We start from the raw sequence: 57,671 nt of genomic DNA on the forward strand, positions 1-57,671 counted from the left end.
GCACCGCTATAGTTGGCTGTAACTTGTACAGTTGGGGGCGCAATATCAGGATACTGGGAAATCGGGAGGGAAACCAGGCCGAGTATCCCCAGGGTAACTATGATAATAGAAACCACGGTTGATAAGACCGGACGTTCAATAAATAGCTTTAACATATGCTGATATTTCTTAAATTATTTTGTTGGTTTAATTTCCAATCCTTCTCTGAGGTTTGAAATACCGTCTGCTACTACTTTATCGCCTGCTTTTAATCCTTTCTGGATCACATAGGAATCATCTGTACTGGCGGCAGTTGTAATTTCCACAGAATTCACTTTGTTTGATTTATCCAGTACGTATACAAATAGTTTTCCCTGGATCTGGTAAGTGGCTTTCTGTGGTACGAGTAAAGCTGAATTAATTGTTCTTGGAATCCGGACCACGGCACTGCTCCCGCTTCTTACCAGTCCATCATGGTTAGGGAAAGTCGCTCTCATATTAATAGAGCCTGTTTGTGCATTGATTAAACCACTGGCAGTTTCTACCTTTCCTGCAGTGGGCAATACATTTCCATTGGCAAGCACAAGGTTAACAGGTGGCAGTGTGGTTAATTTTTGCTGCATGGTTACGCCTTTAGCGGCAAGAAAAAAGTCAAGCCCCTGTCTTTCATTAATGGAGAAATAAGCATAAATGCTTTCAATGTTTGACACCGTAGTAAGCGGGTTGGTCGTGGTACTGCTCACCAGACTTCCGATTTTATAAGGAAGGATACCAATTACACCATCCACAGGGCTGAAAATCTGTGTATAGCTTAGGTTTGTTTTCGCATTATTCATCGCTGCATTGGCTTGTGCAAGTGCGCCTTGTTTGGACTCCAGGGTATATTTTGCTGATTCCAGCTGATAAGGACTCACAATATCCTCGTCTACTAATGGCTTTACTTTGTCCACGTTCATCCTTGCGGCGTTGACATCTGCCTGCGCTATTTTTATATTGGCTTCTGTTGTTTTCACATCCTGCTCATATTGCGGGGCATTAATTCTAAAAAGAAGCTGTCCTTTTTTGACAGATGCTCCTTCATCAACAAAGATGTCTGCTACGTATCCATCTATTTTTGGGCGTATTTCAATATTCTGTATTCCCTGTATAGTCGCAGGATAATCAGAATAGATATTGGCAGTTACAGGAGCGAGCGTAATTACAGGATAGGGTTTAACCTGATCGGCTGTTTTATCTTTACCTTTATTATTTCCACAAGAGGAAAAGATAACCAGGGAAGCCAGAATGGCTAAAGGAGTTTTGAAAGTGTTCATGTCGTCTTTAGAAAGAGTCATAGCCAACAAGATTGACTATATACAAGATAACCATATTAACGCTCATTGAGTTAACTGGAATAAAAAAAAGGAAACGGAAAGATGAATCCGCTTGTTAAACTGGTTTAACAGTAAGGGGGAGCCCGCAGCGGGAGCAGCTGAAATTCATGTCCGCTCAGACTTTTAGTCGTATATAAGACCTGGTAGGCTTGTACAACGACAAGGACTGGTGGTATTAAATCCGTTTTAAATCCAGCAGAAGGTAGTATAATCTGTTGAAAATCCTCGTCAAAACAAAGTAATCTGCAATGCGTAACCTTAGCTCTGCACATTGGAGTTTTTAAATTTCCAATTTCAGTAGAAGCACCCTTGTGAAAAAAACCATCCGCATATCTTACAATTACCCTTCCATTGATGCCAAAAACAATGACCAGCATCAGGGTAAGTTTAATTAAGATATTCACTGCTTTTTGCATTTTCATCAAAGGATAGACTGTATAATGTCTGAAAGGTTCAAATATATTCAAAAATTCTGTTCGAATTCTGTAGACTAAAACGAAAAAAGAATATATTTTGTTTCAATACAGGCTTTAAAAATAATCTGTCCTTTGCTAAAAGAGTTGAGCCATGCTGCCTTAGATAGTATCTACCTAAAGCAGCATGGCCCAACTCTTTATTGACAACGTTATAAATCAGCTGCTAAATCAGCTGATGGGTTTCTTTATTGGTAGCCATCACAAAAATGCTCTTGGTTTGGCCAATCCCTTTCACTTCTCCCAATTTATTGACAAAGAAATCGTGGTAATCTTCCATACTCTCGGCCACTATTTTAACCATAAAATCAAAATCACCGGAGATATTATAACATTCTACGATTTCCTTAAACTCCAGCATCGCTTTGATAAAAAGCGCACCTGATTTCTTATTGTGTTCTTTCAAAGTAATCATGCAAAGAACAATCATCCCCTTCCCGATCAGCTGCCTGTCCAGGATAGCCGCATATTGTTTAATTACTTTGCTCTTTTCCATCCTTTTAATCCGCTCATGAGTAGGTGTCGGGCTCAAATGAATAAGCGCAGCTATTTCTCTAACCGTTAGTTTGGCATTTTGCTCCAGCAGTCTGAGTATTTCATAGTCTTTCGCATCTAATGTTACGGAAACCTTTTCCGGTTGTTCTGTATTGATCATAAATTATATGCCTCAATAGGCAATTTGTTCTTTTAAATATACAAAAACAATACGCTTGTACTGAATATTTATTATCATTTCCGTAATCTATTCCATATAAATACCTTTGAAAGAACAACATCAATTTATGATTTCAAAGAAGAACTTTATTCTCATCATTGCTTCGATGGGTATTTTTGTAGAAGCACTCGATATTGCCATTATTAATTTAACTATTCCCTCTATACAAGCGCAGTTCAATATCACCAATGACCAGGTACAATGGCTGCAAACACTTTACGTATTACTTTATGGTGGTTTTTTAATCATCGGAGGAAAGTTATCCGATGTCATCGGCAGAAAGAAAATCTTTATGATAGGCGCTGCCCTGTTCCTGCTGACCTCTTTGGGGGCCGGACTCTCAGGTTCCTTTGCGGTGCTTGCTTTTTACCGCGCTGTACAAGGTTTAGCTGCAGCACTGATTATGCCTTCAGCTTTATCTATTGTCACACACACCTTTACAGAAAAGAATGAGCGTAGTAAAGCCATAGGGATTTTCAGCTCTTTTGCAGCTATCGGTTCAGGCAGTGGTTTATCTATAGGCGGGATTATCAGTACCTACTGGGGCTGGCACTGGGTTTTCCTGATTAACGTTCCTATTCTGGCACTCGTTATTTTCACCTCCTGGTATTACCTGGATGCAGATAGTCCGCGCGACAGAAAGAAATCACCAGATCTTATCTCAGGTTTTATATTGGTCGCAGCTTTACTGATGCTGAGTTACGGGGTACATGAACTCGGTAATTTTCAAAAACACTATTTATTATTACCTGGTTTAGCAGTCGCAATTGCAATCTGTATGAAGGTTTTATTTACCCGTTTAACGACATTAAAAGATCCATTAATTGACTTATCAATTTTCCGCTCTCCAACGGTTGTTACCGCAAACGGGGTCTTCTTTTTACTGGGTTCTTTTTGGACGGGTTATTTGTTTATCATTTCCTTATTGCTGCAAAAAGATATGAATTTCAGTGCTGCGAAATCTGGTTTACTGCTTGTTCCCTTTAGTATTCTCTCTGCACTGGTCGCCAAGTTTGCTTTACCTGCCATCATGAAAAGACTGAATATAGCCCGCACAGGTTTCCTGGGGATGGCAATGATGTTAATCAGTGCAGTTTTACTCGCAGCGTCGTTATGGACCGGCCACTCTTTAATTCTAATTTTGCTTTCTGCTGCATTTGCTTCAGGACTGGGAATTACAATTAGCTATACCGGCTTGTCTGTACTTTCTATTCAGGATATTCCGAGCCAGCATTATGGTTTAGCTTCCAGCCTTGCCACCACTTCTTATTTTCTTGGTGCGGGAATAGGACTATCAATCCTGACGCTGTTTATGACCGGTAAAAACGTGACTGCTTCTGTAACGCCGCTTTCGATCGTAATTCTGGGTATCTATGCTTTTATTGGCTTAAGCTGGTTAATTGTATTCATCAGAAATCAAAGTATCACTCAAAAAAGAGCGGTGGAAATTTCCAAATAATCTTAAGCAGGATAGATGCCCTTAAGTTACCGGAGTCATCTATCCTGAATAAGTTACGACCTTAAGTTATTTTTTTCTTAGTTAATTATTATGGATATAGCGCAACGGTTGCTTGTTTATCTTTTGTCGACAATACAGTAGCACCCGAATTACACTGGCCACCATTCATTAGTGAGGCAGCATCTGTTCCTCCAACTCCTGGTACAGGTGTGGCAGTGCCCTCACCAATAGCTGACCAGTTTGTATGTCTCAATGAAATATTGTGTCCCAGCTCATGCGTAATTGTTCTTTGACGCTGTGCAAAACTATTTGCAGCAATATAAGCTTTGTTGATTTTAATTAAGTTACCTGCAGCACCGCCAGAAGGAAATGTTCCCTGACCACAAACACCATTACCAAGATTTTCATCTTTGATCAGGATGTCATAAGTTCCGCTTGTCACTATCGAGAATTTAACGGTAGAACCAGCAATTCCATTCCATTGATTCACTGCAGAAGTCACCTCTGCATTCATGCTGGTCATAGAAGCGTCCACTTTTACACGTATGTTTCTTTTATTGGTGGCATTCACCAGGCTGCCTGTATAGTACTGCTCAGTTTTTGGCTGACCAGCAGGGATAACCATGTTTTTCGGGAAGATAATATCTTCCTCCACTACATAGTGATCGCCATTTTCAACAATAGCTGATGCAGGAAAACCAAGGCTCTGAATATAGGACAATACCTTTTCAGATTTCTCAGTTTGCGGGTCAGGGGCTGCAGGTGATTCTTTGGTTTTAGAACACGATGCGATCACTATTGCGGCCAGCGCAATGAAAGTGAAATTTTTCAAATTTTTTCTCATAGGGTTGATTGTTAGGTAGATCGTAACACTACAATATACAGAACATTCATTTATTCCTGTAACTTTTTTGATATTTATTTTAAACCAGTGTTAAAAATACACTGGTTTAAATGTGCTATATTAAATCAAAAACCCAATTTATATAGCCTGACAAAAAATATTACTTAATAATTTTCCCATTTACTTTTATATTTTTCCAGCCATCATCCAGCCCGACACCTTTGAGATAGCTCACTTGATGCGTACTGCCTTTTAAATTAGGCTGATTCACCATATCAAACTCAAAAGTCCTTCTGTCTGCTGTTTTTTCCACCAGTTTAACCTGGTAGTCATTTGTACTTTTATCATTTAAGGTAAAAAATACATCATTCACATTGGCATTAAATTTAGCGTGCGTATAAACTACTCCAGGCTGATCCGGGAAACCTTCCAATAACTGGTTATGCGCATCTATTCTCAGATATTTGGTGTCCGTTGCGTCCCCTCCAACCAAAGAATAAAATTTGTAATACAGTTTTTTATCAATCCTCACTGTATCCTGGATTTCAGTGTAGGAGCTTGCACTATGCGACCATTTATTTCCGATTTGCATCGGCAGGAAAGAATCCGCTGCTGCAATGTGCTGTACTGCATCTTTTTTCATTTTACAAGAAGGTATCGCCAGGATGATTAATAAATACATTAGATAAGAAGTTTTCATAGGGTTAGATTTTTTAACTAATTTATGAATTTAATCCAATAATTCCAGACTTCCTATCTTTGAAAGATCCAAAGTAAGCTGACCATTGCTATCTCTGGAGAAAATAGTTACAAATCTTGCATTGTGAATAATGTTTTCGTCTTTATAGGAAGTCCGGGTATGTACAGTCTGAGAAAAGGTATCATCAAAAGCTTTGAGTAAAACCAGTATTTCTACTTCGGCCTCAGCTAATTCTTCTGCAGTTTTATGATACAGCGGGCTATTTTCATCAATAGGGTGAACGACTGTCCAGCTCATGGTTAGCAAACCTATTTTTGCGCGCTCAAGTTCTAAAGGATAAAAACGTCTTTTCTTTTGGTCCCCAACCAACTCATTATAAGAAAGTACCACCTGCACTTCTATTTCGATCAGCTGGTTATTTCTTAAATTGGCTAACCTGAACATCAGCCCTTTAATTTCTTTATAAGGCGCTATCACCATGTTCTCACTGTAAACAACTTTAGCCGTTGGCCTGGAAAACCGGCCATACAATAAACCTGTTGCGAGCGCAAAAGCCAATAAGCCTAACATAGACTCAAAGGCAGCCAAACAGCTCGTCAAAAAACCGTCAGGACTGATATGCCCATAACCGACCGTAGAAATGGTTTGTGCGGAGAAGAAAAATGCGTCAAAGAAATGATCTCTCGGCGTAATTCCGTCAGCCCCTTTAAGGTTTTCAATACCGATTAAAACATATAGGGAAGCAAAGAGGATATTAACCAGCAAATAGGCCATCAGCAAAATGAACAGAAATTTCTTCCAGGTCATAGAGATCAGCCAGTTGTAGGTATCGGATGTCCTGATGAATGGCAAACCAATTCGCCTTATATTCGAAGACCCGTCTGCATTCATCATTCGCTGATCCCCGAGGATTGGTTGTGTACCAAATCCGAGATCATCGTCAATTTGTGATTTACGTTTAAATAGCGCCATAATTTCCACCTAATTTTAATGAAAATTCAGCGTATTCTAAAATAACAGTTTTAACAGTGCTTTTAGCCACCAATTAAAACAACCATCGATGCAATGATTACTCCCGCAAGAATGATATACAGGGCATTTTTACTTGATTCTACTATCATGATTAAGTGTATTTATGTCTTTTATTCCCATAAGACGCGCTTACCCATGAATACCCCTACTGCTGATGAAAAATAAAAAAGCCACTGTCTATTTTCATAAACAGTGGCTTTAAATAATATAATTGTAATTACTTATTTAGCACTGAGCAGATCAATTGTAAAATCCAATACAGTATTCGGCTGAACGCTTCCTTTACCTTCATTTCCATAAGCTAATACAGAAGGCATAATCAAACGGATACGGCCACCAGGCTGAATAAGAGGTACGCCAATCTGCCATCCGGCAATAACGCCACCTAAAGGAAACGATATTGGTGTTCCGTTACTCTGATCAAAAACATTACCATTCAGGAAACGGCCTGTATAATTTACCGAAACGGTAGTGGAGGTTGTGATCTTGGCAGTTCCTGATCCAGGGGTTATAATCTGATAGAACAGTCCCGATGCAGGATCTTTAATTGCAGGGATTTTGTTAAGAACTATAAAAGCTCTGATTGCCGTAGTATCCGCTCTGAATTGCGCATCAACGTCAAAAGTTTCTTTTTTCTTGCAGGACGTAAACGCGGTTACTGTACATACAAGTAATACTATGAGGTGTTTAATCTTAATCATCGGATGCAAATGTAAATTTATTTTGATGATTCACTAAAAAGTTTTAATAAAAAACCCCGGAACAAATTGTTCCGGGGTTAAAAATCCTATACTGAACTGATTAGAAGTTCAGTATAAGCTCAGGATAAGTAATATTATTTGTAAGCAAGTCAAAACCAGACATCGCATTAATTTTTATAGGGGTATAAGCGAAAGGTATTTTAAATTCTACACTTTTTGCCGTTTTCCAATAGCCTAAAGGCTGTAAAAAATCGTCATTTACTATTGCCGGATTACTACCTAACTCTATGTTATTTCCTACATTAAAAATAGGCTGGGCGTTAGTTTTAAGATATTGAGACAAAGCTAAAACAACTTCATATCTTTCTGTAAGATTTTCATTTCCAGTACCTGGAGTTGGCGTTCCTAATGGAGGAGGAGGAAATACAGACCCACCAATCAAAGCATTGAACGGAGTGGAAGAAACCGGATTATTTGCAGCACCTTTAATCAGCTCTAAATCTACCGCGCCAGAGATTCCAACAAGTGATTTCCTGTCGGCCCAAATTCCAATCCAGTTTTTATGTCTCGCATAACATTCTAAAGCGACAAAACCTCTATATCCACCAGCGCCTGTATGTATATTATAAAGTTTTACCCTGGCATAAAACTGCCCATTTCCCTGGCTGGTCATCCCATAATTACCAGCAGTCACAGTTAGGGAATTAGCGTTAGGCTGAGATCCGTTAATCGCATCTACCTTAACTGAACCAGCATACCCTTTACCCGCCGAAGCTTTAAAGGTTTCATACCCGTTAACTCCGAAATGAATAAATTCATCCCCAATTTTCACAATACCATCTTTGTTAGCCAGGAAAGACTCTCTAACTCCGGTACATTTTAGATTATAAGTACTGTCTGTAAAAGTTAACTGACCAGCATACTTTTGTTTTAATCTTGAATACTGCTGTAAGGCATCCTGAGGTTTACTCTTTTCCAGCGCTTGCAGTTCTGAATTGAAATTGTCATAAATAGTTCCCAAAGAGGTAAAACCAATTGATTTTTCTCATTTAACTCTATCTGAACTGTTAAGGTTTGAGATATTTAAAAATACCTTCATGAAATTTTCATAACTAGAAAATGACAAATACCCATCCTCTACTTTAATTTCTGAGGAGCTGTTATTAACTACGTCAGTTTTCTTAAAATCCTCCCTTTTACAACTTACAGCAAGCAATGTGATACTACAAAGCAGGATCAGGTAACTTTTCTTTCTGGTCTTCATTTAGTTTATTTGTTTTTAGATTATTAATTTATATAACAAATATAAAATAAATAACCATTAATCAATAAATTAATAACTAACAGCTATATTAATTTTATAAAAACAGAATTAAATATACTAAATAATGACCTTACTTATAGTTAATCTAGATTTTAAAGCGACATCGCTATCAGGAAATTATTATTTTAAAAACACCAACACAACATAAGTATGCAATTAATGAGCTATTTACAAACGTAAAACCCTCAATACCTGCGCTAAACAAGAAAATAAGATCAGTTCATTAATGACGGTCAATAAAGAAAACAACTATATACTTTTAATTAAATCCCATACCACTACATTCCACAATTCCTTTTCGTCTCTGTAAGTACCAATGATTTCAAATCCCATTCTTTGGTGAACCTTTAAGGAATTAACATTCCTGGCAGAGATTTCTGTTACACACAATTGATAAAGATGTCCTGTTCTGTTTTTGGTTTCCTGGTATAAACTTTTCAATAAGCCCCGCCCCCTGAAATCATGGTGCACACATACCTGTCCACCTACCAGGTAAGTATAATCCGCTAATAACTTTCCCCGATAGCGACAACGTTCAAACTCCTTAAACATCGGCAACAGGCTTGATAAGTCATTGCTCAAAGAAACGTGCATCGCCAGATTATAAGCAATTACCTTATCATTACAAGTTGCAATGACCTGTGGTAAATAAACCGCCATCTTTTTTAATAGCGCCAGGTTATGTTCAGCAAATACAAAACCTTGTTGTTCTTGCTGGGCCGCACTCAGGGAACTGTACAGATTCTCTTTCTGCAAGGCAAGGATCTGGTTAAAATGCAGGTTGGTAGTGGCGACCTGTAAAACTATAGCTTCGGCTATGGAATCTTTCTTCATATAAAATTCGTCTTTTAACCAAATTTCCTAATTTTACAAGAACCAGTACAGATACAGTTTTATCTAAATTAACCATAACAGTTATACCCCATGACAAAGTCTGATACAGCGAATAAAAGTTATTTGTATGAAACTATTGCTGCTGACCTAACGCATCAGATTCATTCAGGTGTATTGGTTTCAGGAGATAAACTTCCTTCACTAAGAGCTATACATCAGCATTATAAAGTAAGTATGAGTACTGCATTACAGGCTTACTATCTCCTGGAAAGCAGAAGCCTCATTCGTTCTGTACCACAATCAGGTTATTATGTAAGTTATACGCTGCAAACAAACGCGCTTCCCAATGCCAGTAAACCGTCTTTATCCCTCGGTAATGAAAACACTTCCAGCATAGTCAGCAAAGTTTACGACGGCATCAGTTCTGACCATATCATGCTTTCTCTGGGTGTTCCCTCGGCCGCACTGCTACCATTACCTAAATTAAACAAAGCATTAAATCATGCGCTGCACACTTTACCTGAATATGGATCAGGCTATGAACATGTTTCCGGAAATCCTAAACTGCGTCGTCAAATTGCACGTTTATCGGCAACCTGGGGAGGAAAACTTACAGAAAACGACATTATAACCACCGCAGGCTGCACTGGCGCAATGTTCCAGGCAATGATCGCACTCACACAAAGAGGTGATACTATAGCGGTAGAGAGTCCGGTGTATTTTGGTATTCTTCAGCTGGCATTAAGTTTAGGGTTAAAAGTTCTGGAGCTTCCCACGCATCCCGAAACAGGCGTTGAACTGGAAGCCTTAAAAATGGCATTGCAAAAGAACAAGATCAAGCTATGCCTGTTTATCAGTAATTTCAGTAATCCTATGGGCGGTACGATGCCAGCGGGGCATAAAAAAGAAGCAGTCAGGCTCCTGGCACATTATGATGTACCCTTGATAGAAAATGACCTCTATGGTGATCTGTATTTTGGCGCAGACAGACCCGTAAATTGTAAAACATATGATGAAAGCGGCCTCGTACTCTTATGCAGTTCCGTTTCCAAAACACTGGCTCCGGGTTATCGTGTGGGCTGGCTTACCCCCGGAAAATTCACTGAACAAATCAGGCGCGTAAAATTCGCCACAGCTATTTCATCCACAACACTTACCCAGGAAGCAGTTGCCGATTTTCTGGAAAAAGGACGTTATGAAAGTCATCTGAAAAAACTAAGAAATACCCTAAGCAGTAATAGTCTGCACTACACAGAAGCTATCCGGAAATACTTTCCCGAAGGAACAAAAATCAGCAGGCCAAAAGGTGGTTTCATGTTATGGATAGAATTGGACCCCAGGATTAATACTGCTGAACTTTATGATCAGACGATCAAAAGGAAGGTTAGTTTTGCCCCGGGCAGGATGTTTACCTTACAAAATCAGTACAATAACTGTTTGCGCCTCAGCTACGGATTACCCTGGACCACCGAACTCAGCAATGCCATAAAAACTATTGGAAACTTAATTCGTTAAAGCGCTTATCATTAGAATTCCATGTCCGTCTTTCTGATCTTTACTGTTGCTCCAATCACCACGCCGCCAGAAAGCAGCACAATATTTTTAATAATGTATTGTCCTAATAAAGTGGGAACAAGCAGGCCATGTGCAAAAGTTTCATCCGGAAAAAACACAAGTGGTAAAAAAGTGCCAATCATCTGAAAATAAAGCAACAATAAGGTCAACCCAAGCAATTTTTTAGAGATTAACCCCAAACCAATTATACATTCCCAAACCGCAAGAACAGGCAAGGAAACCGGAGGAAGAATCAGGCCAAAGGTCAGTTTTTCTATAGTACGCCCGGCTATCACCTCAGCTGCACTAACACCAGGGAAAAATTTGAGCACACCAAACCATATAAAAATAAGCCCTAATGAAACGCGCAAAATGTTTAAACCGTTTCTTGCTTTCCATTCTATTGCCTTATTTTCTGTTTTGATCATCGTTGAGATCATTTCACGTGCTTTCATAGGTTTTGGTTTGAAGGTTCAAAACATCTACGTGAAATGACAGGCAGCAGATGTAGAAATCAAACCACTAAAACAACCCCGGAAGGAGTAGGATTTTGAAAAGTCTATATAGTTTTAACATTACCCCTTGCCACTTTTAAAGTAATCCCTATCTTTGCGCCCGCCAATTCTTATTTAGACCAACACTAAACAAGTAGTCTAAATCAAACATTATCAGATAATTACAAATTAGCACAACCCTATTAAACACACCATATGATTAAAATCTTTACCACATTAGGAACAGCTATGCTCCTCTGTTGCACAATTCAGGCACAGGTTATCAAAGGCACAGTACAGGACAAAAACACCAGGGAAACCGTTATAGGAGCCAGCATTTCCGTCAAAGAACACCCCGGAAAAGGTGTAATGGCAGATGCACAGGGCAAGTTCAGTTTACAACTGCAATCTGGCGAAACCCTGATCGTAAAGATGATCGGGTATAAAGATTTCCAAAAGCAATACCCGGTAATTAAAGACGGACAGCAAATCAATATCGCTCTTGAACCAGGCGTTGAGCTGCAAGAAGTTATGGTAACCGCCAGTTTAGCCAATTCAAGAAGTAAAAAAGCAATTGGAACAAACATAGACCACATTAATGCAGCAGGAATTGTTGCCACCAGTAACCCTTCCTCACTTGCAGACATTGTTAACGGAAGAATCAGCGGCGCACAGGTTTACAATACCAATGGTAAAGTGGGCATGCCGATCCGCTTTGACATCCGTTCATCCGCCACCTTCAGTATGGATCGCGACCCCCTGATTTTTATAGATGGTGTACGTTATGGCAGCAGCAATACCTCAGACATTAACTCTTCGCAGGAAGCCATGAGCGCATTGAACGACTTACCCTTAAACGATATAGAATCTATCGATGTCATTAAAGGCCCGGCAGCAGCAGCATCTTATGGTGCTGAAGCCGCAAACGGTGTAGTGGTCATTCAAACTAAACGTGGTTTAAACGGCAAAAAAGGAATAGCCATTAATGTAAAATACACCGCAGGGTTCAGCGAACTGGCCAGAAAATATGATCAGTTCGTAAACAATGACCCTTTGAATGATTTCTTCAGAAAAGGGACAGAACAGCAATTATATGCCAATGTTACCTCACAAATTGATGAGAACAACAGTATTTTTCTTTCTGCAAATACCAATAAAAATGCAGGTATCGTTCCTGGAAATCAGGACAACAGGCAGACAGTCCGTACCGGATACGACTTCACCAAAGACCGTTTTAAACTCTCTCTTACTGCAGGATATGTTAAAGGGAAATTAAGCATTCCACAATCAGCTTCAGGACGTGACGACGCGATCTGGAACCTGATGCGTGACCGCACCCCATGGCCATTTATCGCAGAAGAAAGCTGGCGTGCCATTCAAAAAGAATACGAAAATGACCGCTTTACAGGAAGCCTGAAACTAGCTTATACTTTTCCTTTCGAAATCAAAGCAGAGACATTGGTCGGTTTAGACCTGAACCGGATTGACGGCTTAAACTATCTTCCTTACGGCTATTTACAAGGCACAAACAATACAGGGAGCAAACAAATCAGTAACCGCCGTAATCAAAACATGAACTGGGATTTTAAACTGTCCCGTAACTTTGTATTCAACCCGAAATGGCAGTTAAACCTGTCTTTCCTGTCTCAAACTACCCAGGCATCCGAAAAAGTTACCGGAATCAGTGTGCGTAATTTCGCTGTTCCAGGCATCAGCAATATCGCTTCCGCAGCAGAAATTTTAGGGACTACAGATAACACCTTTGAAAAGCGTACCCATGGCTTATATGGAGAAGCATTTCTAAGTTATGATAACAAGTTATTTATCAATGCCGGACTCAGACGTGATGTATCCAATATGATCGGAAGAAATGTAGCCAGCATCTGGTACCCTACTGTAAGTGTGGCCTACAACGTAGCAGGAATGGACTTCTTGAAAGGCAAAGTAGAAGAATGGAAATTCAGAGCTGCCTATGGAGAATCAGGCCGCTTACCTTATCCGGGTGATGCGCAAACTGCTTACCTGGTGGAGAATTCTTCTTTTGGGACTATAGTAAAACCTTTAAGGAAAGGAAATCCGGATATTAAACCAGAGCGTACAGGTGAGTTTGAAATCGGAACGGATGTAAAAATATTCAATCAGAAATTAAGCTTTACCTATTACAGACAGTATACCCGCGATGCGATCGTTTATACCACCTTATTACCTTCCTTAGGTTTTCCATCCAGTTTAAGCGGTGATTACCCTGAAAATATTGGTAAAATACAAGGTCAGGGACTGGAAATTTCTTACAACAGCAGAGTCTTTACCAGCGCCAATAAAAAGCACAGCCTGGACATTTATGCCATCTTCAATCAGCAATCTAATAAAGTCATCAATTCGGGCGATAAAGATATTCTGAGTTCAGTGAACCTGATCAGAGCCGAATTACCAGCATTTGCTTTTTATTCCAATCTTTCCCAAGGCCCGGTATTTGATGCCAAAGGCGTTTATACAGGTGCAAAAGAAGGCCCTCTGCAAGAATTAGGCAAACCCTTTCCTACCTACAACGGCTCAGTAGGATTTGGCCTGCAATTGTTTGACAACTTACGTGTACAATCACTTTTTACTTATTCAAAAGGAGCTAAAGTTTATAATATTTCAGCAAGAAATGTGGCTTCTCAGGGAAATAACTATGAAGCCAAAGAAACTTTAAAAACGCAATTAGCCTCTCTTACACCAGGCACGGCCGATTATATCTCCACCGCTACTGCCCTCTCAAAAGTTGAAGGTGTCAGAGGTGATTTTATTCAGAAAGCCGACTTCATCAGGTTAAGTAATTTAACCTTGTCTTATGATCTGGGTGACTGGGCAAAACGCTATACAAAAGGCGTATTGAAACGCTGCGTAATCTCAGTAACAGGAAATAACCTTTGGCTGACTACGAACTATGGCGGCGCTGAACCTCAGATTGATTCTCAGGGTGGCAGCAAAAGAACTAAAGGAATCAGCTATTTATCTTCAGACTGGACAGCTGTTCCGGCTCCGCGCACTTATGCGTTTAGTTTAAATATTGGATTTTAATACGCATTGTTTATCAAAAGATTATGTTAAAGAACACAAAATATATTTTTAGAATTAGTACGGTACTTTGCATCGCATTAACCTTTTCATCTTGTAATAAATGGGTAAATGACCCGAAATCACCAGACAGTACAGTTGATGAATCACAACTAAACAGCCTGGAAATGTTAGGCCGCATCGATAAAGGAGTTTACGTCAACGGGCCAATCATTGCAGGGGTATGGCGTGCTGGTGCTACGGCATCCTCAGATTTACTTGTAGCTTCTGGTGCAATTGCAGATGAGATCACCTCTACTGCAGTACCCAATTCACCTTTTTACAAAGAGCTTGACGAAGATAAACTGAGCCCGGATAACCCTTCTCTTTTTAGTGCATGGTCAAACGCTCAGAACTACAGAGCGCGGGCAGAAGATGCGATTAAACTGGCCACACAGCAAAACCCTTCAGAAGAAGATAAGCTGAAAATTAAACAAGGTGCGTTAATCAATGCCCGTTTACACGCAGGTTATGCCTGGATGTTACTGGCAGATTATTTCACCGTAAGTGAAGCAAATCATGCTGTTTATGCAGACCATATGCTGGTTACACATGAACAAGCTTATGCTAAAGCACAGCGCTATTGGGAAGAGGCATTGCCAATAGCCAATGACCAGGAAAAAAGACTGTTACATTCCTTGTTAACCAAATTAGGGATACATACCCAAAACTATGGTTTGGCCGCAGCACATATCAATCAATCTTTTTCAGCAACAGAAAACTTTGCTTTCTTAAATACAGTAGGGACGGTCAGTAATGCCTTCTTCTCTGCTTTAAGTATCAATGTAAGAGACGCAGCGGTTGATCCGGCACTGGTTGCCGCATTAATAACAACAGCAGACAAAACACGTAACCCGGTTGTAAAAGCACCTAAAGGACACTGGTCTTTAACCTATTTTAAGGAAAGAGATCCGCTGCTGGTTACTGATTTTGATGAAATGCAATTGATCAGAGCGGAATTGATTGTCCGTGGTTTATTAACCGGAAACGCAATTGACGTTATCAATACTGTAATTACCAAATATGACGCGACGGGTAAATCAAACCTATCTAAACAGATTACACTTACGCTAACTGACATCGCGGTAATCCGCAGGATCTACTTATCCTGGAGGGGAACCCGGTTAATTGATTTAAGAAGATTCAATATTGATGGAGATCTGACCCCGGGATTTACCAAAAGAAACTGGCACTGGATTGGCGTTCCTGAAATTGAAACCAGGTAAGTAACTCCACCTATTGTGGGGTTGTTGTGATCTAGGTTGAGAAGGGGTTGGTAAGGCTATTGGCCTTACCAACCCCTTCTCAACCTAGATCACTTCCAGTTACTGAACAGTACTTCGTTGTAGGGCAGACTTTTAACTTTATGTAATTCCTTTGTCATAGCTGGCTTTAGTTATTTAGAAAGATTACAAATAACATATCTTTACCCGTAGTTAACCAGCAAAAGCTACGATGAGTGAAACAAAAAAAGAATTACCTGCCATTGTCCGCGGAGTATTAGCCGTAAAAAATAAGGTGTATCTCACCCCCCATTATATTCGTATTATCCTGACTGGTGATGATGTGCCTCTTTTTGCAGAAACAACCCCGGGGATTAACAATAAAATCTTTATCCCTCCTGCAGGAGTTAACGAAATTCATTTCCCCGATTTCGACTATAATACCGGAGAATGGTTTCCTGCACCAGAACATTTAAAGCCAGTTATCCGGACTTATACGCATCGGGCTATTGATGTGGAGAAAAAGGAAATGACAATTGATTTTGTTGCACATGGAGACAGCGGGCCTGCCTCTGCATGGGCTATTCACGCTAAACCAGGAGATATTCTGGGCATCCTGATGAAAGCAAAAGAGTCAGTAATTTATCCAAAAGCAGATTGGTATTTACTGGCTGCAGATGCGACCGGAATACCAGTTATTGCCACTATCCTGGAAACCCTTCCCTCTACTGCAACCGGGGTGGCCTATATTGAAATACCCACCAAAGAAGACGAGCAGGAATTAAAAACTGACGCAAACATTCAGATCAACTGGATTTACAACGAACATCCTGGAGAAAACACGCTTTTGGCCGATGCTGTACGTACCGCAAAAATACCCGGGCAGCATAACACTACGCGTTTTGGTTATGCAGCGGCTGAATTTTCAACCGTAAAAGACATCCGCCAATTTTTGCGCAAAGAACAAAATTGGGATCAAAGTGAATTATATGCTTACTCTTACTGGAAATTCGGAGCAAGTGAGGATGGTTCAGTCAAAGCACGCCGCGCAGAGCATCACGAAGAAAAGTAAAGCATATTTGTTTGTATAAGATTTAGTTACATTTGGTCGTTATAGTGCCAAACGTAACTAAATCTTATACTGATGAAGAACAAGTTTTTTTATATGATCCTCGCTGTCCTGTATGGACAGTTTTCTTTCGCACAAACCCCAAAACTATTTTTAATTAATGCCGATCAGCTTAAGGCGAAGAAAGAAGCTTATCAGCAAAAAGATCAGGCAATCAAACCTTTGGTAGATCAGGTCATTCGCAAGGCAGATGCTTTCCTGGCCGTAAAGCCAAAATCTGTGATGGATAAATCATCGACCCCGCCAAGCGGATCAAAACATGACTATATGAGTCAGGCACCTTATTTCTGGCCTGATCCTTCTAAAGCAGACGGAACTCCTTATATCAGAAAAGATGGCGAACGTAATCCTGCTATCCATAAAATAACCGACGCTGTATTTTTGCATGGCCTCACTGACCAGTGTAAATTCCTTTCACTCGCCTATTACTTTACAGGACAGGAAAAGTATGCTTTAAAAGCCAGTGAATTGCTGAATGTCTGGTTCATAGCACCTGAAACCAAGATGAATCCTAACCTGAATTACGCACAAGCTATACCAGGCGTGAACGATGGCAGAGGTATTGGTATTATTGAAAGTCGTTCCTTAGTGGAATTAGCTGACTGGATGGGTCTTCTGGCCAGCTCAAAATCAATCACAGCAATACAAACTGAAGGGATTAAAACCTGGTACAAACAATATCTTGACTGGTTATCAAACAGCAAAAACGGAAAAGATGAACATAAATCCAAAAATAACCACGGCACGATTTACGATACTCAGATAGTTTCCTTTGCTTTATTTACAGACCAGAAGGAACTGGCAAAAAAGGCATTGACAGCAAGTCTGGAAAGAATAGCGGTGCAGATTACTCCTGAAGGAGAACAGCCGCTGGAACTCGCCAGAACAAAAGCTTACAGTTATAGTACGATGAATCTGAACGACGGCTGGTTTAACCTCGCCTTGCTCGGAAAACATGCTGGCGTTGAGGTCTGGAATTATCAGACTTCAGATGGAAGAAGCATACATAAAGCACTGGACTGGTTAATTCCATACGGGATGGATGAAAAGGCGAAAGACCGCAAACAAATCATTCCATACAATACCAGTGAGTTGTACAGATTGCTGACACTGGCAGGTACAGCCTACAAAAATGAAGCTTATTTCAAACAAGCTGCTGCGCTTCCAAAGGATAAGGATACGCAGTTAACTGACCTGCTTTACAAGCCATAAACTGTAAAAAAAGCCTTGATCTTCGTTAGATCAAGGCTTTTTTTTTTAATATTCTACTTTATAATCCTTGACGACTTCCTGCCCTGTCCATGCTTTTAAAGAAGTCCATGGAGCTGCAGGCCCTGTCCAGAATTCATTGTCTGCGGGAAGTCCAAGCGTCAAAAAGCCTAAAGTTGCCATATATAAACTTCCTGTAGAAGTATAATAATCTGCAATAGCAGGCTGATGCCCGTTAAAGCCTAAGACCAGCCATCCTTTATCATCAAAATTCTGATCCCCTGCAAACATATTCTGAATCACTTTGGTTAATCCGCAACGAACCTGCGCGGGCTTCACATAAGCTGGCAGTTTCTCCAGTAACGCGGTTTGGGTCAGTGCTTGAAATGCCGCTGTCCGGTAAGTAACAGACCGTCCGTAAGCAGGATAAGTACCCTCAGGAGAGATAATTCTTTCCAGATACTCAGAATATCTGACCATTCGCTTTAACGCCTGATCGTAATCACTTACCGGAGCTTTTTTATGATCAGCCAGGATTTTTTCAAGATCTACCAGCATGGTATGAATCACATAAGAATTATAATAATCCATACTGAATTTTTCACCATCACTATACCAGCTGTCACCTACATACCACTCTTTCATTTTATTAACCGCAAACTGAACCCTTGCAGGGTCATACTGCTCGCCAATACTCAACAAAAACCCTTCTGTTAAACCGGAGAATAAAAGCCAGTTATTATAAGCTCCGCTCCTGTTGCGCAACGACTTAAACTCTTCCACGAAACGTGCCTTGGTTTCCTGGTCTAAAGGTTCCCATAAAGCCTTTGGCGCACGAATAAATGCCTGGGCCACATAAGCCGCATCTACAATCGGCTGACCTTCAGTTCTGAAATTCAGATAGTCAGGACTCTTAGGGTTTACAGCGTTCTTTAACCCCTTTAAAAGCAAGGTTCTCATTTCTTTGCGCATTTTTCCTTCCTCAGTACGGTCATCAGGCAGTGCCAGCCAGGGCGCTATGCCTGCCATTGTTCTGCCTACCGCTTCCAGATAAGTCACACTTTTGAGGTTTAAAGCATATTTAGGCCCTGTTTCTAAAGGCATTTTCTTTTTTAACGTTTCATTAGCCAGGTTATAAACTACCGGGTAAGAAATCTTGTATAGTGCTTTGACCCAAACTTGTCTGTCTTGTTCACCTGTAGCAATTTTGCCTTTTTGCCGTTGCTGTGCAGACGCAGAAAAAACAAGCAGGAAAGACAAGAGCAATAGCGCTTTTGTACGGAAAGAAATCATAAGGTTATATTGGTTAATCATTTACAAATACCACTTTTTATATCTTCCTAAAGCCTCCAGGAAGTAATAATCAGCATAAACTAAAGGTACATCAATTTCACTGTTCAAAGGAAGCGCACCTGTACTATGCAGCAATAAAAAGCCGCCGTTTTCGCCCAGTTTAGCGCGGTATACCGGAGTAGACAGAGATCTGATCATGGTTTCTGCTGAAGCTATAAATTCCGTTTTCTCTGCACCTGCCGGAGTATACTGTGCCAGCTCCAATAAAGCTGATGCAGTGATGGCTCCTGCAGAAGCATCACGCTCCGCATAAGGGATTTTTGGGGCATCAAAATCCCAGAAAGGGATTTTATCAGCAGGCAGGTTGGGATGATTCAGGATAAAATGGGCAATCCCTTTTGCCTGATCCAGGTATTTCTGATCTTTAGTATCGCGGTACATCATCGTATATCCGTACAATGCCCAGGCTTGTCCGCGTGCCCATGCAGAACAATCAGCCGCTCCCTGCCAGGTCGCTTTGCGGTTAACTTTTCCTGTCGTCAAATCATAATCTACTACATGATAAGAGCTGAAATCAGGTCTGAAATGATTCTTTAAAGCCGTATTGGCATGTTTAACGGAAATCTCTTTATATTTCGCATCCCCTCCGTTATCACTTACCCAATTCAACATTTCCAGGTTCATCATATTGTCTATGATCACCGGACATTTCCAGTATTTATTTTTATCCCACGACTGGATAGATTCAATTGCCGGACGGTAACGTTTAGCGAGTGAAGCAGCCGACTTGTCGATAATTATCTTATAAGCAGGATCTTTGGTAAGGCGGTAGGCATTCCCAAAACTGCAGAACATCATAAATCCAAGGTCATGATTACCACTGTAATGCTGGTTTGGTTCAATAACTTTTAATGCTTTTTCAGCCGTCTTTTTCACCGCTGCATCTTTAGTTTGTTCATAGATATACCATAATGAACCGCTATAAAAACCGCTGCACCACCATTTTATATCGTAGGCAACCAGTTTATTGGTTTTAGCATCATAACTCTGTGGCGTTAAGCCAGCAGGGATGTTCTTGTCCAGAACTTTATATTGTTTTACAGCAAAATTAAACTGTTCATCAATTAATTGCTTCATATTTTGTAATTGTGTCCCTGATTTCTGCGCAAAAGAGGCAGATCCCGCCAGTAAGAGTAGTCCTGCAATTAAATTGATTTTCTTCTTCATCTTATTTTTGTTTTTACTTAATCATTTATCTTTAATTATGTCCAGAGCTTAAACGATTGCTAACTGTAGCTCCCCGCTGTGCGCCAACTGGTAAAACACAATTCAATTTCTTTACCTCTTTTAATCCGGGTAATTTCAATTCAAGCTGTATAACCGTATTTTCCTGCGTTGGATCTGCCACATTGATAATCGGATTTTCCGTATGTAAACCCTGAATCAGGATCGTACAAGCCTTATCAGCCTTAACGCTGAAATCTCCAGCCGAAAACACGCCATCTTTGTAAAAAACCAATTGTAAAAGATCCAGCACCTTGTGTTCTACAACTTGTAAATCTGCCGTATTGCTTAAAATCCTGATCATGGATATATTATAACTCCGCATTGCATTTGCATCCTTTAAGCCCGGAACCACTATATATTCATAATGTCCGGCCGAAGGTTTAACCCCATGACTTAAAGAAAGCTGAAATACTTTTCCGCTTATTTCTTCTTTTGACTGAGACTGATTGATCCGGTACCAGCTCCCTTTTTGTAATTGATCACTCACAATAAAGGCACCTCCATCAGGAAGGAAATAACCAATATGGTCATGCCATACCCACCAAGGCGCAGCATTCGCTTTATCCAAAACAACGTCTCCCTTTAACCAGCTCTGATTTAATGTAGTCTTCACTTCTTCCGCAGCGTCACTTTTGATTCCAGCACCCAAACACACCACCTCTTTATCAAAAAAGAACCATGCTTTTTTAGCCTGTACACCATCAATATCCTGCGCATAAACAGACAAACCATATAAACCATTGCTCACCCCTCCAACAAAAGCAGTTGTTCCGGGAATCCCCCAATCCTGCTTAATCGTAGCTCCTTCATCATTTGAATAATCCCTGCTGGTTGTTCCCGGAACTTTATCCCATTCCCAAACAGGCATTACATTTGCATATTCATCACCACGAACCTGGATATTTGTTGCGCCATCTGCCAGAAATTTGCCCAGTATATTTTCATTATTTCCTCTTTCCGTTCTCAATGTTCTGGACGAAGCAGTCTGCACACTAAAAGTATATTCAGGACGGACGTGTAAAGTGTATCCGCTTTTCCAATACACCCTGTTACCCGGTATAATCCCATAAGAAGCAGGTACGGCTATCGCCATCCGGTTTGCCGCCGCATCCCAATAAGCCGTATTTTCCGGGTTCAAAACTTTAATCTTAGCGATCAATCCTCCAAAAACCCCTTTTAAAGAATCTCTTCTGCTGATTCCGCGGCCACGCACATTAAAATCAAAGAAACTCCCGCGGATAGTCCTGAAAAAAGTATCCTTCAGATAAGTCATCAGTATAGTCAGCTGACCGGCAGGCATGGCATAAGCAGTACCTCTCAAATAGAAAGCTGCATTCACAGAATTGCTGGCAAACACAGTCCCATAACTGCCAATTGCTTGCTGTTTTCCATGTTGAAAGTAACTGTTATCTACCTGCACCCCTTCCTTGCCATCCGTAATCGAAACAGGTTCAAACAGATATTTTGAAGCAGAATCCAGTGTAGTTTTACGCTCGGTTAAACAAGCACGGTATAAATAATGTAAAGCCTCATCCGAAGTATTTGCTCCATCACCAGTCTTTAATTTCCTGATCATCCTGGCAATTAAAGCTTGTTCCAAATTTGCTGGCAAAGGAGTTTTTCCATAGCGCATCAGGATCAGTATTTCACCAATCGTCTTCGGATAAAAGATATCATTGTACCACCAGTTTTTGTTTTTAGGATTCAGTTTAAGCCAATGCTGAAGTGACCTGACCACACCATCATAAGCCTTTGCATCACCATACACTTGATGATTTGCCCCACTATAAGCAATCGCAATCCCTTTAATCCTTTGCAAAGGATCGTAATCCGGATTCGCATAATTGATATCCGGCCAGCTGCCATCTTCTTTTAAACCAGCAAGATCAGACTGCACCTTAGCATCCGGAGAACCGCCTTGCAAATCAGCATTGATCCGCCCCATAATTGTCCTGTAAGGAACGGGAATCTCCTGAGCAATGGACAAACTTCCACTGAAACAAACCAGCAGCGCACTGCATAAACTAAACTGAACAGCAACCCTATTTATAAACCCTGACATAATCCACGTAATATTTTAAAGGTAAAATGTGTTCATCCAGCGGCCCTCCTAAAGTACCTTCCCTGCCCAATGCCAGATTTAACAGCAGATAAAAAGGCTTTTTAAAACTCTTCCCCGGATCATAAGCAGCCTTTTTATAATCAAATACAAAATACTTCAAATCATCGTAATAAAAGGAAATACCTCTCTTATCCCACTCTGCCGCATAAATATGATAGTCCTCATTGGGTGCCCCTACCACCGGTTTCTCACCCACATAATGATATTTAGCCGCGGAATCTGCATAATGAACCGTTCCATAAACCTGCGTTGAATCCTTACCTACATACTCCAGAATATCAATTTCCCCGCAGTTTGGCCATTTTACCTGCTGCCGGTTTTCACCTAACATCCAGATGGCGGGCCAGCTCCCCACACCTTTAGGAACTTTGGCCCGCACTTCTACCCTACCGTATCTAAAATGCTTTTTACCCAAAGTGATTAAACTCGCTGAAGTATATTCCGAACCTTTATAATCTTCTTTTCTGGCTTCAATCACTAAGTTTCCATTTTCCACCCTTGCATTCTCCAACCTTTTTGAAGTATAATACTGTGGTTCTTGATTCCGCACCAACCCCACTTCATAAGTCCATTTGGTACTATCAGGAAGCCCCTGTTCACTAAACTCATCCGAAAAAACAAGTTTACGTTTCTTGATTTCCTGGCTGGTTGCTGCCAGGTTTACCCCCAGCAGCAACAAGACAACTAATTGATATCCCTTCATCTAATTTATCCAGCCAGTATTTTGTTTCAAATTAGGATTCCGCTCTATTTCTACCTGTGGAACAGGCCAGTTATAAATATAATCCCCTTTAAAAGAATAAGGATAGACCGTATTTCCCCAGATCTGTTTAACTCCGTTATCGGTATAGAAAACTTTGTCTTTCCAGCTCTTCCAACGCAACTCATCAAAGTAATTAATCCCTTCATTCGGGAATTCTACCCGGCGTTCATTACGGATACGCTCTGTTAAATCACTCTGACCGCTTACATAAGTCGGCAATCCACTATTTCCCATTTGCAGTAAAGCCGCACCCGCTCTTGCTCTCACCTCATTCACTTTTGCAATCGCATCACCAGTAGCACCCAATTGATTTAATGCTTCTGCCCACATCAGCAGTACATCTGCATATCTTAAAATAGGGAAATCTGTAGGCCCATAAGACCTGTTCAACGTCTCCGAAGCACCCTCATAAACGAATTTGCGGTATAAATAGTAGAAATAACTCTGTGTATCCGTCCGTAAATCACCATTTAAAGCAGCCTCTGAACGGTATGGCCATCTCGAAGTTACCGTCGCATTGATCCCGCTATATACACCCACATAGGTAGAATAAGGAGTAATTACGTTCGCAGCTAACCTTGGATCGCGATTTGCATAAACCTGTAAAATACGTGCCTCATTACCCGAAGGCAGATAAAGACTCATTTTTGCACCCCTGGTTGTTGCCGCAGCAATTTCAGCTGCCGTCAGGTTATTCCTTAAAAAATAAACCTCCCGCTGCGCCACAGTCAAGGCTGAATAACCAGGTAACACAGCCTCCCAGTTGAACTTTGAACCATCCGCATTTTCATATAAATCAACCAGGTTTGGCGAAACATGATAAGTATTCCAGCAAGACCCAAAAGAAGACCTTGTACCACAAAAAAACTGCGTCGTAGAACCTGCATTCGCCTGCCCAATATTCTGAATAGAGAAAATCATCTCATTACTTTGCTCATTGGCTGTTTTAAATAGCGTGGTGTAATTGTTGAATAAACCATAGCCCGCATCTTTTACCTTACTAAAATCAGCGGCGGCCAGTGCCCATTTCTGTTGATATAAATAGGCCTTACCGCGCAATGCATAAGCTGCCCCTTTGGTAATATGACCATAAGAAGCATTACCCGCAGTATACCTGTCCGGAAGATTCGTCTCCGCAATACAAGCAGTCAAATCGGCAATAACCTGGGTCCAGACCTCATCTTCAGTAGAACGTCCCTTAACTGCTTCATCCGCTAAAAACGGCTCCAGGTAAATAGGTACACCCTTGTACAATTGATTTAACCTGAAATAATAATAAGCTCTTAAAAATTTAGCTTCTGCTATATATCTGCTCTTTTTCGCATCGGCGGACGGAGACTTCAGCGGAATGTTTTTAATCGCATCATTAGCACGCTGAATCCCCTCATACATATTCTTCCAGGTATCACTAAACATGGAATTACCCGTGGTAACTGTTCCTGCCATCAGTACTTCCGAACCACTGGTTTGCCCGGTAAAGCCAAAACGATCCAACTGGTAAAGTTCCAGACCAGATGCGCCAGAAGTATTAATCCCCAAACGCAAGGCATTGTAAACACCTGTAATCCCCAAATCGGTCAGGTTATCAGTCGTCCACATTTTCTCCGCATCCACCGCAGAATAAGGCGCGGTTTCCAATAAGTTTTTTTTACACCCCGATAAAACCACCAGGGTTAGTATAATTGATAAAATCTTTCTCATTTCTTTCTCCCTTAAAAAGTAACATTTAAACCTAATGTGTACTGACGCATTGTTGGATAAGCTACACCTGCATACTGTCCACCAGAAACACCAAGCTCAGGATCAAGTCCCGGGAATTTGGTGATTGTAAACAAGTTCTCTCCTGACACATATAACCTAACCCTGTTCATCCCTGCTTTTTTAGAAATATTGGATGATAGCGTATAACCCAGCTGCAAGTTTTTCAATTTCACATAAGAAGCGTTATACAAATAGAAATCACTGGCTACCCCCGAATTCTGAACATCGGTCGTGTTTTTAAGCCTTGGATAATGCGCATTGATATTATTTGCCGGATCTGACGGATTTGCTGCATTGTAATAATAGTGGTCATTGGCAACTAATGTGCTCACTGCATTACCAAGAGATACAATTGAACTGTTGTAACCAGCAGCATTCCAGTAGTATTTCATACCTGCACTACCTGCCCATAACATCGACAAATCAAAACCTTTGTAAGCAAAATTAAGTTGCAGACCGAAGTTATATTTTGGTGTTGCCGACACATTAGAGAAAGTCTGATCATAAGTATTTCCATAAATACCATCTCCGTTGTTATCCGCATAAATCAAATCTCCATAAGTAATATTAGTTTTACCAGCTGCTCCGCCTGTTGGCTGAAAAGTATAACCAGCAGACACCATACTTTGCAACCAGGCAAGATCCTGAGGTGTGCGGATCATTCCATCCTTAGGCCCTCCGTTGATGTTCAGGCTTCCGTCGGCATTTTTATAAGAACCATTTCCTTTGTAAACGTTATACAGATAGTATTGATTTGCCTGCTGTCCTTCCAGAATACGGGTTATCGTCCCATTAGATACACTGCCTAAATTTGACGAATAAACCTGGTTACCGTTCGCATCAGTTGTATAACCTTGTTGTAAAGCACCTTTATATTTCTTAACCCGGTTAAAGTTATAGGCGAAATTTCCAGACACCCCGTATTTAAATTCACCAGATTTACCATTATAACCCAAAGTCAGCTCGACACCTTTATTAGAGATTTCCGCTATATTTTTGGTGGCCGCTGTCGCTGTACCTACTGTTAATGGAATCGTTGGGACATATAAAATTCCTTCTGTAAACTTGTTGTATAAATCCACTTCAAAATTAACCGCACCTTTAAAAAGCGATCCATCCAGCCCCAGATTGGTAACCGTTGTCGTTTCCCATCTTAAATCTCCATTGGCAAACTTCGACTGGATTAACCCGTTAATCGGTAATCCATTGAAAGAATAGGGTGTAGAACCATAAACAGCTTTGTAATCATAATTTCCCAGGGAAGCATCAGCATTCATCACGTTGTTACCCGTTTTACCCCAGGATGCACGCAGCTTCAGGTTACTTACATAATCGTTCATATTTTTCATGAAAGGCTCCTGAGAAATACGCCATCCTGCAGAGAAAGCAGGAAAGAAACCCCACCTGTTACCAGGCGCAAATTTGGAAGATCCATCATAACGGAAAACACCTTCCAGTAAGTACTTACTCTGGTAAGCATAGTTTAAACGACCGAAAAAAGAACGGATCGAATAGTCATAAGCATCCCCGTTGATAGAAGTCATCGTGGTTGCAGAGCCTAAAGTGGTAATAGAGGCATCGATCAAACCTGTCTTGGTGGCATCCCAATTGTAATAATTGAAATAATTCTGGTTATAGCCCAGTAAAACACCAATATCATGTTTTTCAGCAACTGTGGTATTGTACCTTAAAACGTTATCAATTGTGGTGCTGTAATTTTTATTAAAAAAATAAGAGGTACTCAACTGGTCGGGTGTAGTGGCTGCAACTTTTAAAGTATTGGTCGCGAAGTTCCATTTTTCGAAGGTATTGCTAAAATAGTTTTTCTCTTCGAAACGCGTCTGGTAATTGAAACGGGTTTCGAAACTCAATCCTTTATAAATATCAAAGTTTGCGAATACAGTCGTGTTAAACCTCGACTCCTGATCTTTTCCGCCTGTGCTGTATAAATAAGTAGAAATGTTATTTGCGGTAGCAGACTCTTCAGCAGCTGCCGGAAATCCATATAATCCGTTATAAACCGGGTATACGCCCGGGGTGGTCTGGCGAAGGAAGTTAAAAGCATTTACTGTACTGGCCATCCCAAAATTTTGTAAAGAAGCGAAAGTCTGTGTACCTAAAGTCAGGAACTTATTGACTTTAGTCTGTAAGTTAATCCTGAGCTGAAAACGATCAGTTCCAGTATTGGCCATCGTCCCCGGATTATTTAAATAACCCGCAGAAAGCAAGTACTGCGTGTTTTCTGTTCCACCATTTAATGAAATATTATGCTGCTGAACCAGGTTATGTTCAAAAATTGCTTTTGCCCAGTCTGTATTCGGATAAGCAACCCTGTTTGGAATTCCCTGTGGGGTCAATCCTTCCGGATCAGCGTTTGCAGCTGTCCACAAAGCTTTAGTGGCATCTGTATAAACAGGAGTCTGGCCAAGGTTACGGTAGCCTTCATTCACCAGGTCCATATGGGTAATATAGTCGGTCACGAATTTCGGCATGTTAGCGGGTGTAGCGACAGAGAACATACTGGTATAATTGACACTGAGTTTATTCTTCGTCCCTTTTTTAGTAGTGATCAGAATTACACCGTTTGCAGCTAATGAGCCATAGATTGAAGCCGCCGCAGCATCCTTCAATAAAGACATACTTTCTACATCATTCGGGTTAACCGCGTCCATCGTACCTGCAATCCCATCGATAATCACCAATGGATTATTGTTGTTTAAAGTACCTGCTCCCCTGATCCGGATGGTAGCTCCGTCACTTCCCGGTTTTCCAGAACTTTGATTCACTGCTATACCTGCGCTTAAACCTGCCAGGCCAGAAGAAAGATTAGTGATCGGACGGTTCTCTAAGGATTTCGCACTGATCGTGGCAATGGAACCGATTACATTTACTTTTTTTTGTGTACCATAGCCCACGACCACGACTTCATTCAAACCTGTACTGGTTCCATGCAGGCTTACATTTAAGATCGCGTTACTGCCAGCAGCTAAACTTTGTGTCGTAAAACCAATCGCTGTAAATACAATTTCATCATTCCCGTCTGCCTGGATTTTATACTTTCCATTGGAATCTGATTGGGTAGATTTTGAGGTGCCTTTGACCTGGATAGACACTCCCGGTACAGGTAACCGCTGTTCATCAGTAACTGTCCCTGAGATTACTTTGCTTTGCGCAAATACAGCTAAAGGTGAGACCAAAGTTAATGCGCCGCATAAAAGCACAGTAAACATTAAGCTACACCTTCTTAAATTAAGGTATAATTTCTTCATAATTGATTTTTATTTGGTTAGGTTTTTCAGGAATGTTCCGGCCATTCAAGGTGGTAACATCCTATAGCAAACTTATAGGCAAAGGGGGATGCGGAGGGGGTAATTTTATAAATTTATAGGGGTAATTTTATAATAATTTAGCTTATAATTGCGTAAACAGGCCATTTGTAACCTATTTTACTGAAAAAACAAAACCATGCGCTCCAAACTAAATTACTTCCTTTTCCAGGCGTTGTTTTTTTGTTTCATCTGTAGTCAGCTCAGCGCGCAGCAGCCTATCTTATTTGACCATTTAAATATTGAAAAAGGTCTGTCTCAGAATGCGGTACTTTCTATTGCACAAGATCGGGATGGCTTTATCTGGCTGGGTACGCGGCGCGGTTTAAACCGTTATGATGGTTACCGGTTTAAAATATACCTGAACAACCCCGCAGATAGCAATTCACTGCGTAATGATTATATCAATGCTTTATATAAAGATCAAAAAGGTTCTTTATGGGTAGGAACTGATGCGGGTCTGCAAAAATATAACAGTCAAAAAGAGTCTTTTGAATTGGTACGCGATTCCGGCAGCATGAGCAATCCCGAAGGAAAAAAAGTAACCTGCATGGAAGAAGACAAATCAGGTAATTTATGGGTAGGGACAGAATATGGCCTGAAATTACTGGCGGGTAAAAACAACCGGGTTTATGCACGCTCCTTTTATGCGGTTAACGGGCAGCTTCCATCTAATAATATTAAAACTATTTACCAGGATCATCTGGGCGCGTTATGGATTGGCACTTCTAATGGTTTATGCCGCCTTACTCTTCAAAAAGGCATTTATCACTTTGAGAATTTCAAGAACAATGGACAGCAAGGAGAGATCAGCGATAATTTTATTACAAGTATCGTGGAAGACAAAGAGAAAAACCTCTGGATTGGGACACAGAACGGCGGTGTAAATCGCTATGATCGCAATGCTGGTAAATTCATTGCTTTTAAGCATACCAATGATCCAACAAGCCCGGTAAGCAACGTGATCCGTAAAATCATCACAGATCAGTCCGGAAACCTTTGGATTGGCAGTCTGGAAGGAATCAGTATTATGAACCCAAAAACATTTACCTGTGTTTCTTATCAAAATGCTTCTGAGAATAAAAAGAGTTTGAGCCAGAACTCAGTTTACAGTCTGTTTAAAGATAAAAATGAGTCCATCTGGATCGGGACATACTTTGGCGGGGTCAATATTGCTTATCCTTACATTACGCACTTTATTAGTTATCAGAAAAACAAATATGAATCCAGTATCAGTAATAATGTAGTGAGTTCGCTCGTAGAAGACAGGCAGAAAAACCTGTGGATTGGTACTGAAGGGGGCGGCCTGAATTATTTTAACCGGAAAACAGGGCAATACACAGCTTACGTGAATACTCCTTCTGTTTCCAGCTTAGGTTCAAATCTGGTTAAATCCATCTATGAAGATAAAAAAGGGGTCATTTGGGTAGGGACGCATGGCGGCGGATTAAACCGCTTCAACCCTGCTACACAATCTTTCAAACGTTTTTTATATCATCCTAAAGATCCGCTGATCGATGAAATGAATACCTTTATGGAGGATGAAAAACAGCGTTTATGGGTAGGCACGCAAAAGAACGGTATCCTTTATTCCAACCCTGAAAAGACACAATTCAAACCACTTAATCTTCCTGTAGTCAATAAAAAGCTGAAAGACAGATCCATTTATGTACTGCTCAGAGATCAACAGCAGGATACCTGGATTGGAACATCAGATGGTTTGTTCCTGTTAAACAAAGCGCAAAACCTGCTGGTTACCTTCAAAATGGGTTTACCGCAAAGTTTAAAATCCAGTAATATCAATTGTATCACCCAGCGTAAAAATGGCGAAATATGGATCGGTACTTATTACGGTGGATTGAGTTATTATGATCAGCAGCATAACCGCTTTGTAAACTATACGCAGGAAAATGGTTTACCGAATAACAATGTATTTGGCATCGTAGAAGATGATGCCGGCAATTTATGGATCAGTACGAGTAATGGCATATCTATGTTTAACCCGGTCGGGAAGACCTTTAAGAACTATAATTCGAGCGACGGTTTACCGGGAAATGAGTTTAATAAAAATGCGTATTTGAAAAGCGCAGACGGAGAATTGTTTTTTGGCGGTTACAATGGCTTTACAGGTTTTTCGACCAGTAAGATTCAAACCAATACCAAACCATCAGAAATTGTCCTGACAGATTTGAAACTGGACAATCAATCTGTTCAGGTTCATGGAAAAGACGGGTTGTTGAAGCAAAATATCTGCCTGACAGAAGAGCTTACTTTGCACCATAATCAGAACACTTTCACCTTAAATTTTGCACTGCTCAATTACGTTAAACCAGAAAAGAATAAATACAGTTACAAATTGGAGGGTTTTGAGAAAAGCTGGAACGCTGTGAATACCCCTACGGCTACTTATACCAATCTGCCACCGGGCGATTATATTTTCCAGGTCAAAGGGACAAATAATGACGGTATACAAAGTTTGAATATTAAAACACTCAGAATCAATATCCTCCCTCCTTTTTATTTAACCTGGTGGGCTTATTTATTTTATGGCTGCCTGGCAACCGGGATCATCGTTTTGCTGCTGCGTTATTTATTAATCAGGGCAGTACTTAAAAATGAAAAGGAAACCAATGCGCATAAACTGGAATTCTTCACCAATATCTCTCATGAAATAAGAACTCCCTTAACATTAATTGCAGGCCCTCTAGAAAAGATCATAGACCAGACCATCACGCAGCCAGAATTGCACCGGGAGCTTTCCTTAATTAAAAGCAATGCAGACCGCCTGATGCGCCTGACCACAGAACTGCTTGATTTCAGAAAGGCAGAAAGCGGAAAAATGGTGCTGCAGGTGAGTCCGGGTAACGTGGTTAAATTCTGTTATGAGCTATTCCTGGTTTTCCAAAACCTGGCAATCAGCCAGCAGATTACTTATAATTTTTCTGCAGCGCAACCAGAGATCCAATTATACTTTGATAAAGTACAATTAGAAAAAGTGCTGTTCAACCTGCTGTCCAATGCTTTCAAGTTTACCCCGAAAAATGGAAAAATCAGCCTTCACCTTAAAACTGAAACTGGTCTTGTTCAAATTGAAATCACAAATAGTGGAAAAGGGATTCCATTTGAAAACCAGGCAGATTTGTTTAACAGCTTTTACCAGGTAGCCCCGGCCGGAAATATCGGTACGGGTTTAGGGCTTTCCTTTTCAAAGAGCATCACGGAATTGCATCACGGAAAAATCTATTTCGAAAGTACGCCAGATGTTAAGGGGATAAATGGACATACCTGTTTTACTGTCGCACTGCCAATCGGCAAAGACCATTTTAAACCTGCAGAGCTGATTTCAGCTTATCGCTATGATGAAGATGTTGTAAATTACAATACAAGGATAGATTTTAATGGGACTCCAAATTTAAATGGACCCAACCCCAAAATTGACAGTACCCTGAATGCTGCAGCAACCAGTAAACCTGGGGGTTCACAGCTCCTTCAGCCTGTGAAAAAATACACTATTCTGTTAGCGGAAGACAATGCAGAAATCAGGAAGTTTCTCAGCGATACGCTCTCAGCGCATTACCAAATCTACGAGTGTGAAGACGGACTCGCCGGTTGGGAAACTGCACCGGATTTAATTCCTGATTTGATTATCAGCGATGTAATGATGCCCAACATGGACGGTCTTGAATTTTGCAGAAGAGTTAAAACGGATGAAAGGACGAGTCATATTCCTGTTATTCTGTTAACCGCAAGGTCGGCTTATATCCACCAGATCAACGGTCTGGAAACCGGGGCGGATGCTTATATCATGAAGCCTTTTAATATCAGGCTGCTGCAATTAACGCTGGAAAACCTGTTAAATGCAAGGGAAAAATTAAGGTTAAAATACGGGCAGACGATCACCCTTGAACCCAAAAACCTGATCATCAATACAACGGAACAGCAGTTTCTGGCGAGCCTGATCAAAATCATTGAAAAACATATCAGTGATACTGATTTTGGGGTACCTGCCCTTGCAGCAGAAATAGGCATGAGCCAGCCGGTATTGTATAAGAAAATCAGGTCGTTAACTGATCAGTCTGTCAATGACTTTATCAAATCTTTCCGGCTGAAGCAAGCGTCAAGGTTACTTAAAGCCGGAGGCTTATCTATTTCTGAAATCGCTTATAGCGTAGGCTTTAATGACCGGAAATACTTTAGCCTGGAATTCAAAAAGCAATTTGGGATCAGCCCGACTGAGTATATCCAGAATTGCTTAAACGAATAAAATCCGTTATCCTTCAAACAACTGAAGAGTAACGGATTACTGAATACCTGTTAATTGATGATTTTACAAATCATTAATAGGTCTGTATTTGGGTACTAAGATTTTCATAACTGTCCAGGCCAGAATATAAGCAACCGCACAGATGGTAAACATAATCGTATAACCAGTTTGTGTATGCCCTAAAGCCTTGTAATGGTCAAAGAGTGAACCGCCGAGCTTCGACATAAATACACCGCCTAAACCACCTGCCATTCCACCAATGCCAATCACCGAGCCTATCGCTTTTTTAGGGAACATGTCTGAAACTGTAGTAAATATATTTGCTGACCACGCCTGATGTGCTGAAGCCCCGATTCCAATCAGAATTACTGGGATCCATACACTGATATGCCCTAAAGGCTGCGCAGCCAATACCACTAAAGGAAATAATGCAATAATTAACATGGCTTTCATCCTGCCATCATAAGGGGCATATCCTTTTTTCATAAAATACATCGGGAACCATCCGCCGCCAACACTTCCAATCATTGTCATGCTATATAACACTGCTAATGGGATCATGATCGCTGTATCACCCATGCCATACTGCACCTTTAAATAAGAAGGCAGCCAGAACAAAAAGAACCACCATACCCCATCTGTCATAAACTTGCCTAAACTGAATGCCCAGGTTTGTTTGTACTTTAACAGCTTAACCCACGACACTTTCTCGGCCGCCTCAGTTGTTGGAGAAGGTACAATAGCCTGCTGATCAGGGTCACATAAAATATAATCCAGTTCAGCTTTTGATAAACGCTTTTGCTTTTCCGGTTTCTCATAAAAGATGAACCAGAAGATCAGCCATAAAAACCCTACTGCACCAATAATTAAAAATGCAGACTCCCAGCCCCAGGTATGTGCAATCCAGGGAACCGTAAGCGGCGCTAATACCGCACCCACGTTTGCCCCGGAATTAAAGATTCCTGTTGCCAGGGAACGTTCTTTTTTAGGGAAGTATTCTGCCGTAGCTTTAATCGCTGCAGGAAAATTACCCGACTCCCCGAAGCCTAAAACTGCTCTGGAAAAGATAAAACCCAAAACTGACACAGAAACCCCCGTAATCCCAATGAAACCTAACATTGTGGCCAGTCCATGACCAACCGGAATAGCTTTAGCATGCAGAATAGCCCCTAAAGACCAGACAATCAAAGCCACCGCATATCCCCATTTAGTACCCAGCCGGTCTACAATCCTGCCCGCAAAAAGCATAGAAACCGCATACACCAATTGAAAGGCCGAAGTAATATTTGCATAGTCACTGTTTGTCCAGTTAAACTCTGCCTCTAACCGGGAATGCAGCAGACTCAATACCTGGCGGTCAAGATAATTCACTGTCGTCGCAAAAAACAACAGGGCACAGACCGTCCAACGGTAATTGCTCATTCGGGCTTCTTTCATTATATTTGGTTTTGGTTGGTTTGGTTGATTTTATCGGTTGGTTTCCCCATTAGATAAAGGTTGTTTTACCTTTTCATCAAATGGCTTTCACCATTTTATCGCGTGGCTTTCACCATTTCAATAGTCTTTTTAGTACGTATAGCTAATTCATTATAATCTCTTTTCTCTAAGATCTCTTTACTGATCAGTTTGCTTCCCATCCCTACTGCACAGACCCCTGATTTAAACCATTTAGTCATATTCTCCTCTTCAATTTCTACACCGCCAGTTGGAATAAAAAGCTGTCCCGGAAAAACCTCTTTGACAGAAGACACATAAACAGGCCCCAAAACATTTGCCGGGAAAAGTTTAATAATCCCTGCATTTAACTGATGTGCGATATTAATCTCTGTTGGCGTAAAACAGCCTGGAATCCATAACAAACCTGCATCATGTGCCAGTTTACCTACTTCAGCATCCACAACCGGGCAAACAATAAAATGTGCGCCTGCTTTAATAAAATCATTGGCCTCTTCCGTGTTTTTGATCGTTCCTATTCCCAGATGAAGATCCTTCATTTCAATCCCGATCGCATCAATCAGGAAACGGAAATTAGCCAGTGCAGCAAATCCCCTGTTCGTATATTCCAATACCCGGACCCCGGATTTATACAAAGTCCTGATGATTTCTAAACTCACCTCTGCATCTTCGTAAAAAAACAAGGGCAATAAACCTTGTTCCGTTATCGCTTTTAAAGAACTCTCTCTAGTCTTCATAATTTCTTACTTTTTCTTTAACCTGGCTGGCTTCAACCGTAGTGGCATCCCCAGCTACAAACAGCTTGGAGAACGCAGCAGCCGTTGCAAACTCAATTATTTCTTCTGCCGGCTGATCCTGATAAAAACCATAAATCAAACCCGCCATATAACAGTCACCACTGCCTACCTTATTGATTATATTTTTTGCGGAATATTGCTTTGACACCAATAATTCATCCTCCGAAAACAAGGTAGAATAATACCTTACCCCTTCCTGTTCATCAAAGCGGAAAGTATTGGCAACAACTTTACACTCCGGAAACCTGGCGATCAGTTCTCTGGAGCTTGCTGCCGATTGTTCCAAATAAAGTTCTTTCTGATCTGCTTCAACTAATCCTTCAGGAACAGGGATACCCAGCATTTTTTCGGCGGCCCATAAATTCCCCATCACCACATCACAGTACTGCACTAAACCAGGTAAAATATCAATAGGTTCTTTACCATATTTCCAGAGTTTCGCCCGGTAGTTGAGATCCACCGAGATCGTGATATTCCTGGCCGATGCTTCCTTTAAAGCCTCCAGGCAAACTTCAGCCGCTGCTAAACTCACCGCAGGACAGATAGCACTGAAATGGAACCACGAAACATCTTTCAGCACGACATCCCAATTAATGGTTCCGGTTTGTAAAGTTGCAAAGGAAGAACCACTCCGGTCATAAATCACGCCCGCATTTTTAAGATCCTTACCCTGGTGCAGATAGTATAAACCTACCCGTTCCCCGGTATATTGAATCGCAGTAGTGTCAATAGCTAATCCCTTCACATAACCGACCAATTGCTCCGTTAAAGAATTATCAGGTAATGCTGTCAGATAAGCTGAAGGGATCTTCCACAAAGCCAGCGCCGTGGCGACATTTAACTCTGCACCACCAACAAAAAAAGGTAAATTATTTTCCTTTAGCCAGTTTCCTTCCACATCCGGACAAATCCGCAATAACAACTCTCCAAAGTTCAGTACCTTCCCCATTCTTTTAAACCCCTCCAAATACAGAGAAGCCACCATCCACACAAATCATAGCTCCGGTTACAAATTGAGAAGCATCACTTAATAGCCAAACTAACGCACCTTTTAATTCGTCAGGATGTCCGAAACGCTTAAACGGTGTTTGTTTAATTGCTAATCCTCCGCGGTCAGTATAACTGCCATCCGGATTGGTTAACAGCGTTCTGTTTTGCTCGGTCAGGAAAAATCCTGGAGCAATTGCATTCATCCTGATTGCCCCGCCATAACGGTTGGCCAGTTCAACTGCAAACCACTGGTTATAATAGTCAACACCAGCTTTCCCTAAATTATAGCCTAAAACTTTAGTAATAACTCTTTTAGAGTTCATAGAAGAGATATTTACGATACTCCCCTTACCACTGGCAGCAATGGATTCTCCAAAAACCTGTGTAGGAATAACTGTTCCCCATAAATTTAAGTCCATTACCTTTTTCATTCCGTCCAGGTTCATTTTAAAAATATCTTCTTCAGGCTGTAAAACACCTTCAGGCTGATTTCCACCAGCAGCGTTTACTAAGCCATCGATGCGGCCAAATTTATCCAATACTTGCGCTCTGCATTCCAGTAACTGACTTTCGTCCATGACATCGGCTACTAAAGCTATCGCCTGTCCACCAGTCTGGTTAATTGCGTCTGCACGTTCGTTAGCAATATTAGCATTTCTGCCCAGAATACCTACCGAAGCACCCGCTTCAGCTACTGCATCTACAAATGCACCGCCTAAAATCCCGGTACCTCCGGTTACGATGATAACCTTTCCTTTTAAAGAGAATGTATTTTCCATTAACGTATATCTTGAATTGCAACAGGGTCCATATCTGCATAATCAAGGTTTTCACCTCCCATGCCCCAAATAAAACTATAATTTTGTGTACCACTTCCAGAATGAATGCTCCATGGCGGAGAAACAATAGCATCGTGGTTACCCATTAAAACATGACGGGTTTCTTGCGGCTGGCCCATTAAATGGAACACCCGCTGATCCGCCGCTACATCAAAATAGAAATAAGCTTCCATCCTTCTGTCATGCGTATGTGCCGGCATTGTATTCCAGACACTACCATTGGCCAGAATCGTTAAGCCCATCACCAATTGGCTGCTTTGAATCCCATCCCGGTGAATATATTTAATGATTCTGCGTTCATTTGCGGTGTTTAAGCTACCTAATTCTGTAGAAACCGCATCTGCATGAACTAATAAAGTTACAGGATAAGCCTGATGCGCAGGTGTCGACAAGCAATAAAATACTGCCGGATTTGCTGCATCTGCACTTTTGAATTTCACTTCCTTCACCCCTTTCCCAAGGTATAAAGCATCCAGTTTATTGACTTCAAATGTTTTACCGTCCGCTTCAATTGAACCTGAACCGCCAACATTGATAATCCCTATTTCTCTTCTTTCCAGAAAATAATCGGCACGCAGGTTTGAATAATTCCCTAAGACAACGGTTTCAGCAACCGGATGTACCAGCCCGACAATCATTCTGTCGTAATGTGTATAGGCGAAATTAGCCTTATTTTCTTCTTTCAAATCAGTCAGTAAAAACCTTGATCTGATTTTCTCCGTATCATATGTTTTAAAATCATCCGGATGCACCGCATGTAACACTTTCATATCTTTCATTGTAATATTTTAATATAGTGACGGCTTTTTAAGGCCCTTTTATTCTATTTTTTCTCTGCAGGGATCAAGCTTGAAATCCAGTGAATCAAATCAGTTCCGGCTTTAAGATTATCATAGGCAGCAGGAAGTTTTTTTCCATCTACATATTCATTGTACAACCAGGGATCACCAATGATAATAACCGATCCTTTACCAAATTTTGATAAGGCAATCACGTCATAACCATCTTTATCTTTCAGCACAGATTTTGCAGGGGCGCTAATTGCTAAACTACTGAATTCTTTGATAAACAGTTGTTTCGCTGTTTTGAAGACAGGATCTCCTGCAGGCACCATAATTTTACCCATATCAAATTGATCACCAGTTACTTTTCCCTGGCTGTCCGGATTAAACTGCACACCAAATACCTTAGCCAGGGTATTGAAATGATCTAATTCAGCATTGCCGATGTCATTCCCCATCAATACCAGGATACCTCCTTTTTTCACCCACTCAGAAATCGTTTTAACATCCGCCGCCTGAACAAACTTAGGATCACTGCTTTCTTTTTCCGTATCCGGATCTACAATAATATAAACAGCAGAACTTTTTAGATTTTGTGCAGTCGGCGCTGCATAGAGTGTGGAAGTTTTAAATCCGGCTTTGTTGAATTCGGCTCCCCACAGAGAGAAACCGCCATTGGTCTGCTCATCCCATTTGTAATGCCAGGAAACGGGTTTTCCGTCTTTGTCTTTTTTAGTTTCGTTGTTGAAGTAGGAATCAAGCATTACTGTTTTCTTACTTTGTGCGTGACCGTTTAAAGTGGTAAAAACGAGAACACTGGAAACTATCCATTGTAATTTATTCATAAATATCTGGTTTATATTTCGTTTGCAACAACTAACAAGTCTACATAGTTTTAGGCGCAGAATGAAACAAAAAGCCATAAATTATTGTGCAATCGTTCCCGGCACAACCAGAAATTATTTGTAGACTTGTATGATTTACTAGCTGTGAGACGGAATCATGTTTGAGCCCTTTACTTTAAAAGATATTGCCAAGGCATTAGGCCTTTCTACCTCCACTGTTTCCAGAGCACTGCGTGATACGCACGAAATCAGTCCGGAGACTAAGAAACTGGTGCTGGACTATGCACAGAAAATCAATTATCGTCCAAACCCTATTGCGCTGAGTTTAAAGGAGCGCAGAAGTAAATCTATCGGAGTTTCTTTGAGTGAGGTAGCAAACCAGTATTTCGCCCAGGTGGTCAATGGCATTGAATCTATTGCCTATGACCGCGGTTATCACGTTATCATTACACAAACGCATGAGTTTTATGAGCGCGAAAAGGTGAACATCCAGCATTTGGCTTCCAGATCTGTTGACGGTTTACTTGTTTCTCTATCTGCTGAAACTACAGATACTTCTTATCTTCAGAATTTACATCAGCGAGGTTTACCTATGGTATTTTTTGACCGGGTAACCGATCAGATCAATACCCACCAGATCATTGCCAACAATGAGAAAGGCTCATTTGAAGCGACCGAATACCTGATTAATCAGGGTTGCAGGCGTATTGCCCATTTAACCAGTTCAGACCATTTGTCTATTAGTGTGGAACGGTTAAACGGATATAAACAGGCTTTAGCGAAGCATAACCTTCCTTTTAACGAGGCTTATATCAAGTATTGTGAACATGGAGGAATGTTTCAGCAGGAGACAGAAGTGGCGATTAAGGAATTGATGAATCTGAAGGAAAAGCCCGATGGTATTTTCGTAGCCAGTGACCGGCTGAGTATTGGTGCATTGGCGGTATTCAAGGAGTTGAAAATCAAAGTCCCGCAAGAAATGGTTATCGCCGGATTTTGTAATTCTGATGTGCTTGATCTGATGTGCCCAACGCTGACTTCGGTTCGTCAGCCGGCTTTTGAAATGGGGCAGATTGCAACTGATATGCTGCTGAATTTAATAGAAAGCAAGTATCCGGTTCATGACTTCGAAAAGAAAATACTGGATACAAGCTTATGGGTGCGCAATAGTTAATTTATTCCGTAGTCGTTAACTCATCCAGAGGCAGTTAACTTGTTCCGTGGCAGGTTAATCTACATGAAACGCACGTCTCGCGATAATTTTCCAGTCTTTTTTCTCTTTTTTCAGCACTAAAACTATACCTAAGCTGATATGAGCAGGTTTACCTCCATCATTGGTATCAGCGATTAAAACATGGCGTACAATAGCTACATTGTTCTGAACAGTAATCGATTGTTTGGTTAATTCAATCGTTTTAAAATCTGATCTTTTCGAAGTAATGTCATCTACAAAGGTTGCTTTATTCTGAATTTTCCCACCGGAGTGTCCATAGGTTAAATCAGCTGAGGTTACACTTTCCAGGTCGGCTTTGTTGCCGCTGATCATCGCTGCTCTTAATTTCTCTACGACCGCTGCAACTTCGGTTTCTTCTTTAGAAGCTGTTTCCTGAGCTTTTGCAAATACACAGGAGGTGATTAAAAGCAGGGATAAGATTATTTTTTTCATAGTTTTTATGTTGATTAGGTCTTTACCAGGTTTGATATTTTGCTGGTCAAATCAAATTGTTTACAGCACATATTGATCGGCTTAAATTAATCGTTAATATTCATTATTATTATATAAAAAACAAAAATCTATGAAAAAGTTATTTTTAGCATTCGCCTTTGCTGCCGCAGGATTAACTGCTTCAGCACAAACGGCTAACCAGGCTACACCAGTTGCAGCAGCGAAATCACAGGCTGCAGTTAAGCCGCAACCAGCAGTTAAGGTTCAAAAATCAAAGTCAACAATTCCCGCAGCACAGCGTGCAATTCCATATTCCAAAGAATTACAAACGAAGCTGGGTTTAAATGCGGATCAGTATGCGAAAATCTTAGTGGTCAATACGGAGTGTATTACCAGGAAAGATGCGTTAAAAGGTACGGATCAGAAAAAAGGTGGTGGCAGTAAAGAGATAGCCCAATATCGTCAGGAACAATATAAAACTATTCTTACACCAGATCAGTTGAGCAAGTTAAAAGCATTGAATGCACAGGGTGGTGCTAAGCCAAAGGCATAAGTAAGAGAACCGTATCGTGAAATTTCAGGATACGGTTCTAATTTCAGGATGAAATATATTAAAATACTACTTCTTTATTTTAGGGTTTTATTGGCGGCTTGCAGAGACAGTAAATCAAACGGGCTGACGGGCAAGGATACTAGTAACATTCTGATTGCGCTTTTTACCCGTGGATAGCCTCTTTGTTCCCAAAACTCTGGATCAGTTCCCCTTCAAATTCCAGCCACTCTTTCCATCGTTTATCGACATCCACATCAATCGTATATTTTCTGGCAAAGTTTAAAAACGTGGTATAATGACCAGCTTCAGAAATCATTAAATCATGATAAAACTTCGCTAACTCCTGGTCTTTAATATTCAGTGATAACACCCGGAAACGTTCACAGCTTCTGGCTTCAATCATTGCGGCAAATAACAGCCTGTCAATAAACGCATTGTTCCGGCTTCCGTCTCTGCGGCTGAATTTCACTAAACGCCCCACGTAATCATCCTTACGTTCACGGCCTAAAGTATAACCGCGTTGTTTGATAATTTCAACCACCATCTGGAAATGCTGCATTTCTTCGATAGCAATAGCTGTTAATTCTTCTACCAAATCCATATGCTCAGAATTATTAGCAATCAGCGTAATGGCATTTGTTGCTGCTTTCTGTTCACACCACGCATGATCAGTCAATATCTCTTCTAAATTTGATTCAGCAATATTTGCCCAGCGCGGGTCCGTTAATAATTTTAATCCAAGCATGAGGTTATTAATAAAATTCTTCCTGCAAAATTACAAATAATCATATTGTTTAATGGTCTGTTTAGAGAATCTGCGCTAAAAACCTTTATTTTTGCATAAATTTTAAAGGAATGACCAGAAAGAGGGTATTGATTATTGGATTGGTGTGGCCTGAACCTACTTCATCAGCAGCGGGTACAAGAATAATTCAGTTAATCAATCTATTTCTTTCTCAGGGCTATGAGGCCATATTTGCTTCTGGTGCTTCTAAAAGTGAATTTAGTTTTGACTTACCAGCCATCGGCGCAACTGAGCGGGAGATTAAATTAAATGATAGCAGCTTTAATACTTTTCTACAGGAAACCAGTCCTGACATCGTACTTTTTGACCGCTTCATGGTCGAAGAACAGTATGGCTGGCGCGTACAGCAGGAATGTCCGGATGCCATCAGAATACTTGACACAGAAGATCTGCATTGTTTACGTCATGCCCGTCAGCAGGCCATGAAAACACATAGTCCGCTGGAATTGTTTACTGATCTGGCCAAAAGAGAGATCGCCGCGATATTACGCTGTGATTTATCTTTAATGATTTCGGAACTGGAGATAGAAATCTTACAAGAGCAGTTCCGGATAGATCCTTCTTTACTTTATTATTTACCATTTTTAGAGGAAGAACTGACCGCAAAAGATATTCAGGAATGGAAACCATTTGAAGAACGTGAAGGATTTATGTTTATTGGCAATTTTCTTCACGAACCCAACTGGAATACTGTTCAAATATTAAAGACTAAAGTGTGGCCTGAGCTCAGGAAAAAACTACCACAAGCTAAACTCCATATTTATGGCGCTTATGCCTCTCAAAAAGTGATGCAATTACACAATGAAAAAGAAAAATTCTATGTTCATGGCCGTGCAAAAGATGCCCGGAAAGCAATTGCAAAACATAAAATATTACTGGCACCTATCCAGTTTGGTGCAGGTGTTAAAGGAAAATTTGTCGATGCCATGCAAGTAGGAACTCCTGCTGTGACTACTTCTATAGGTGCTGAAGCGATGAAAGGAAACCTGGAGTGGAATGGGGTGATTGCGGACGATCCTTTTCTTTTCATTAACCGGGCAGTTCAGTTATATCAGGATAAAGTCTGGTGGTTCAGGGCACAACAAAATGGGGTAAAGATTATTAATGAACGTTATGGGAAATCAACGTTTACCCAGCCATTTATTGAATTTCTTCAAATTTTGTCACCGAATTTAACGGCTCATCGCAAGCGCAATTTCTTCGGACAGATTTTACAGCACCATACCGCAAACAGCACGAAATATATGTCATTGTGGATTGAAGAAAAGAATGCGCAAAAGGTTTAAAGCAAGATTTAAGCAGTTATCCAATATGACCGGTTTCTCTTTGATAAAAGAAAGAAGCTGAACTAATTGTATTTAACTTTTTGTTAGTATTCCCCTTAATTTCTCTTCATGTTCATCGCCCCATAACCCGATAGCATGAATTAAAGGGATTAAGGTCTGACCAAACGAAGTCAAACTATATTCTACTTTCGGTGGAAGCACCGGAAAAATAACCTTTGAAATCAGCTCATGCTTTTCCAGCTCGTTTAACTGAACATTCAAAACCCGGCGTGAAGCTCCCGGAATTTTTCTTTGCAGCTGGCTTGGACGAACATATCCTTCATTGATAAAATAAAGCAATCTTATTTTCCACTTCCCATATAAGATCTCCCCTACTAAATCAAGTCCGCAATCATAGTTCTGCACTATCTTTTTCTGATACATAACACCCTATAAACACCCATAAAAACAGCATAAAAATACCTACCTGACTTACTGACAAATAAATTCAAAATAGCTAAATAATAAATCTATATCGGCCGGGTACTGCCCGGGTACTGTCCGAGTACTGGTCGGGTACTCGTTAGGGTAAGAGCAGTGCTAAAGTAACGCGAGAGCATGGCAAGTCCAAGTCAAAACAACTAGTTGAAATGACTTAGAGTTGCCATGCTTACAGCCCGTTTACAACCTGGTGTCACCCCGACCACCACTCAGGCACAACCAAACAATAACTAGTTGAAGATTAATGAAATTATAATTTTCCCTTTGACTAACCCATGGACAACTGCGGACAATTGCAGACAGCTGAGGACAATTGCGGACATTTTTTACGCATCAGGATAATCTTTAACGCGAATAGCTTACATTGATGGAAAAGCATTTATTTATTATGGGAAGTTTAACGGGTAAATTTTCAAAGGGAATCCTGGGCGGTTTCATTTTTAAAGCAGCAGTTTGGAGTACTGGTCAAACCTGAAAATGTGAAGGTAACTCTGTATAAAAACGCCCTTAATTTTGAATGGGGCGAAGATAAGACGGCATAGGTTCTCCAAACGACAGAATCATGATCCTGCTTTACAATAAAGAAGGAAGACTTTTCCTTGCCTGCTACATGGGAAGAATCGAACTTACGAAGTATTCCTGGTATTTAAAGATGTCCTGAGTGATGCTGTTTCCAAAAGTGTTTACTGCGGAAGTGTACTCACTCAGGTCATCGCTTAAAAATCTATATCAATCAGGCTGGTCAAAGGAATATGAATTCCATTTTTCAGCTGAATATATTTCTCTGTAACTGACCATACTGTCGTATTCACAGTCTTTGGGCCGAATTTTGTATTAAAAGTAATGTCTGCTTTTGATTTGAATTCATTACCTAAACGCTGAGCACCACTGAGCTTATCTTTTAATTCCTCGATGTGGTTCTGATCTGCGGCTATAATTTCACTTACGTCTATTGACTCCTTTTCGATTAATTCTCCTAACATAGTATAATGGCTAATTCTTTCCTAAATATGCATTTAATCTGTTTAAACAGCAATAACCTCCTAAAAGAGTTACAATTCTATGAGTTTTGCTGGTCGGAATGAAAATCTAATGACATAGTTTTCAGACCGATAGTAATTTTCCCTTTAAATGAAAAGAGAGGCAAAAACCTCTCTTTTCATTTTATGAACCTGTTAATCAGACTAATACCCTTTATTTTGGGTTAAAGTTGGATTATTTCTGCGTTCTGCATCAGGAATAGGGTATAAATAGTAATTAGCATCTGGTTTAGTCATCATATCAGTCAATGCTAAACCAGTTCTGCAATAGTCAAACCACGCTTCTCCTTCAAACATCATTTCCATTCTCTTCTCTTTCTGCACTGCAGTGATGAAGGAAGCTATAGTAGCAAAGGTAGAAATGTCCGGAGTAGTGACTCCAGCTCTGTCACGTACCTTTTTATAGGAATCGTAAGCTGCTGCAGTTACACCTCCATCCAGGCGGGCCTGAGCCTCTGCATGGATCAGATAGATCTCTGCAATACGGATAACCGGAACGTTTTGTATAGCCGGGTTAAATATTCTGTATTTACCGATATAAAATCTCGGATCTGCGGGTGTATTCTGATAAACGGTAAAGTCTCTTCTCTTATCACCTGCTTCATATAAGTCAGCGATTGATTTACCTTCTGCATAAAATAAAGCAGAGGCATTCGGATTACTCACCGTCGCCAGTGGGTTGGTCGCCTGTGCGTCAAACTGCAATTCAAAAATTGATTCTGCTGTATTCTTCGTGGTCCATACTGACCCAAAGTCAACAGGCATTGATGCACCGCTTGTTGCAATCACATCCTTCGCTAATCTTGCTGCTTCTGCATAAGTATTCGTTACGCTGCCATTGTATAAATAAACTTTAGCTAGTAAAGCTTTAGCTGCGTTACCGGTTACTCTGCCTTTAGTTTCTGCAATGTTCGCATAAGCATTCGGCAAATTAGAAGCTTCTATTAAATCTGCAATGATTTTAGCATAAACTTCAGCTACAGTATTACGGGGTACTTTCAGGTTATCGTTTTCTCCAGTCGGTGTTACAATTAAAGGAACCTCTCCAAATGCTCTGACTAAGTTAAAATAAGTCAAAGCTCTGATAAATTGTGCTTCTCTGATGAATTGCTGTCTTTTATCAGTTGCAATTGCAGCTTCTGGCATTGCAGCTACTTTTACCACAATGTTATTCGCCGCATTAATGGCTGCATAACCTGCTGTCCAGATATTCTGTACCCATGGATTATCAATACGAACCGTATTAGTCTTAAAGTCTGCATATTCAGGAAAGCTGGACACGTGATTGACGTGTCTGGCTGAGAATTCAGGAACGATAATCAGGGATTGTCCGTAAGAGTTAGCCCCTAATTGTGTTCTGTACATGCCCATTACCGCTGACAGGGCACCTTGTTGTGAAGTAAAAAGGTTATCAGGTGTAATCTGCGCGATAGGCTCCCTGTCCAGGAATTTTTTACAGGACGTAAAGCTTAAGGACACGGCTGCTAGTAAAATATATTTTGAAATCGTCTTCATGTGCTGTTTATAGAGTTGTTCTTAGAAAGTTAAATTGATACCTGCAGTAAAGATTCTTGGCTGGGGATAACTACCGTAATCATAACCATAAGTCAGACCTGCGTTCGCACCGCCATGACTAGAGCTTACTTCAGGATCATAACCTTTGTATTTTGTAAATACGAAAGCATTTTGTACGGTAGTGTATACACGTAAGCTTTTGATCTTCAGTTTCTCTGAAACTTTATCACTTAAGGTATAACCAAACGTAATATTTCTCAATCTGAAGAAGGAACCGTCCTGTACAAAACGGTCAGATATGGCCGTGTTATCAAAGTTTCCTGGGGTAGGTCTTGGAATATCAGTAATATCTCCAGGATTTCTCCAGCGTCTGTTCCAGTCTACGAAACCGTTACTTGTTTTATTACTTCCGTCCAGTCCTGAAGCCAGGTTATAATTAAAGACATCATTTCCATAAGAAAACTGACCCATAATACTCAGGTCAAAGTTTTTATAGGTAAATGTATTGGTAATACCTCCATAAAAATCAGGATTTGGATTCCCAATGATTCCACGATCTTTCGGATCATTCGGTGCACCAAGGCTACCATCTTGTTTGATATAATCAATCATACCAGTCTGAGGGTTTACACCAGACATTTTCCATCCATAGAATGACCCAAGAGGTAATCCTTCTCTGGCAATATTCAATCCACCAACACCACCACTTAATTCTCCGCCTGGTAAGGAAACAACTTTGTTCCGGTTAAAGGACATGTTTAAAGAGGTGCTCCATTTGAATGCACCAACCAGATTCTGTGTGGTCAGTTCAAATTCAAATCCTTTATTCTGAATCTTACCTACATTGGTGAAACGGTTTGCAAAGCCTGAACTTGTCGGCACAACAACACCAACCAAAAGGTCAGAAGTATTTTTAATATAATAATCGGCAAGTATCGAGATACGGTTGTTAAACAAGCCTACATCTACTCCAAAATCCAATTGTTTGGTCGTCTCCCATTTCAGGTTTTTATCACCCAGTACATTAGGTAAATAACCAGGGTTACCCATATAGTTATTACTTCCGCTGTATAAAGAATAACTCGCGTAATTAGGAATGTTCTGATTTCCTGTGATACCCCAGCTTGCTCTTAATTTCAGATTGCTGATCACTTTGTTGGTTTTCAGGAAGTCTTCATCAGACGCACGCCATGCAGCACCAAAAGATGGGAAAGTAGCGTAACGGCTGTTTGTACCGAAACGTGAAGATCCATCAACTCTGAAGTTTGCTGTTAAAAGGTATTTTCCTTTGTAGTCATAGTTCACTCTTGAAAAACCAGAAGCAATACTCCATTCTTCAGGGAAAGAGTCTGCACCTGTAACTAAACCACCGGCAGAAATATACTCGATATCATTAGATGGAAAGTTAGAACGGCTTGCGCTTACAAATTGTACGCGTGATTGTTGAACAGAAGCTCCGGCAAGGGCATCGATATGATGTTCACCGAATGATTTCTGATAGCTCAGAGTAGTTTCATTGATCCACAATTGATCTCTTGTGTTTCTTTGTGCACCAATTCCGCCTTGCGCTGCGAATGAACGGATACCGTTTGGCGGCATAAAGAAGGTTTCATCGATATAACTTAAGTCAGCGCCGAAACTGGTTTTTAAAGTCAGCTCAGGCATAAATTTGTATTCTGCTGATCCACTTGCCAATACTCTGAAAGTTTCTGATTTATTAACTGGCAGCAGTAACATTGCCAATGGATTCTCACGGCTCGTATTAACCTGGTCGTAAGCATAACTTCCGTCCGGGTTATACACAGGAAGGTTTGGCGGTGCAAAAATACCTGTTTTTGTAGAACCTTCTTTAGAGTTTTCTTCCTGAACACGGTCATTCAGTGCTCTGGTCAGATTCACACGGGCAGAGAATTTTAATTTATCACTGTGTTGATGGTCAAGGTTGATTCTGGCGCTTAAACGGCTGAAGTCAGAGTTTTGAATTACACCTCCCTGGCGCATATAGCCAATGGATGTATAGTATTGTGTTTTTTCAGATCCTCCACGTGCAGACAATTCATAGTTACGTGTTGGTGCTGTTCTGAAAATCTGTTTCTGCCAGTCTGTGTTGATTTCTGGATTTGCTAATACTTGTGCCGGAACCGGAGTAGGATTACCGTTAGCATCCAGCAGGTATTTGTAATAGTCTTTCATGTAATCCTGGTATTCGCCAGTATTCATCATTTTATATTTTCTCTCATTTGGAACTTCAGAGAATCCTTCGTACGCATTAAAGCTGAAGGTACTGGTACCTGGCTGACCTTTTTTAGTCGTGATCAAAACGACACCATTTGCTGCTCTTGCACCATAAATTGAAGAAGAAGCTGCATCTTTTAAAATTTCTACAGATTGTACATCGGATGGGTTGATAGAAGCCAGGATATTAATTCCCTGCGTTCCGCCACCGAAGTTGAAGTTACTTCCGCCTGTAAAATTTGTTGTACTGTTCACTGGAATACCATCTACTACGTATAATGGATCAGAACCCGCATTGATCGAAGTTGTACCCCTGATCCGGATATTTAAGCCACCACCTGGTGAGCCTGATTTCTGTGTAACCTGCACTCCTCCTGCTTTACCCTGAATTGCCTGGGTAATAGTCGGCATCACATCATTTTTAATCTGGTCAGATTGGATACTGGAAACAGAACTGGTCAGTTTGGAACGGTTAACGGTTCCATATCCGGTCGCCACAACTTGTACTTCACTTAGTACTTTTGATTCTGTGGCCATGACCACATTAATGGTCTTGCGTTTATTGACGGGTTCTTGTTTAGTCTTATAACCCATATAAGCGAACAGGAGAATTGCATTATCGCCAGCGGCAATCTTAAATTGTCCTTTGCTATCGGTAAGGGATTTATCTTTTCCACCTTTAACGGTGATAACCACACCAATCAGCGGTCCGCCAGCGTCAGAGACTTTACCACTAATAGAGTCCTGAACGGCTTTGCTGCCGGCTGTATCTTGTGCGGCTGTTTTAACGGTCGTATCGTGAACAGCTTTTTTGGCAGCAGTATCCTGAACAATCGTTTTAACAGTGGTATCCTGAACTACTTTTTTAGCAGTAGTATCCTGAGCAGGTTTTTTAACCGTTGTATCCTGAACTACTTTTTTACGGGTAGTATCCTGAGGAGCTTGAATTATCGGGATTACGGCACGTTTCACGGTATCCTTTTTAATGGAGTATTTTTTCACAGAATCCTTAGGAATGGTGTCGGTTTGGAATAATACTGTCCTGAAACTTGACAGGTCTTTTCTATGGGCAGCTCCCTGTGCAAAATGGGTGCTGAATACCATGGCGAGTAAGCATACGAGGTACGGTAAAGGGCTTCTTTTCATCTGAAATACAAAATCTTTAAGTAATGAGCAAGTTATTAAAGATGCACAATAGCAATTTTCGCTCCACAGATTAAAATGAGATTAAAATACTCGTTTCAAGCGTTTTAAAATCCTTTCGCTGTTTTCAATTGTAGACATTCTCTACAGCTTGTAGGAAGATGCAACACCATTCCGGCCTGTTTTAGAGGCGGATTTTTTATTTTCAATCTGCTCGTAAGGGTAAGATGCAAAGAGGTTGTCCTATGACTAAACAGGAAAAAATGTTCAACAAATATTCAATACCTCATTCCTTCAAATTTATGTTTAAGAAAAATCACTTTCTCAGCAGCTTACCTCTCCTTGTTATGCTTTTAACAGGCACAAATGCAATGGCCCAGTTCGGCACCGAGAATACGCTGAATATTAATGCTATCTACGTCCCTCAAAGCAAGTATACACAGAAAGACGGACAGGTTGAAAATGCAGAAAAAACTCAAAAAAGAATTGATCTGGATTATAGCTTCCCGATTTCGACTAAATTCGACCCTGCAACCAAAAAGCTGCAAAAATGGACGGGTATAGTGAGTGGAAGTTATACTCAAATGTCTGGTAAGGCAAATGATAGAGATTTAATGCCGGAGAAGTTACTTAGTTCAATGCTTGGGGTAACTTATTTACGTTCTATGCGAAATAACTGGGCGATGGTCAGCGTATTAACTACGGGGATCAATTCAGACCTTAAAAAAATAGATTATCATGATTTATATATCACTGGCGGCGTACTTTTCATTAAAACTCCCAGACCAGGATTCTCTTATGGATTTGGAGGTTTTATAGTAAATGCACTCAACGCGCCTATAATTTTACCAGGATTGATGCTGCATTTTCAAACAGAAGGTAAATTCAAATTCAATATTGATGTGCCTACTGAGGTTAGTACTGCTTATGACGCTACAAAAAAAATAGAGGTCAAATTAGCAGTGAGGTACAGAAATACAAGTTATGATACCGAAAACACAGTTGAGCCTAAAAGACGTTATCTAAACTATATGGAATTACCTGCTGGCCTGGAAACAAAGTGGAAAAGCAAACATTTTGATTTTGTAATAGGTGGTGGTTATATGATTTTAAGGAATTATGATCTTAAAGAAGGGGGTATTAAGAATTTATTCACCGAAGGACAGATCAATAAATCAGGAGGAAATTTCTTCGTCAATGCCGGAATCAGACTTAAGTTTAAGAATGAGCGCAAGTAATCAATTAGCTAAAAAAATGCCGCTCCTGTTTAACGGAAGCGGCATCTTTTCAGTTTATGCTTCTATCCCATTTACGGCATACAAAGCATTTACTGGAGAAGTACGTGCCAATTCATAAACTTGTGCTGTTCCACCTACATGTACTTCATAGGTGTCATTTTCAAAAGCGTCAGCAAATTCTGTAGCTACTTGTAATGGTGGGATACCATTTTCTGCGCCACCAATTTCTTTAGAAAAATCAGTATTCACTAAGGGCGGCATCAGTTCAAATACTTTAACACTGGTGTCTTTTAAGGCCAAACGTAACCCTTGTGTATAAGAATGAACTGCAGCTTTACTTGCGCTGTAAGTCAACAAGCGAAGTCCTGGTGCAATAGCTACGATAGAGCTGACATTAACCAGTGCAGCTTTTTCTTGTTTAAGCAATTGAGGCAATAGTTTTTCTGTCAGACGGATCAGAGAAATATAGTTGGTATTCATTTCGTCTGCTGCTTTTTCCCAGGATTTCTCTCCTGCAAGCACATCATAAGCATAAGCAAGCCCTGCGTTATTGATCACGACGTTTAACGCAGGGAAATCTGCAGTAATTTTGCTGACTAAACGATCAACTTCCTCTCCTTGTGTGGTGTCAAATAAGATACCTGTTACGTTATTTAGTTTAGCAACAGCTGTGTCAAGGCGTTTTTGATCACGTCCAGTAATGATCACATGATTTCCTTTTTCTGTTAATAGCTTAGCGATTTCAAATCCGATACCAGCAGTTCCGCCAGCGATCAGAATAGTATTATTTGTTGATTTCATCTTTTTATTCTATTTATATTTTAATTGTTTTTTGTTAATGATCGGATGACGGAATAACTATGGGCCTGGCTTTATCGCGTTTGGCGACAAAAATTAGCAGGGGCAGCACGATGGCAAAAAATAGCCCGATTAATAAATAAGCGTCGAGATAACTGGAAAAAAAGGATTGCTTGACGACCACATTTTCAATCAGTTGCATTGCTTTTTGTTTGGCATCAAGCAGTCCAAAGCCTTTCTGCTGAAAGTAGTGGGTATAGGTGTTGATCCTTTCAACAGCAACAGGGTTTTCCACTTTAATGTGAGTGATCAGATCCATCCGGTGTAAAGCGACCCGCCTGGCTACATAGGTGTTGATAATAGAGATTCCAAATGAGCCTCCCAGCTGACGCATCATATTATTCAGGGATGTACCCTGAGGCATGTCTTTAGCGTCCAGTGCAGACACCGCGAGCGTAGATAAAGGGACTGTAAGCAGCGCCATTCCTATCGCCCTGAATACTAAGTTCACCGTGATGTCAATAGCAGGGGTTTCCAGGTTGATTCTGGACATAGACCAGTTGAAATAAATAAAGCAGAGAAAGCCTAACAGAATCATGAAAGCCGGAGCAACTCCTTTTTGCAGTAATTTACCGGTAATGATCAGTGCCAGAACTGCCACGATAGAGCCTGGTAAGAGTAGTAAACCAGATTGTGTTGGGGTAAACCCGAGTAAGCGCTGTGCTACTACGGGCGTTAAATAGATAGAGGTATACATGCCCATCCCTGTAATAAAAGTCAGGACGGCTGCAATACTTAAGGACCTGTATTTTAATATTCTCAGGTTAATGATAGGGTTTTCAATGCTTAGTTCCCATATTATAAACCCAATTATTGAAAGTGTAGCAACAATGGAAAGTACAATAATATAGCCTGCTGCAAACCAGTCGTCAGTCTCTCCTCTTTCCAGTACCGTTTGCAGTGATCCGACCCCGGCGATCAGTAGAAATATCCCAATCCAGTCTATCTTTTTTAATTGCTGTTTGATCGGTGATTCTCCTAAAAGAAACATACAGGAAATTGCTGCTGCAATACCGATGGGAATATTAATGTAAAAGATCCATGGCCAGGAGTAGTTTTCTGTAATAAAACCTCCTAAAGTAGGCCCGATGGTTGGTCCGATAAAGATACCAATACCGAATAATGCACTGGCAGTAGCCTGTTTTTCTTTCGGAAACAGTTCATAAACGACAACCGCCGAAACAGAAAGTAAAGCTCCCCCACCTAAACCTTGCAGAAATCGAAAGGCGACCAGTTCCCAGATACCAGTTGCATTACCGCACATGAAAGAACAGAAGGTAAACAGGATAATAGAGCCGATATAGTAGTTTCTCCTGCCGAGGTTATTGACTAAAAAACTGGTCATGGGAATAATAATCACATTGGCGATAGCGTAAGACGTGATCACCCAGGAAATATCTTCTAAGGTTGCCCCTAAGTTCCCGCTCATATAATTCAGCGCTACATTTACAATGGAGGTGTCAATTAATTCCATGATTGCGGCTGCAATTACAGTGATCAACAGGATCTGACGTTTTAAAGGGCTCATATTATACTGATTGGTATATTTTAGAATAAAAAAATTTAACGTTCAATCTGGTCAATAAGTGTTTCTACGGTGTTCAGTATCAGATCCATTGAAGTCACATCACCGGTTACTTTGGAAATCATAATACCTCCTTCGATGAGGGCAATCATGGACAAGGCTATTTTACGGGGATCGGCATTGGTTTTAAATTCACTCTTTTCTATGCCTTTTTTGATAATCGCAGTTAAATCACTTTCCCAGGTTAATACAGCATTTGCAGCTCGTTTTCTTAACAGTCCATTGGTATCATCGGCTTCAGTTGCGGTATTGAGCACCGGGCAGCCTCCCCTGTTCATAGTTTCGCTAATAATTGTCCGGTAAACTCTGACATAGGCCATCAATTTATCGTAACAGGTGGTTGCCCGGTTAACTTCCAGGCTTGTTAAATGAGCGACTCTTGAACAGTTATAATCAAAGACTGCAACCGCAACTTCTTCTTTATTTTCAAAATTGCCATAAATACTTCCTTTAGTTAATCCGGTTGCTTTTGTGAGGTCGGATAAAGAAGTACCTGCATACCCTTTTTTGTTAAATACAACCGAGGTACTTTCAATAATGAAGTTCCGGGTACGTTCTGCTTTGGTATATGACTTATTCATAGGACAAATATATACCGATTGGTATTATAAAAACAAATACAGTATCATTTATTACTTCTGCATGGCAATTGATATTTATTGCGCATTCATCATTTGAAAATAGTATAAATTATAGTAATTTGTAGTTAACTTATTATCCTGAACTTTTAACCGATAAATTATGAAAAAAATTACATTTACATTTTCTGCTTGTTTGCTGGCTCTTTCTCTTTTCAGCTTTATTCCTGTATCTCCAGGCCATTCATTTTTGCCTGCTTTAAAGAGTTCAAAAGTGGTGTTCTTTGGTATGAGCGGCCCAAATATAGTGAGTGCTAATGGTGGTCCTTACCTGATTAAGCTAAGCAGCCTTCCTATTTCGGAGAACGGGAATACCATGATCTGTGGGAATAAAATCCAGGGGGAGCAGTATGCAGTCTTTCCTGATGCGGATGGCAATGCTGAGATTGAACTTTACGGTTCCAGCTTCAGTAATTTAAGAGGTTCTCAGCGCATTTGGGTGGAAGATCAGTATGGAAATACATTAGAAAGTATCTATGTGTTCGTGACGAATTAAAATTTTTTCGTTTCGTTATTTAACCATTAAGAGGTTCTGATTCATTTTCAGGGCCTCTCAATTTGTAAACTATGCGGTGGCTCCTGCACTTTATACCAACACCGATATTTACTGGAGAAGTGTGGGTTTACTTTTCACTGAGTTTTCAGTCATGATACAGCCTGGTGGGGTTTTAGGCAATCCGGCGGTTCTGTTTAATCCATTTATCATTTTTGATACTCAGGATGGGGGAACTCAGAATCAGTAAGCACTAATTTATTTTCTTATACAATATCAAAAAGCCTGTAATAATTGAACTGCCCCCAGAAAGTCAGACACTTTCTGGGGGCAGTTCAATTATTACAGGCTTTTTTGGTTTAGGCTTGTTGTTGTTGTTGTTTTTTACGTTTAACGAGCAGGTAACAGAGGTATAAAAGTACCAGCCAGCCCGGAATAAGTTCTACAGGAAGTTTCATTCCTGTAATCCACATAATCACTAAAATACCGACCAAAAAGATCAGGCAAATGTAGTTGGACAACGGATAGATAAAGGATGGGAATTTGGTTTTTACCTGTTCAGCTTGTTTTTGTTTTCTGAATTTTAAATGCGTGATACTAATCATCAGCCAGTTAATCATCAGCGAGGAAACGACCAACGACATCAAAATACCCAATGCTTTTTCTGGCATCAGTTTATTGATGACAATACTGATTGCTACGAAAAGGCCCGACACCAGGATCGCTTTTAAGGGCACATGGTTTTTATTCAGCTTTGATAAAAATGCAGGTGCATTTCCTTGTTCTGCGAGTCCAAAGAGCATCCGGCTGTTGCTGTATACACAGCTATTATATACGGATAAAGCCGCTGTTAAAACAATCATGTTCAATACGTTGGCAATGATACTGGTAAAGTATACAGTCTTTCCGAACAGGTCAAACTGGAAGCCTTTAAGACTTTCAAAGACCATAACGAATGGACTGCTATCTGTTGTAATATTTTTCCATGGGGATAAAGAGAAAAGAATAACCAATGCTCCTACATAGAAAATAAGAATACGGTAAATAACCTGATTTGTTGCTTTAGGAATAGTTTTTTCAGGATTTTCAGCTTCTGCAGCTGTAATTCCAATAAGCTCCAGGCCGCCAAATGAAAACATAATCAGGGCGATTGCGGAGAGCAGTCCCTGGTATCCGCCTTTACCATCAGAACTCAGCAGTCCTTTTGCAAAAAAGCCGCCATCATTCCACAGGTTTTGTACGGTAGCTTGTTCACCACCAGATCCGCTAACCAAAAGATAAACACCAAAAAAGATCATCGCAATAATAGCTACGACCTTCACAATGGAGAACCAGAATTCTACTTCGCCATAAACTTTAACGGAAGTGAGATTAAGGGCATTAATGGTTAGAAAAAAGAAAAGACTTGACGACCATAAAGGGATAGATGGCCACCAGAAGTGTACATAAATTCCGATAGCTGTTAGTTCTGACATACTGACCAGAATATAGAGTACCCAGTAATTCCAGCCAGAAGCAAAACCCGAAAATGAGCCCCAATATTTATAGGCAAAGTGACTGAAACTTCCTGATACGGGTTCTTCTACGACCATTTCACCGAGCTGGCGCATAATAAAAAAGGCAATGATACCTGCCAAGGCATAACCTAAAATTACGGAAGGCCCGGCGAGTACTGCGGCAGGACCGATTCCTAAAAACAAGCCTGTCCCTATGGCACCACCGAGTGCAATTAATTGGATATGCCTGTTTTGCAAGCCTCTTTTTAGCTTATTATCTTCAGGTTTTTCGTTGAGTTGTTTCAATTTTTTATGGAATTAATCTGATTGTAAATGAGAGTTAATTAGGTACGATATACTAAATTCCAACAAAAATGTAAACTTATATCCATTTGAGCTATTAAAAGGTCAAATAAATTTAAATAGTTTCTTTGATTATTGGAGGGTAAAGACCTTTTAGATTCGCCCGTTTTGATACTAAAGCAATTTGATGGAGTTACTCCATTTGAAAATATGTATCGTAAGCATTTAAATACAGTTTTTAAAAGATGCCTCCCGGATTTTAGGTGCGATCTGAGTTCCATATATTTCGATAGCCTTCATTAAATGGCTGTGAGAGGGTGCGCCAACGTCCAAATGGGCAATAAAACGAGTAATTCCATAAAGCTCTTTAGCATAAAGGATTTTATCGATTGCCTCTGCTGCATTTCCGACAAACATAGCCCCGGCTTTAGAACGCCCGTAGTCGTATTGGTGCCTTTGAAAAAGTGACCAGCCTCTGCTTAGTCCGATTCTATCCATTTGTCTGGAGTAAAGCGGATAGTAATAATCTCCGGTCGTCTGGGAGTCTTCGCCAAATAAAGCATGTGAGAACATGCCAACTTTAAATTCGTCCATATCATGTCCAAATTGCTGATAAGTATTTTTATAGAGTTCAAATAAAGGTTTAAATCTTTCCAGTGGTGTACCAGCAACAATAGCAAAAATCAATGGCAACCCCAAACGCCCGGCTCGAAATACCGATTCAGGGGTACCACCTGCAGCAATCCAAATGGGGAGATTGTTATTTGTAGCTCTGGGTAATATTTCCTGATTCACTAAGGGTGGGCGAAACCGGCCATCCCAGTTTATCTTTTTATCTGTATTGATTTTGAGCAATAAGTCTAATTTTTCTTCATACAAGGCACTATAATCTTGTAAGTCATAACCAAATAATGGGAATGATTCAGTAAAACTCCCTCTTCCGGCCATAATTTCGGCCCTGCCTCCAGAAAGCAAGTCTACCATGGCAAAGTTCTGATAGAGTTTAACCGGATCTGATGAACTTAGTACAGTCACTGAACTGGTCAGTTTGATGTTTTTGGTTACCGTAGCCGCTGCTGCCAGTATAATTTCGGGACTCGGTATGGCATATTCGGGACGGTGATGCTCCCCTACGCCTAAAATATCCAAACCAACTTCGTCAGCGAGTTTGATTTCTTCCATCAATTCTGCCAGACGCTTTTGTGTAGATTGTATTTTACCTGTTGCCGGATCGACATGTAAATCGCCGAACATACTTATGCCTAATTCCATATTTGTTGTGTTAATTGTTATAGTCTATTAATAGAACGAACGTTCTATTATAAATCAAAAAAATATTATCTCAAACTGTCGATCATATTTTTTGCCATCTGTTCTACCATTGCCCTGTCATTGTATAAAGACTGCATATACCATAGTCCCGCAAATGAGCCTGCAATAAATTGTGCGGCTTGCCTGACATTCTTCGTTCCGTCAACTTCACCTGCTTTCTGTGCTTTCAGCATTAAGTCTTCAAAAATTAAAATCAGCTCATTGGTTAACTGTTTTAAAAGTTCTCTGATCTCTGTATCCAGCGGAGCCATTTCAAAAGAAGACTTAACAATCATACACACTTTACCTTCTTCAAAAGACCTTTCAAGTGCTTTTTTTACAATTTGCTCAATAGCTTTA

48 protein-coding genes (2 of these 48 running past the window's edge) are annotated in these 57,671 nt (G+C 40.5%); 13 read left to right on the plus strand and 35 right to left on the minus strand.

Annotation, left to right across the window (positions count from 1 at the left end):
* The 4 genes from LY11_RS01510 to LY11_RS01525 all read right to left on the minus strand — a co-directional run.
* A protein-coding gene (locus tag LY11_RS01510; RefSeq protein ID WP_111631958.1) for an efflux RND transporter permease subunit crosses the window boundary here: on the minus strand, nt 1-155 show its beginning. It extends 2,968 nt beyond the left edge of the window; 155 of the gene's 3,123 nt are visible here — the first part of the coding sequence; it begins with the start codon at nt 153-155; the stop codon falls past the left edge of the window.
* A gap of 18 nt (nt 156-173) precedes the next feature.
* On the minus strand, nt 174-1,313 hold the full coding sequence (locus LY11_RS01515) for an efflux RND transporter periplasmic adaptor subunit (RefSeq protein ID WP_245952547.1): 1,140 nt from the start codon (nt 1,311-1,313) through the stop codon (nt 174-176).
* A gap of 104 nt (nt 1,314-1,417) precedes the next feature.
* Nucleotides 1,418-1,774: a hypothetical protein gene (locus tag LY11_RS01520; RefSeq protein ID WP_111631960.1), complete on the minus strand. Its 357-nt coding sequence runs from the start codon at nt 1,772-1,774 to the stop codon at nt 1,418-1,420.
* 217 nt (nt 1,775-1,991) lie between these two features.
* Nucleotides 1,992-2,480 carry an Lrp/AsnC family transcriptional regulator gene (locus LY11_RS01525; RefSeq protein ID WP_111631961.1) on the minus strand — a complete coding sequence of 163 codons (489 nt, stop codon included), beginning with the start codon at nt 2,478-2,480 and terminating at the stop codon, nt 1,992-1,994.
* Nucleotides 2,481-2,607: 127 nt separating this feature from the next.
* Here LY11_RS01525 and LY11_RS01530 point away from each other — a divergent pair, with 127 nt between their 5' ends.
* Nucleotides 2,608-3,999 carry an MFS transporter gene (locus tag LY11_RS01530; protein ID WP_111631962.1) on the plus strand — a complete coding sequence of 464 codons (1,392 nt, stop codon included), beginning with the start codon at nt 2,608-2,610 and terminating at the stop codon, nt 3,997-3,999.
* A gap of 88 nt (nt 4,000-4,087) precedes the next feature.
* On the opposite strand, the gene LY11_RS01535 is transcribed toward LY11_RS01530, so the two are convergent.
* The 6 genes from LY11_RS01535 to LY11_RS01565 all read right to left on the minus strand — a co-directional run bounded on the left by LY11_RS01535 (nt 4,088) and on the right by LY11_RS01565 (nt 9,434).
* Nucleotides 4,088-4,843 carry a M57 family metalloprotease gene (locus tag LY11_RS01535; protein WP_111631963.1) on the minus strand — a complete coding sequence of 252 codons (756 nt, stop codon included), beginning with the start codon at nt 4,841-4,843 and terminating at the stop codon, nt 4,088-4,090.
* A gap of 160 nt (nt 4,844-5,003) precedes the next feature.
* Nucleotides 5,004-5,543, minus strand: coding sequence for a hypothetical protein (locus LY11_RS01540; protein ID WP_111631964.1), 540 nt, complete (start codon nt 5,541-5,543; stop codon nt 5,004-5,006).
* 30 nt (nt 5,544-5,573) lie between these two features.
* Entirely contained in the window at nt 5,574-6,515 is a 942-nt protein-coding gene (locus LY11_RS01545) for an ion channel (protein ID WP_111631965.1), read from the minus strand.
* Nucleotides 6,516-6,796: 281 nt separating this feature from the next.
* Nucleotides 6,797-7,276: an FKBP-type peptidyl-prolyl cis-trans isomerase gene (locus LY11_RS01550; RefSeq protein ID WP_111631966.1), complete on the minus strand. Its 480-nt coding sequence runs from the start codon at nt 7,274-7,276 to the stop codon at nt 6,797-6,799.
* A 100-nt stretch (nt 7,277-7,376) separates the two neighbouring features.
* Entirely contained in the window at nt 7,377-8,297 is a 921-nt protein-coding gene (locus LY11_RS01555) for a hypothetical protein (RefSeq protein WP_111631967.1), read from the minus strand.
* A gap of 552 nt (nt 8,298-8,849) precedes the next feature.
* Nucleotides 8,850-9,434: a GNAT family N-acetyltransferase gene (locus LY11_RS01565; protein ID WP_111631969.1), complete on the minus strand. Its 585-nt coding sequence runs from the start codon at nt 9,432-9,434 to the stop codon at nt 8,850-8,852.
* 90 nt (nt 9,435-9,524) lie between these two features.
* On the opposite strand from LY11_RS01565, the gene LY11_RS01570 reads away from it, so the two are divergent.
* Nucleotides 9,525-10,949, plus strand: coding sequence for an aminotransferase-like domain-containing protein (locus LY11_RS01570; RefSeq protein WP_111631970.1), 1,425 nt, complete (start codon nt 9,525-9,527; stop codon nt 10,947-10,949).
* Between the two features lie 11 nt (nt 10,950-10,960).
* On the opposite strand, the gene LY11_RS01575 is transcribed toward LY11_RS01570, so the two are convergent.
* Nucleotides 10,961-11,443 (minus strand): hypothetical protein, encoded by a 483-nt coding sequence (locus tag LY11_RS01575; protein ID WP_111631971.1) that lies wholly within the window; start codon nt 11,441-11,443, stop codon nt 10,961-10,963.
* Nucleotides 11,444-11,698: 255 nt separating this feature from the next.
* On the opposite strand from LY11_RS01575, the gene LY11_RS01580 reads away from it, so the two are divergent.
* The 4 genes from LY11_RS01580 (at nt 11,699) to LY11_RS01595 (ending at nt 18,145) form a co-directional block, all read left to right on the plus strand.
* Entirely contained in the window at nt 11,699-14,545 is a 2,847-nt protein-coding gene (locus tag LY11_RS01580) for a TonB-dependent receptor domain-containing protein (protein ID WP_111631972.1), read from the plus strand.
* A gap of 23 nt (nt 14,546-14,568) precedes the next feature.
* A complete protein-coding gene (locus tag LY11_RS01585; protein ID WP_111631973.1) occupies nt 14,569-15,807 on the plus strand; it encodes a RagB/SusD family nutrient uptake outer membrane protein in 1,239 nt (412 codons plus the stop codon).
* Between the two features lie 229 nt (nt 15,808-16,036).
* Nucleotides 16,037-16,876 carry a siderophore-interacting protein gene (locus LY11_RS01590; RefSeq protein ID WP_111631974.1) on the plus strand — a complete coding sequence of 280 codons (840 nt, stop codon included), beginning with the start codon at nt 16,037-16,039 and terminating at the stop codon, nt 16,874-16,876.
* Nucleotides 16,877-16,948: 72 nt separating this feature from the next.
* The gene (locus tag LY11_RS01595) at nt 16,949-18,145 is read left to right on the plus strand and encodes an alginate lyase family protein (protein WP_111631975.1); all 1,197 of its coding nucleotides are present in this window, start codon (nt 16,949-16,951) and stop codon (nt 18,143-18,145) included.
* 45 nt (nt 18,146-18,190) lie between these two features.
* On the opposite strand, the gene LY11_RS01600 is transcribed toward LY11_RS01595, so the two are convergent.
* From LY11_RS01600 to LY11_RS01625, 6 genes are read right to left on the minus strand one after another with little or no spacing between them, the layout of a single operon-like run.
* Complete coding sequence (locus tag LY11_RS01600; RefSeq protein WP_111632236.1) at nt 18,191-19,435, minus strand: DUF2264 domain-containing protein; 1,245 nt, start codon at nt 19,433-19,435, stop codon at nt 18,191-18,193.
* Between the two features lie 21 nt (nt 19,436-19,456).
* Nucleotides 19,457-20,662 (minus strand): glycoside hydrolase family 88 protein, encoded by a 1,206-nt coding sequence (locus tag LY11_RS01605; RefSeq protein WP_170132594.1) that lies wholly within the window; start codon nt 20,660-20,662, stop codon nt 19,457-19,459.
* Between the two features lie 31 nt (nt 20,663-20,693).
* Nucleotides 20,694-22,784 (minus strand): polysaccharide lyase family 8 super-sandwich domain-containing protein, encoded by a 2,091-nt coding sequence (locus LY11_RS01610; RefSeq protein ID WP_111631976.1) that lies wholly within the window; start codon nt 22,782-22,784, stop codon nt 20,694-20,696.
* Nucleotides 22,765-23,547, minus strand: a complete 783-nt coding sequence (locus LY11_RS01615; protein ID WP_111631977.1) for a glycoside hydrolase family 16 protein — start codon at nt 23,545-23,547, stop codon at nt 22,765-22,767. Before LY11_RS01615 ends, LY11_RS01610 begins: the two co-directional genes overlap by 20 nt.
* On the minus strand, nt 23,548-25,308 hold the full coding sequence (locus tag LY11_RS01620) for a RagB/SusD family nutrient uptake outer membrane protein (protein WP_111631978.1): 1,761 nt from the start codon (nt 25,306-25,308) through the stop codon (nt 23,548-23,550).
* A gap of 11 nt (nt 25,309-25,319) precedes the next feature.
* Nucleotides 25,320-28,637, minus strand: a complete 3,318-nt coding sequence (locus LY11_RS01625; protein ID WP_245952549.1) for a SusC/RagA family TonB-linked outer membrane protein — start codon at nt 28,635-28,637, stop codon at nt 25,320-25,322.
* A gap of 196 nt (nt 28,638-28,833) precedes the next feature.
* Here LY11_RS01625 and LY11_RS01630 point away from each other — a divergent pair, with 196 nt between their 5' ends.
* Nucleotides 28,834-32,958 carry a hybrid sensor histidine kinase/response regulator transcription factor gene (locus tag LY11_RS01630; protein WP_111631980.1) on the plus strand — a complete coding sequence of 1,375 codons (4,125 nt, stop codon included), beginning with the start codon at nt 28,834-28,836 and terminating at the stop codon, nt 32,956-32,958.
* Nucleotides 32,959-33,021: 63 nt separating this feature from the next.
* Here LY11_RS01630 and LY11_RS01635 read toward each other — a convergent pair whose 3' ends face one another.
* The 6 genes from LY11_RS01635 to LY11_RS01660 form a co-directional block, all read right to left on the minus strand.
* Nucleotides 33,022-34,395, minus strand: a complete 1,374-nt coding sequence (locus LY11_RS01635) for an MFS transporter (RefSeq protein WP_111631981.1) — start codon at nt 34,393-34,395, stop codon at nt 33,022-33,024.
* A gap of 95 nt (nt 34,396-34,490) precedes the next feature.
* Nucleotides 34,491-35,150, minus strand: a complete 660-nt coding sequence (locus LY11_RS01640; RefSeq protein WP_111631982.1) for a bifunctional 4-hydroxy-2-oxoglutarate aldolase/2-dehydro-3-deoxy-phosphogluconate aldolase — start codon at nt 35,148-35,150, stop codon at nt 34,491-34,493.
* On the minus strand, nt 35,140-36,159 hold the full coding sequence (locus tag LY11_RS01645) for a sugar kinase (RefSeq protein WP_111632238.1): 1,020 nt from the start codon (nt 36,157-36,159) through the stop codon (nt 35,140-35,142). The genes LY11_RS01640 and LY11_RS01645 overlap by 11 nt, the downstream gene beginning before the upstream one ends.
* A gap of 4 nt (nt 36,160-36,163) precedes the next feature.
* The gene (locus tag LY11_RS01650; protein ID WP_111631983.1) at nt 36,164-36,979 is read right to left on the minus strand and encodes an SDR family oxidoreductase; all 816 of its coding nucleotides are present in this window, start codon (nt 36,977-36,979) and stop codon (nt 36,164-36,166) included.
* Complete coding sequence (kduI, locus tag LY11_RS01655; protein ID WP_317047971.1) at nt 36,979-37,818, minus strand: 5-dehydro-4-deoxy-D-glucuronate isomerase; 840 nt, start codon at nt 37,816-37,818, stop codon at nt 36,979-36,981. The genes LY11_RS01650 and kduI overlap by 1 nt, the downstream gene beginning before the upstream one ends.
* A 44-nt stretch (nt 37,819-37,862) precedes the next feature.
* Nucleotides 37,863-38,666, minus strand: coding sequence for a hypothetical protein (locus tag LY11_RS01660; RefSeq protein ID WP_111631984.1), 804 nt, complete (start codon nt 38,664-38,666; stop codon nt 37,863-37,865).
* A 157-nt stretch (nt 38,667-38,823) separates the two neighbouring features.
* Here LY11_RS01660 and LY11_RS01665 point away from each other — a divergent pair, with 157 nt between their 5' ends.
* On the plus strand, nt 38,824-39,840 hold the full coding sequence (locus LY11_RS01665; protein ID WP_111631985.1) for a LacI family DNA-binding transcriptional regulator: 1,017 nt from the start codon (nt 38,824-38,826) through the stop codon (nt 39,838-39,840).
* Nucleotides 39,841-39,894: 54 nt separating this feature from the next.
* Here the strand turns inward: LY11_RS01665 and LY11_RS01670 are convergent, their stop codons facing one another.
* Nucleotides 39,895-40,332, minus strand: coding sequence for a nuclear transport factor 2 family protein (locus LY11_RS01670; RefSeq protein ID WP_111631986.1), 438 nt, complete (start codon nt 40,330-40,332; stop codon nt 39,895-39,897).
* Between the two features lie 130 nt (nt 40,333-40,462).
* Here LY11_RS01670 and LY11_RS01675 point away from each other — a divergent pair, with 130 nt between their 5' ends.
* Entirely contained in the window at nt 40,463-40,885 is a 423-nt protein-coding gene (locus tag LY11_RS01675; RefSeq protein ID WP_111631987.1) for a hypothetical protein, read from the plus strand.
* Nucleotides 40,886-41,048: 163 nt separating this feature from the next.
* On the opposite strand, the gene miaE is transcribed toward LY11_RS01675, so the two are convergent.
* Entirely contained in the window at nt 41,049-41,630 is a 582-nt protein-coding gene (miaE, locus tag LY11_RS01680) for a tRNA-(ms[2]io[6]A)-hydroxylase (RefSeq protein ID WP_111631988.1), read from the minus strand.
* A 110-nt stretch (nt 41,631-41,740) separates the two neighbouring features.
* Between miaE and LY11_RS01685 the strand changes: the two genes are divergently transcribed.
* Nucleotides 41,741-42,976 (plus strand): glycosyltransferase, encoded by a 1,236-nt coding sequence (locus LY11_RS01685; RefSeq protein WP_111631989.1) that lies wholly within the window; start codon nt 41,741-41,743, stop codon nt 42,974-42,976.
* A gap of 72 nt (nt 42,977-43,048) precedes the next feature.
* Here LY11_RS01685 and LY11_RS01690 read toward each other — a convergent pair whose 3' ends face one another.
* The 4 genes from LY11_RS01690 to LY11_RS01705 form a co-directional block, all read right to left on the minus strand.
* Entirely contained in the window at nt 43,049-43,399 is a 351-nt protein-coding gene (locus LY11_RS01690; RefSeq protein WP_111631990.1) for a winged helix-turn-helix transcriptional regulator, read from the minus strand.
* 773 nt (nt 43,400-44,172) lie between these two features.
* Entirely contained in the window at nt 44,173-44,439 is a 267-nt protein-coding gene (locus LY11_RS01695) for a hypothetical protein (protein WP_111631991.1), read from the minus strand.
* Nucleotides 44,440-44,640: 201 nt separating this feature from the next.
* On the minus strand, nt 44,641-46,011 hold the full coding sequence (locus LY11_RS01700; protein ID WP_111631992.1) for a RagB/SusD family nutrient uptake outer membrane protein: 1,371 nt from the start codon (nt 46,009-46,011) through the stop codon (nt 44,641-44,643).
* 21 nt (nt 46,012-46,032) lie between these two features.
* On the minus strand, nt 46,033-49,392 hold the full coding sequence (locus LY11_RS01705; RefSeq protein ID WP_245952551.1) for a SusC/RagA family TonB-linked outer membrane protein: 3,360 nt from the start codon (nt 49,390-49,392) through the stop codon (nt 46,033-46,035).
* Nucleotides 49,393-49,736: 344 nt separating this feature from the next.
* Here LY11_RS01705 and LY11_RS01710 point away from each other — a divergent pair, with 344 nt between their 5' ends.
* Nucleotides 49,737-50,627, plus strand: a complete 891-nt coding sequence (locus LY11_RS01710) for a DUF6268 family outer membrane beta-barrel protein (RefSeq protein ID WP_170132595.1) — start codon at nt 49,737-49,739, stop codon at nt 50,625-50,627.
* Between the two features lie 54 nt (nt 50,628-50,681).
* On the opposite strand, the gene LY11_RS01715 is transcribed toward LY11_RS01710, so the two are convergent.
* From LY11_RS01715 to LY11_RS01725, 3 genes are read right to left on the minus strand one after another with little or no spacing between them, the layout of a single operon-like run.
* The gene (locus LY11_RS01715; protein ID WP_111631995.1) at nt 50,682-51,428 is read right to left on the minus strand and encodes an SDR family oxidoreductase; all 747 of its coding nucleotides are present in this window, start codon (nt 51,426-51,428) and stop codon (nt 50,682-50,684) included.
* Between the two features lie 34 nt (nt 51,429-51,462).
* The gene (locus LY11_RS01720) at nt 51,463-53,013 is read right to left on the minus strand and encodes a DHA2 family efflux MFS transporter permease subunit (RefSeq protein ID WP_111631996.1); all 1,551 of its coding nucleotides are present in this window, start codon (nt 53,011-53,013) and stop codon (nt 51,463-51,465) included.
* Between the two features lie 35 nt (nt 53,014-53,048).
* Nucleotides 53,049-53,651, minus strand: a complete 603-nt coding sequence (locus LY11_RS01725; RefSeq protein ID WP_111631997.1) for a TetR/AcrR family transcriptional regulator — start codon at nt 53,649-53,651, stop codon at nt 53,049-53,051.
* 160 nt (nt 53,652-53,811) lie between these two features.
* Here LY11_RS01725 and LY11_RS01730 point away from each other — a divergent pair, with 160 nt between their 5' ends.
* Entirely contained in the window at nt 53,812-54,204 is a 393-nt protein-coding gene (locus LY11_RS01730; protein WP_111631998.1) for a hypothetical protein, read from the plus strand.
* Between the two features lie 76 nt (nt 54,205-54,280).
* Nucleotides 54,281-54,451 carry a hypothetical protein gene (locus tag LY11_RS26565; protein ID WP_170132596.1) on the plus strand — a complete coding sequence of 57 codons (171 nt, stop codon included), beginning with the start codon at nt 54,281-54,283 and terminating at the stop codon, nt 54,449-54,451.
* A 109-nt stretch (nt 54,452-54,560) separates the two neighbouring features.
* Here the strand turns inward: LY11_RS26565 and LY11_RS01735 are convergent, their stop codons facing one another.
* The 3 genes from LY11_RS01735 to LY11_RS01745 all read right to left on the minus strand — a co-directional run.
* Nucleotides 54,561-56,003: an amino acid permease gene (locus LY11_RS01735; protein ID WP_111631999.1), complete on the minus strand. Its 1,443-nt coding sequence runs from the start codon at nt 56,001-56,003 to the stop codon at nt 54,561-54,563.
* Between the two features lie 222 nt (nt 56,004-56,225).
* Nucleotides 56,226-57,272 (minus strand): LLM class flavin-dependent oxidoreductase, encoded by a 1,047-nt coding sequence (locus tag LY11_RS01740; RefSeq protein ID WP_111632000.1) that lies wholly within the window; start codon nt 57,270-57,272, stop codon nt 56,226-56,228.
* Between the two features lie 65 nt (nt 57,273-57,337).
* Nucleotides 57,338-57,671, minus strand: partial view of a TetR/AcrR family transcriptional regulator gene (locus LY11_RS01745; protein WP_111632001.1) — the 3' portion only. 242 nt of this gene lie beyond the right edge of the window; only the last 334 of its 576 coding nucleotides appear in the window; the start codon falls outside the window, past its right edge; it ends in the stop codon at nt 57,338-57,340.

The sequence above is a fragment of the Pedobacter cryoconitis genome (assembly GCF_003259615.1).
Lineage (GTDB): Bacteria > Bacteroidota > Bacteroidia > Sphingobacteriales > Sphingobacteriaceae > Pedobacter > Pedobacter cryoconitis.

What these genes read in the sequence shown, in the direction of transcription:
- LY11_RS01690 (WP_111631990.1), bottom strand. Translation starts at nt 43,399, where the DNA reads ATGTATCAGAAAAAGATAGTGCAGAACTATGATTGCGGACTTGATTTA.
- LY11_RS01640 (WP_111631982.1), bottom strand. Translation starts at nt 35,150, where the DNA reads ATGAAGACTAGAGAGAGTTCTTTAAAAGCGATAACGGAACAAGGTTTA.
- LY11_RS01700 (WP_111631992.1), bottom strand. Translation starts at nt 46,011, where the DNA reads ATGAAGACGATTTCAAAATATATTTTACTAGCAGCCGTGTCCTTAAGC.
- LY11_RS01540 (WP_111631964.1), bottom strand. Translation starts at nt 5,543, where the DNA reads ATGAAAACTTCTTATCTAATGTATTTATTAATCATCCTGGCGATACCT.
- LY11_RS01605 (WP_170132594.1), bottom strand. Translation starts at nt 20,662, where the DNA reads ATGAAGAAGAAAATCAATTTAATTGCAGGACTACTCTTACTGGCGGGA.
- LY11_RS01525 (WP_111631961.1), bottom strand. Translation starts at nt 2,480, where the DNA reads ATGATCAATACAGAACAACCGGAAAAGGTTTCCGTAACATTAGATGCG.
- LY11_RS01580 (WP_111631972.1), top strand. Translation starts at nt 11,699, where the DNA reads ATGATTAAAATCTTTACCACATTAGGAACAGCTATGCTCCTCTGTTGC.
- LY11_RS01635 (WP_111631981.1), bottom strand. Translation starts at nt 34,395, where the DNA reads ATGAAAGAAGCCCGAATGAGCAATTACCGTTGGACGGTCTGTGCCCTG.
- miaE (WP_111631988.1), bottom strand. Translation starts at nt 41,630, where the DNA reads ATGCTTGGATTAAAATTATTAACGGACCCGCGCTGGGCAAATATTGCT.
- LY11_RS01645 (WP_111632238.1), bottom strand. Translation starts at nt 36,159, where the DNA reads ATGGGGAAGGTACTGAACTTTGGAGAGTTGTTATTGCGGATTTGTCCG.
- LY11_RS01730 (WP_111631998.1), top strand. Translation starts at nt 53,812, where the DNA reads ATGAAAAAAATTACATTTACATTTTCTGCTTGTTTGCTGGCTCTTTCT.
- LY11_RS01725 (WP_111631997.1), bottom strand. Translation starts at nt 53,651, where the DNA reads ATGAATAAGTCATATACCAAAGCAGAACGTACCCGGAACTTCATTATT.
- LY11_RS01595 (WP_111631975.1), top strand. Translation starts at nt 16,949, where the DNA reads ATGAAGAACAAGTTTTTTTATATGATCCTCGCTGTCCTGTATGGACAG.
- LY11_RS01620 (WP_111631978.1), bottom strand. Translation starts at nt 25,308, where the DNA reads ATGAGAAAGATTTTATCAATTATACTAACCCTGGTGGTTTTATCGGGG.
- LY11_RS01520 (WP_111631960.1), bottom strand. Translation starts at nt 1,774, where the DNA reads ATGAAAATGCAAAAAGCAGTGAATATCTTAATTAAACTTACCCTGATG.
- LY11_RS01740 (WP_111632000.1), bottom strand. Translation starts at nt 57,272, where the DNA reads ATGGAATTAGGCATAAGTATGTTCGGCGATTTACATGTCGATCCGGCA.
- LY11_RS01615 (WP_111631977.1), bottom strand. Translation starts at nt 23,547, where the DNA reads ATGAAGGGATATCAATTAGTTGTCTTGTTGCTGCTGGGGGTAAACCTG.
- LY11_RS01650 (WP_111631983.1), bottom strand. Translation starts at nt 36,979, where the DNA reads ATGGAAAATACATTCTCTTTAAAAGGAAAGGTTATCATCGTAACCGGA.
- LY11_RS01715 (WP_111631995.1), bottom strand. Translation starts at nt 51,428, where the DNA reads ATGAAATCAACAAATAATACTATTCTGATCGCTGGCGGAACTGCTGGT.
- LY11_RS01630 (WP_111631980.1), top strand. Translation starts at nt 28,834, where the DNA reads ATGCGCTCCAAACTAAATTACTTCCTTTTCCAGGCGTTGTTTTTTTGT.
- LY11_RS01570 (WP_111631970.1), top strand. Translation starts at nt 9,525, where the DNA reads ATGACAAAGTCTGATACAGCGAATAAAAGTTATTTGTATGAAACTATT.
- LY11_RS01585 (WP_111631973.1), top strand. Translation starts at nt 14,569, where the DNA reads ATGTTAAAGAACACAAAATATATTTTTAGAATTAGTACGGTACTTTGC.
- kduI (WP_317047971.1), bottom strand. Translation starts at nt 37,818, where the DNA reads ATGAAAGATATGAAAGTGTTACATGCGGTGCATCCGGATGATTTTAAA.
- LY11_RS01515 (WP_245952547.1), bottom strand. Translation starts at nt 1,313, where the DNA reads ATGACTCTTTCTAAAGACGACATGAACACTTTCAAAACTCCTTTAGCC.
- LY11_RS01550 (WP_111631966.1), bottom strand. Translation starts at nt 7,276, where the DNA reads ATGATTAAGATTAAACACCTCATAGTATTACTTGTATGTACAGTAACC.
- LY11_RS01675 (WP_111631987.1), top strand. Translation starts at nt 40,463, where the DNA reads ATGAAAAAGTTATTTTTAGCATTCGCCTTTGCTGCCGCAGGATTAACT.
- LY11_RS01625 (WP_245952549.1), bottom strand. Translation starts at nt 28,637, where the DNA reads ATGAAGAAATTATACCTTAATTTAAGAAGGTGTAGCTTAATGTTTACT.
- LY11_RS01670 (WP_111631986.1), bottom strand. Translation starts at nt 40,332, where the DNA reads ATGAAAAAAATAATCTTATCCCTGCTTTTAATCACCTCCTGTGTATTT.
- LY11_RS01685 (WP_111631989.1), top strand. Translation starts at nt 41,741, where the DNA reads ATGACCAGAAAGAGGGTATTGATTATTGGATTGGTGTGGCCTGAACCT.
- LY11_RS01535 (WP_111631963.1), bottom strand. Translation starts at nt 4,843, where the DNA reads ATGAGAAAAAATTTGAAAAATTTCACTTTCATTGCGCTGGCCGCAATA.
- LY11_RS01660 (WP_111631984.1), bottom strand. Translation starts at nt 38,666, where the DNA reads ATGAATAAATTACAATGGATAGTTTCCAGTGTTCTCGTTTTTACCACT.
- LY11_RS01575 (WP_111631971.1), bottom strand. Translation starts at nt 11,443, where the DNA reads ATGAAAGCACGTGAAATGATCTCAACGATGATCAAAACAGAAAATAAG.
- LY11_RS01705 (WP_245952551.1), bottom strand. Translation starts at nt 49,392, where the DNA reads ATGAAAAGAAGCCCTTTACCGTACCTCGTATGCTTACTCGCCATGGTA.
- LY11_RS01610 (WP_111631976.1), bottom strand. Translation starts at nt 22,784, where the DNA reads ATGTCAGGGTTTATAAATAGGGTTGCTGTTCAGTTTAGTTTATGCAGT.
- LY11_RS01590 (WP_111631974.1), top strand. Translation starts at nt 16,037, where the DNA reads ATGAGTGAAACAAAAAAAGAATTACCTGCCATTGTCCGCGGAGTATTA.
- LY11_RS01565 (WP_111631969.1), bottom strand. Translation starts at nt 9,434, where the DNA reads ATGAAGAAAGATTCCATAGCCGAAGCTATAGTTTTACAGGTCGCCACT.
- LY11_RS01530 (WP_111631962.1), top strand. Translation starts at nt 2,608, where the DNA reads ATGATTTCAAAGAAGAACTTTATTCTCATCATTGCTTCGATGGGTATT.
- LY11_RS01710 (WP_170132595.1), top strand. Translation starts at nt 49,737, where the DNA reads ATGCTTTTAACAGGCACAAATGCAATGGCCCAGTTCGGCACCGAGAAT.
- LY11_RS01665 (WP_111631985.1), top strand. Translation starts at nt 38,824, where the DNA reads ATGTTTGAGCCCTTTACTTTAAAAGATATTGCCAAGGCATTAGGCCTT.
- LY11_RS01600 (WP_111632236.1), bottom strand. Translation starts at nt 19,435, where the DNA reads ATGATTTCTTTCCGTACAAAAGCGCTATTGCTCTTGTCTTTCCTGCTT.
- LY11_RS01545 (WP_111631965.1), bottom strand. Translation starts at nt 6,515, where the DNA reads ATGGCGCTATTTAAACGTAAATCACAAATTGACGATGATCTCGGATTT.
- LY11_RS01720 (WP_111631996.1), bottom strand. Translation starts at nt 53,013, where the DNA reads ATGAGCCCTTTAAAACGTCAGATCCTGTTGATCACTGTAATTGCAGCC.
- LY11_RS01695 (WP_111631991.1), bottom strand. Translation starts at nt 44,439, where the DNA reads ATGTTAGGAGAATTAATCGAAAAGGAGTCAATAGACGTAAGTGAAATT.